Source organism: Microbispora sp. CA-102843, assembly GCF_050936215.1.
Taxonomy (GTDB): domain Bacteria; phylum Actinomycetota; class Actinomycetes; order Streptosporangiales; family Streptosporangiaceae; genus Microbispora.
In genome coordinates, this window is sequence record NZ_JBNJNF010000001.1 from 499,599 (window position 1) to 555,673 (window position 56,075).

The 56,075-nt window shown below is 68.1% G+C and carries 51 protein-coding genes, 4 tRNA genes and 3 pseudogenes (2 of these 58 cut by a window edge); 37 read left to right on the forward strand and 21 right to left on the reverse strand.

What is annotated here, in order from left to right; all coding sequences use genetic code 11:
• The 17 genes from ACQEVJ_RS02450 to ACQEVJ_RS02530 form a co-directional block, all read left to right on the forward strand.
• On the forward strand, nt 1-1,009 hold the 3' portion of the coding sequence (locus ACQEVJ_RS02450) for a phage tail sheath family protein (RefSeq protein WP_433096710.1). The gene continues 161 nt to the left of window position 1, outside the view; the window shows 1,009 of its 1,170 coding nt (coding positions 162-1,170); its start codon lies off the left edge, out of view; the stop codon is at nt 1,007-1,009.
• Between the two features lie 22 nt (nt 1,010-1,031).
• Entirely contained in the window at nt 1,032-1,472 is a 441-nt protein-coding gene (locus ACQEVJ_RS02455; RefSeq protein ID WP_433096712.1) for a phage tail protein, read from the forward strand.
• A complete protein-coding gene (locus tag ACQEVJ_RS02460; protein WP_433096714.1) occupies nt 1,463-1,849 on the forward strand; it encodes a hypothetical protein in 387 nt (128 codons plus the stop codon). The genes ACQEVJ_RS02455 and ACQEVJ_RS02460 overlap by 10 nt, the downstream gene beginning before the upstream one ends.
• A gap of 20 nt (nt 1,850-1,869) precedes the next feature.
• Nucleotides 1,870-2,019, forward strand: a complete 150-nt coding sequence (locus ACQEVJ_RS02465) for a DUF6760 family protein (protein ID WP_433112530.1) — start codon at nt 1,870-1,872, stop codon at nt 2,017-2,019.
• Nucleotides 2,016-2,564: a phage tail protein gene (locus ACQEVJ_RS02470; RefSeq protein ID WP_433096716.1), complete on the forward strand. Its 549-nt coding sequence runs from the start codon at nt 2,016-2,018 to the stop codon at nt 2,562-2,564. Before ACQEVJ_RS02465 ends, ACQEVJ_RS02470 begins: the two co-directional genes overlap by 4 nt.
• Before the next feature lie 15 nt (nt 2,565-2,579).
• On the forward strand, nt 2,580-3,653 hold the full coding sequence (locus ACQEVJ_RS02475) for a hypothetical protein (protein WP_433096718.1): 1,074 nt from the start codon (nt 2,580-2,582) through the stop codon (nt 3,651-3,653).
• On the forward strand, nt 3,650-4,414 hold the full coding sequence (locus ACQEVJ_RS02480) for a hypothetical protein (protein WP_433096720.1): 765 nt from the start codon (nt 3,650-3,652) through the stop codon (nt 4,412-4,414). The genes ACQEVJ_RS02475 and ACQEVJ_RS02480 overlap by 4 nt, the downstream gene beginning before the upstream one ends.
• Entirely contained in the window at nt 4,411-5,466 is a 1,056-nt protein-coding gene (locus ACQEVJ_RS02485; protein WP_433096722.1) for a phage late control D family protein, read from the forward strand. The genes ACQEVJ_RS02480 and ACQEVJ_RS02485 overlap by 4 nt, the downstream gene beginning before the upstream one ends.
• A gap of 23 nt (nt 5,467-5,489) precedes the next feature.
• Nucleotides 5,490-6,101, forward strand: a complete 612-nt coding sequence (locus tag ACQEVJ_RS02490; protein ID WP_433096724.1) for a phage baseplate assembly protein V — start codon at nt 5,490-5,492, stop codon at nt 6,099-6,101.
• Nucleotides 6,102-6,117: 16 nt separating this feature from the next.
• Complete coding sequence (locus tag ACQEVJ_RS02495; protein ID WP_433096726.1) at nt 6,118-6,507, forward strand: PAAR domain-containing protein; 390 nt, start codon at nt 6,118-6,120, stop codon at nt 6,505-6,507.
• Nucleotides 6,508-6,511: 4 nt separating this feature from the next.
• Nucleotides 6,512-6,904: a GPW/gp25 family protein gene (locus tag ACQEVJ_RS02500; RefSeq protein WP_433096728.1), complete on the forward strand. Its 393-nt coding sequence runs from the start codon at nt 6,512-6,514 to the stop codon at nt 6,902-6,904.
• A 2-nt stretch (nt 6,905-6,906) separates the two neighbouring features.
• Nucleotides 6,907-10,470: a putative baseplate assembly protein gene (locus tag ACQEVJ_RS02505; RefSeq protein ID WP_433096730.1), complete on the forward strand. Its 3,564-nt coding sequence runs from the start codon at nt 6,907-6,909 to the stop codon at nt 10,468-10,470.
• Nucleotides 10,471-10,490: 20 nt separating this feature from the next.
• A complete protein-coding gene (locus ACQEVJ_RS02510) occupies nt 10,491-11,459 on the forward strand; it encodes a hypothetical protein (RefSeq protein ID WP_433096732.1) in 969 nt (322 codons plus the stop codon).
• A 5-nt stretch (nt 11,460-11,464) separates the two neighbouring features.
• A complete protein-coding gene (locus ACQEVJ_RS02515) occupies nt 11,465-12,085 on the forward strand; it encodes a phage tail protein I (RefSeq protein WP_433096734.1) in 621 nt (206 codons plus the stop codon).
• 11 nt (nt 12,086-12,096) lie between these two features.
• On the forward strand, nt 12,097-13,347 hold the full coding sequence (locus ACQEVJ_RS02520) for a hypothetical protein (RefSeq protein WP_433096736.1): 1,251 nt from the start codon (nt 12,097-12,099) through the stop codon (nt 13,345-13,347).
• 346 nt (nt 13,348-13,693) lie between these two features.
• Complete coding sequence (locus ACQEVJ_RS02525) at nt 13,694-13,912, forward strand: hypothetical protein (protein ID WP_433096738.1); 219 nt, start codon at nt 13,694-13,696, stop codon at nt 13,910-13,912.
• A 718-nt stretch (nt 13,913-14,630) separates the two neighbouring features.
• The gene (locus ACQEVJ_RS02530) at nt 14,631-15,374 is read left to right on the forward strand and encodes an eCIS core domain-containing protein (protein ID WP_433096740.1); all 744 of its coding nucleotides are present in this window, start codon (nt 14,631-14,633) and stop codon (nt 15,372-15,374) included.
• An 894-nt stretch (nt 15,375-16,268) separates the two neighbouring features.
• On the opposite strand, the gene ACQEVJ_RS02535 is transcribed toward ACQEVJ_RS02530, so the two are convergent.
• Complete coding sequence (locus ACQEVJ_RS02535; RefSeq protein ID WP_433096742.1) at nt 16,269-16,634, reverse strand: hypothetical protein; 366 nt, start codon at nt 16,632-16,634, stop codon at nt 16,269-16,271.
• A gap of 118 nt (nt 16,635-16,752) precedes the next feature.
• Nucleotides 16,753-17,415: pseudogene (locus tag ACQEVJ_RS02540) on the reverse strand (MFS transporter); the annotation flags it as partial.
• On the opposite strand from ACQEVJ_RS02540, the gene ACQEVJ_RS02545 reads away from it, so the two are divergent.
• Both ACQEVJ_RS02545 and ACQEVJ_RS02550 read left to right on the forward strand, forming a co-directional pair.
• Entirely contained in the window at nt 17,333-17,794 is a 462-nt protein-coding gene (locus ACQEVJ_RS02545) for an ArsR/SmtB family transcription factor (protein WP_433096744.1), read from the forward strand. The pseudogene ACQEVJ_RS02540 and the gene ACQEVJ_RS02545 sit on opposite strands and share 83 nt — an antisense overlap.
• A 165-nt stretch (nt 17,795-17,959) precedes the next feature.
• A pseudogene (locus tag ACQEVJ_RS02550) lies at nt 17,960-19,021 on the forward strand (IS701 family transposase); the annotation flags it as partial.
• A gap of 104 nt (nt 19,022-19,125) precedes the next feature.
• Here ACQEVJ_RS02550 and ACQEVJ_RS02555 read toward each other — a convergent pair.
• Entirely contained in the window at nt 19,126-19,704 is a 579-nt protein-coding gene (locus tag ACQEVJ_RS02555; protein WP_433096746.1) for a TetR/AcrR family transcriptional regulator, read from the reverse strand.
• A gap of 76 nt (nt 19,705-19,780) precedes the next feature.
• Between ACQEVJ_RS02555 and ACQEVJ_RS02560 the strand changes: the two genes are divergently transcribed.
• From ACQEVJ_RS02560 to ACQEVJ_RS02585, 6 genes are all read left to right on the forward strand, one after another.
• Nucleotides 19,781-20,776 carry an alpha/beta hydrolase gene (locus tag ACQEVJ_RS02560; protein ID WP_433096748.1) on the forward strand — a complete coding sequence of 332 codons (996 nt, stop codon included), beginning with the start codon at nt 19,781-19,783 and terminating at the stop codon, nt 20,774-20,776.
• Nucleotides 20,777-20,868: 92 nt separating this feature from the next.
• Nucleotides 20,869-22,707: an ABC transporter ATP-binding protein gene (locus tag ACQEVJ_RS02565; protein WP_433096750.1), complete on the forward strand. Its 1,839-nt coding sequence runs from the start codon at nt 20,869-20,871 to the stop codon at nt 22,705-22,707.
• Nucleotides 22,704-24,419, forward strand: a complete 1,716-nt coding sequence (locus ACQEVJ_RS02570; RefSeq protein WP_433096752.1) for an ABC transporter ATP-binding protein — start codon at nt 22,704-22,706, stop codon at nt 24,417-24,419. Before ACQEVJ_RS02565 ends, ACQEVJ_RS02570 begins: the two co-directional genes overlap by 4 nt.
• Before the next feature lie 36 nt (nt 24,420-24,455).
• Nucleotides 24,456-25,160, forward strand: a complete 705-nt coding sequence (locus ACQEVJ_RS02575) for a hypothetical protein (protein ID WP_433096754.1) — start codon at nt 24,456-24,458, stop codon at nt 25,158-25,160.
• Between the two features lie 306 nt (nt 25,161-25,466).
• Nucleotides 25,467-25,919, forward strand: a complete 453-nt coding sequence (locus ACQEVJ_RS02580) for a hypothetical protein (protein ID WP_433096756.1) — start codon at nt 25,467-25,469, stop codon at nt 25,917-25,919.
• Between the two features lie 233 nt (nt 25,920-26,152).
• On the forward strand, nt 26,153-26,671 hold the full coding sequence (locus ACQEVJ_RS02585) for a GNAT family N-acetyltransferase (RefSeq protein ID WP_433096758.1): 519 nt from the start codon (nt 26,153-26,155) through the stop codon (nt 26,669-26,671).
• A 268-nt stretch (nt 26,672-26,939) separates the two neighbouring features.
• Here ACQEVJ_RS02585 and ACQEVJ_RS02590 read toward each other — a convergent pair whose 3' ends face one another.
• From ACQEVJ_RS02590 to ACQEVJ_RS02615, 6 genes are all read right to left on the reverse strand, one after another.
• A complete protein-coding gene (locus ACQEVJ_RS02590) occupies nt 26,940-27,485 on the reverse strand; it encodes a transposase (RefSeq protein ID WP_433096760.1) in 546 nt (181 codons plus the stop codon).
• Nucleotides 27,395-27,934 (reverse strand): winged helix-turn-helix domain-containing protein, encoded by a 540-nt coding sequence (locus tag ACQEVJ_RS02595; protein WP_433096762.1) that lies wholly within the window; start codon nt 27,932-27,934, stop codon nt 27,395-27,397. Before ACQEVJ_RS02595 ends, ACQEVJ_RS02590 begins: the two co-directional genes overlap by 91 nt.
• A 53-nt stretch (nt 27,935-27,987) precedes the next feature.
• Nucleotides 27,988-29,067: a hypothetical protein gene (locus ACQEVJ_RS02600; protein ID WP_433096764.1), complete on the reverse strand. Its 1,080-nt coding sequence runs from the start codon at nt 29,065-29,067 to the stop codon at nt 27,988-27,990.
• 316 nt (nt 29,068-29,383) lie between these two features.
• Complete coding sequence (locus tag ACQEVJ_RS02605; protein ID WP_433096766.1) at nt 29,384-32,497, reverse strand: HEAT repeat domain-containing protein; 3,114 nt, start codon at nt 32,495-32,497, stop codon at nt 29,384-29,386.
• Nucleotides 32,498-33,116: 619 nt separating this feature from the next.
• Nucleotides 33,117-33,191, reverse strand: a tRNA-Lys gene (locus tag ACQEVJ_RS02610).
• Nucleotides 33,192-33,352: 161 nt separating this feature from the next.
• The gene (locus ACQEVJ_RS02615) at nt 33,353-34,510 is read right to left on the reverse strand and encodes an acyl-CoA dehydrogenase family protein (RefSeq protein ID WP_433096768.1); all 1,158 of its coding nucleotides are present in this window, start codon (nt 34,508-34,510) and stop codon (nt 33,353-33,355) included.
• A gap of 86 nt (nt 34,511-34,596) precedes the next feature.
• On the opposite strand from ACQEVJ_RS02615, the gene ACQEVJ_RS02620 reads away from it, so the two are divergent.
• The gene (locus ACQEVJ_RS02620; protein WP_433096770.1) at nt 34,597-35,016 is read left to right on the forward strand and encodes a PspC domain-containing protein; all 420 of its coding nucleotides are present in this window, start codon (nt 34,597-34,599) and stop codon (nt 35,014-35,016) included.
• A 1-nt stretch (nt 35,017) separates the two neighbouring features.
• On the opposite strand, the gene ACQEVJ_RS02625 is transcribed toward ACQEVJ_RS02620, so the two are convergent.
• From ACQEVJ_RS02625 to ACQEVJ_RS02640, 4 genes are all read right to left on the reverse strand, one after another.
• A complete protein-coding gene (locus ACQEVJ_RS02625; protein ID WP_433096772.1) occupies nt 35,018-36,310 on the reverse strand; it encodes an MFS transporter in 1,293 nt (430 codons plus the stop codon).
• A gap of 193 nt (nt 36,311-36,503) precedes the next feature.
• Nucleotides 36,504-36,845 carry a metallopeptidase family protein gene (locus tag ACQEVJ_RS02630; RefSeq protein ID WP_030512067.1) on the reverse strand — a complete coding sequence of 114 codons (342 nt, stop codon included), beginning with the start codon at nt 36,843-36,845 and terminating at the stop codon, nt 36,504-36,506.
• A 12-nt stretch (nt 36,846-36,857) separates the two neighbouring features.
• Nucleotides 36,858-37,688, reverse strand: coding sequence for an ABC transporter permease (locus tag ACQEVJ_RS02635; RefSeq protein WP_433096775.1), 831 nt, complete (start codon nt 37,686-37,688; stop codon nt 36,858-36,860).
• Nucleotides 37,685-38,632, reverse strand: coding sequence for an ATP-binding cassette domain-containing protein (locus ACQEVJ_RS02640; protein ID WP_433096777.1), 948 nt, complete (start codon nt 38,630-38,632; stop codon nt 37,685-37,687). The genes ACQEVJ_RS02635 and ACQEVJ_RS02640 overlap by 4 nt, the downstream gene beginning before the upstream one ends.
• 68 nt (nt 38,633-38,700) lie before the next feature.
• Here ACQEVJ_RS02640 and ACQEVJ_RS02645 point away from each other — a divergent pair, with 68 nt between their 5' ends.
• From ACQEVJ_RS02645 to ACQEVJ_RS02665, 5 genes are all read left to right on the forward strand, one after another.
• Nucleotides 38,701-39,336, forward strand: coding sequence for a TetR/AcrR family transcriptional regulator C-terminal domain-containing protein (locus ACQEVJ_RS02645; protein ID WP_433096779.1), 636 nt, complete (start codon nt 38,701-38,703; stop codon nt 39,334-39,336).
• Between the two features lie 57 nt (nt 39,337-39,393).
• Entirely contained in the window at nt 39,394-41,028 is a 1,635-nt protein-coding gene (locus tag ACQEVJ_RS02650) for a metallophosphoesterase (protein WP_433096781.1), read from the forward strand.
• Nucleotides 41,029-41,101 (forward strand) — tRNA-Glu (locus ACQEVJ_RS02655).
• Between the two features lie 109 nt (nt 41,102-41,210).
• Nucleotides 41,211-41,285 (forward strand) — tRNA-Asp (locus ACQEVJ_RS02660).
• 20 nt (nt 41,286-41,305) lie between these two features.
• A tRNA-Phe gene (locus ACQEVJ_RS02665) sits at nt 41,306-41,382 on the forward strand.
• 728 nt (nt 41,383-42,110) lie between these two features.
• Here the strand turns inward: ACQEVJ_RS02665 and ACQEVJ_RS02670 are convergent.
• Both ACQEVJ_RS02670 and ACQEVJ_RS02675 read right to left on the reverse strand, forming a co-directional pair.
• A complete protein-coding gene (locus ACQEVJ_RS02670) occupies nt 42,111-42,575 on the reverse strand; it encodes a hypothetical protein (RefSeq protein ID WP_433096783.1) in 465 nt (154 codons plus the stop codon).
• Between the two features lie 372 nt (nt 42,576-42,947).
• A complete protein-coding gene (locus ACQEVJ_RS02675; protein WP_433096785.1) occupies nt 42,948-44,384 on the reverse strand; it encodes a tyrosine-type recombinase/integrase in 1,437 nt (478 codons plus the stop codon).
• On the opposite strand from ACQEVJ_RS02675, the gene ACQEVJ_RS02680 reads away from it, so the two are divergent.
• Nucleotides 44,371-45,015 (forward strand): hypothetical protein, encoded by a 645-nt coding sequence (locus tag ACQEVJ_RS02680; protein WP_433096787.1) that lies wholly within the window; start codon nt 44,371-44,373, stop codon nt 45,013-45,015. The genes ACQEVJ_RS02675 and ACQEVJ_RS02680 overlap by 14 nt on opposite strands.
• A gap of 148 nt (nt 45,016-45,163) precedes the next feature.
• On the opposite strand, the gene ACQEVJ_RS02685 is transcribed toward ACQEVJ_RS02680, so the two are convergent.
• The 4 genes from ACQEVJ_RS02685 to ACQEVJ_RS02700 all read right to left on the reverse strand — a co-directional run bounded on the left by ACQEVJ_RS02685 (nt 45,164) and on the right by ACQEVJ_RS02700 (nt 49,465).
• A complete protein-coding gene (locus ACQEVJ_RS02685) occupies nt 45,164-45,565 on the reverse strand; it encodes a PIN domain nuclease (protein WP_433096789.1) in 402 nt (133 codons plus the stop codon).
• Nucleotides 45,562-45,786, reverse strand: coding sequence for a type II toxin-antitoxin system VapB family antitoxin (locus ACQEVJ_RS02690; protein ID WP_433096791.1), 225 nt, complete (start codon nt 45,784-45,786; stop codon nt 45,562-45,564). Before ACQEVJ_RS02690 ends, ACQEVJ_RS02685 begins: the two co-directional genes overlap by 4 nt.
• A 1,142-nt stretch (nt 45,787-46,928) precedes the next feature.
• Entirely contained in the window at nt 46,929-47,558 is a 630-nt protein-coding gene (locus tag ACQEVJ_RS02695) for a hypothetical protein (RefSeq protein ID WP_433096793.1), read from the reverse strand.
• A 122-nt stretch (nt 47,559-47,680) separates the two neighbouring features.
• Nucleotides 47,681-49,465: an LVIVD repeat-containing protein gene (locus tag ACQEVJ_RS02700; RefSeq protein WP_433096795.1), complete on the reverse strand. Its 1,785-nt coding sequence runs from the start codon at nt 49,463-49,465 to the stop codon at nt 47,681-47,683.
• 304 nt (nt 49,466-49,769) lie between these two features.
• Here ACQEVJ_RS02700 and ACQEVJ_RS02705 point away from each other — a divergent pair, with 304 nt between their 5' ends.
• Together ACQEVJ_RS02705 and ACQEVJ_RS02710 are read left to right on the forward strand one after the other, a co-directional pair.
• Nucleotides 49,770-50,438: a DUF305 domain-containing protein gene (locus tag ACQEVJ_RS02705; protein ID WP_433096797.1), complete on the forward strand. Its 669-nt coding sequence runs from the start codon at nt 49,770-49,772 to the stop codon at nt 50,436-50,438.
• Between the two features lie 521 nt (nt 50,439-50,959).
• Nucleotides 50,960-51,211, forward strand: a pseudogene (locus ACQEVJ_RS02710) (transposase family protein); the annotation flags it as partial.
• On the opposite strand, the gene ACQEVJ_RS02715 reads toward ACQEVJ_RS02710, so the two are convergent.
• Nucleotides 51,171-51,329, reverse strand: a complete 159-nt coding sequence (locus ACQEVJ_RS02715) for a hypothetical protein (protein WP_433113328.1) — start codon at nt 51,327-51,329, stop codon at nt 51,171-51,173. The pseudogene ACQEVJ_RS02710 and the gene ACQEVJ_RS02715 overlap by 41 nt on opposite strands.
• Before the next feature lie 267 nt (nt 51,330-51,596).
• Here ACQEVJ_RS02715 and ACQEVJ_RS02720 point away from each other — a divergent pair, with 267 nt between their 5' ends.
• The 3 genes from ACQEVJ_RS02720 to ACQEVJ_RS02730 all read left to right on the forward strand — a co-directional run bounded on the left by ACQEVJ_RS02720 (nt 51,597) and on the right by ACQEVJ_RS02730 (nt 55,409).
• Nucleotides 51,597-54,212: an ATP-binding protein gene (locus ACQEVJ_RS02720; RefSeq protein WP_433096799.1), complete on the forward strand. Its 2,616-nt coding sequence runs from the start codon at nt 51,597-51,599 to the stop codon at nt 54,210-54,212.
• A gap of 73 nt (nt 54,213-54,285) precedes the next feature.
• Nucleotides 54,286-54,897: a carboxymuconolactone decarboxylase family protein gene (locus ACQEVJ_RS02725; protein ID WP_433096801.1), complete on the forward strand. Its 612-nt coding sequence runs from the start codon at nt 54,286-54,288 to the stop codon at nt 54,895-54,897.
• A 23-nt stretch (nt 54,898-54,920) separates the two neighbouring features.
• Complete coding sequence (locus ACQEVJ_RS02730) at nt 54,921-55,409, forward strand: DsrE family protein (RefSeq protein WP_433096803.1); 489 nt, start codon at nt 54,921-54,923, stop codon at nt 55,407-55,409.
• A gap of 228 nt (nt 55,410-55,637) precedes the next feature.
• On the opposite strand, the gene ACQEVJ_RS02735 is transcribed toward ACQEVJ_RS02730, so the two are convergent.
• On the reverse strand, nt 55,638-56,075 hold the final stretch of the coding sequence (locus ACQEVJ_RS02735) for an acyl-ACP desaturase (protein WP_433096805.1). Its footprint extends 507 nt past the window's final position; the window shows 438 of its 945 coding nt (coding positions 508-945); the start codon falls outside the window, past its right edge; the stop codon is at nt 55,638-55,640.

The window sequence follows — 56,075 nt, forward strand, 5'->3', positions numbered from 1 at the left end:
GTTCAGGACGCGGTTCGGCGCCCCGCGGAATGACGGCTTCCTGGGCCACGCCGTGCGCGGTTTCTTCGAGAACGGCGGCCTGCTGTGCTACGTGGTCCCCCTCGACAAGAAGGCCACCCCACTGACCGCCCTTCGCGGTGGCCTGACGGCGCTGCATGATGTCGACGCCGTGGACCTGGTCTGCGCCCCGGACATCATGGCCCCGGCCGGCCTGACCGGCACGCCGGACGTCGAGGCCGTTACCGCCCTGCAGGCCGAGGTGCTCGCCGACTGCCGGCGCACCGGCGGCCGGTTCGCCATCCTCGACGCGGTGCTGACGTCCGACACGGGCACCGTCGAAAGGCAACGTGCCGCGCTGGACAGCCGGGACGGCGCGCTCTACCACCCCTGGCTGTGGGCTCCCGGTCAGGACGGGACCCCGCTCTACCTGCCGCCCTGCGGACACGTGGCAGGGATCTACGCCCGCAGCGACCAGCAGGTCGGCGTGCACAAGGCCCCGGCCAACGAGGCCGTCGACGGGGTGCTGGACCTGCGGGCCACCCTGACCGACGACGTGATCGGCCGACTCTACGCCAAAGGGGTGAACTGTCTTCGCGTGATACCCGGCCGAGGCATCCGGGTCTGGGGGGCGCGCACGTTGAGCGGCGAGCCCGGCTGGCAGTCCATCGGCGCCCGGCGGGTCTTCCTGACCATTGGCCGCTGGCTGGAGCGGTTCCTTACCGAGCTGACCTATGAGCCCAACGGCGTCAGGCTGTGGGTGCGCATCATGCGCGAACTGACCGCCTACCTGGACGGCCTGTTCCGGCACGGCGCGCTCAGGGGCCACACCCCGGAGGAAGCCTTCTTCGTCAAGTGCGACAGCGAGACCAACCCGCCTGACGTGATCGAGGCGGGGATGGTGGTGACCAACGTCGGCGTGGCCCTGGCCGCGCCGGCCGAGTTCATCGTCGTCCGCATCATCCACGGCACCAGCGGCGTCAGCATCCAGTCAGCTTCAGCAACCGCATAAGACCGCATCAGGAGGTCCGACCATGGCCAGCCGACTCGATCCCTATAGCGGCTACAACTTCTCTGTCGAACTGGACGGCATCACCCGGGCCGGCTTCCGCGAGTGCTCTGGGCTGGAGAACAGCCAGAACGCGGGGGAATACCGGGAAGGCACGGACAAGAACCTGAGCGTCCGCAAGCTGCCGGGACTCGTCACCCACTCCGACATCACGCTCAGCCGCGGCATCACGTCCGACAGAAAGCTGTGGGACTGGCGCGAGAAGGCGATGAAGGGCAACGTCGAGCGACACGACATCTCGATCACGCTCCTGGACGACAACGGCAACGCCAAGATCACCTGGAACCTGTTCGACTGCTGGCCGCGTCAGTGGACCGGGCCGAGCCTCAACGCGACCACCGACGACCTGGCCATCGAACAGCTCGTCCTGGCCTGCGAGCGGGTCGAGGTCGATAAGTGGAGCTGACCGTCACGCCGGCCGCGCATCAGACCGAGTTCTCTTTCACCCTGCCCCTCGGCCTGGCCGACCCTGACGGCACCGTGCACCGGGACGGCGCGATGCGCCTGGCCACGGCGTTCGACGAGGTCGAGCCGCTCAAGGATCCGCGGGTACGCGCCAACCCGGGCTACCTGGTGATCATCTTGCTGGCCCGCGTGATCACCAGGCTCGGCACCGTCGATCACATCAACACCAGGGCGATCGAGAACCTGTACGCCGCCGACCTGGCCTACCTTCAGGACTTCTACCTGCGCGTCAACCAGAACGGGCACACCAGGCTCCAGGTGGCCTGCCCGCACTGCGACGGCGAGTTCGACGTGGAGGTGGCCGGCTTGGGGGAATAGCGCGCTACCCCTCCGACCGGCTGCACGAGGAGGTAGCGTACTTGGCTTTTCACTTCCACTGGTCCTACCAGGAGGTCATGCGGCTTGACCACCAGGAGCGCCAGCGGTGGGTGGCGGAGGCGGCCCGGATCAACGAACGACGCAGCGAAACGGGAGGTATGTGGCGATGACGTCGACGGGTGTCCCGCTGGGGCTGAGCTGGCTGCCGTCGGTGGTCGGAAACTGGGTGCCGGGCGCGCAACCGCTGCAGCCGTATCAGACCTTCAACTTCGCCGTGGAGATCGAGGGACTGCTCGTCGGCGGGTTCACCGAGGTAAGCGGCCTGGAAAGCCAGGTCGAGGTCGAGGAGTACCGCGAAGGCGGGGTCAACGGCTTCGTCCATAAGCTCCCCAGCCGCACCAGCCACTCCAACCTGGTGCTCAGCCACGGCCTGACGTCGATGAGCACTCTGTGGAACTGGTACCACGACACGACCCAGGGCTCGATCCAGCGTAAGAACGGCACGATCATGCTGCTCGACCCCAGGCAGGTCCCGGTGATGTGGTGGAACTTCCGCAACGCCCTGCCCGTGCGCTGGTCCGGTCCCACCTTCAACGCTTCCAGCGACGCGGTGGGGGTCGAGTCGCTGGAACTCGCCCATCAAGGGCTGACCAAGCCCCTGCTGGGCCAGGCGGGCGCTCAGGCGACCGGCATCGCGGGGATGACCGGGCGGTAAGGAGTGGAGAAGCCGATGGCACAACCGACGCCGGCGGAGGATCAAGCCCCGTCCCCTGACGGTGCCCTGCTCACCCGGCTCTGGCGGCGGGTAGAACAACCCGGCTGCGTCCGGCACGGCCAGGTCCGGGCCCTGCTCGCCCGACACCGGCGCATGGCGGGCGAACCGCCGCTGGCCGAACTGCTGCTGCGCCGCGGCCACGGCACGGACATTGAGCCGAGCGGCCCGCCCATCGTGGTCGCGAGGCCGGCAACCGCCGCCCCCGGTGCCGTTCCGGGGGTCGCCACGCCACCAGCGGCCCCCCAGCCATCGGTCCGCACCAGGCCCGCGCGGCCCAACGACCAGCCGTCCAGCCTGCCGTCCCCGGCGCGGCGTGCAGCCCAGGCACCAGCCGACCCCGCCGGGCTGGTCTCCCCGCTCCCATCCGCCACAAGCACCCCGGCCCCAACCACGGCCACCGGGACCCTGACGCCCCGGGCCGGAGCCCGGCCGGCCGCCGGCGCCGCCCGTCCAGGCGCACCGCGCCCGGTCCTGAGCGCCCCGGCCCGGCCGGTCCCCGGCCTGGCCGCGATGCCGCCGGGCACCGGGCCGGACCCGTGGGCCCCATCGGCCGCGACGGTCGGCGAGACCCGCCGCCCTGTCGTCCGCGCCGGAGGCGACAGCAAGGCCCCCCCGACGCTCGCCTGGCCCCGGCCCTCCCCGGAGCAGGCCGGCGGTACCAGTGGACCCGCGCGTCCGCCCGTGCCAGTGGTGCGGGAACGGGTCTCCCCGCAGGGCGCCTGGCGGCCCGGCCCGGCTGTACCGCAGCGGCCCGCCATGCCCCAGCGTCCCGCGCCACCCGCGGCCGACCCCACCGTGCCGGCCCCGGGCCGGACCGCGGACCCGGCCCGCGCGGCGCGCGTCCCGTCCCGGACGTCGCCAGATAAGCCGGTGGAGCCGGTGGAGCCCTCCGGCCACCGTGCCGGCCAGCGGGAGCCGGCGCGACCGACACCGCCCCAGATCGACCTGAACCGCATCGTCAGCACCGTGCAGCGCAGGCTCACACACCAGATGGCCATCGAAAGGGAGCGCAGGGGGATGAGGCGATGAGCGTCAACAAGGCCAAGATGGTGTCGGAGATCCTCGGCCTGGGCGGCGGCGGGGGCGAGCTGCACAAGCTCACCATCTACTACGAGCAGGGCGGCGTGCAGCGGCAGGGCTCCATCGAGGCGCTGTTCAATCCCAGCGAGATCACCCTGACCAGGTCCGCGAAGTGGGAGCAACAGGAGACGGTCGGCCAGAGCACGGCATTGGTGGAGCAGGAATTCCGCTCGGTGGAAGCGGAGAGGTTCTCCATCGAGTTGTTCTTCGACACCTACGAATCCCGGTCGAGCGGGTTGACCGCGGCGCGCGCCGCGGCCACGTTCCTTCCGGCCGGCCTGATTTCCGGGCGCGAGGCAACCGACGTGCGGCAGTACACCGATCAGATCGCCCGGCTGGCCAAGGTCGACGCCGAACTGCATCGCCCGCCGGTATGCGAACTGCGCTGGGGCGTCTTCGACATCTTCACCGGCGTGCTGACCACCCTGCAGCAGCGGTTCACGATGTTTCTGGACGACGGGACGCCGGTGCGGGCCACCCTGACCTGCGAATTCGCCGAAGTCGGCACGCAGGCTCACGCCACGGAACTGCATTCCTCCGACGTCATCAAGACGCGCCAGGTGCGGCGCCACGACACGCTGCAGAGCCTGGCCGCCGACGAGTACGGCGATCCGGCCCTGTGGCGGCCCATCGCGACCGCCAACGGCATCGTCAACCCGCGCGACCTGCGGCCGGGGACGAGGCTGACCATTCCCAAGCTGCAGCCATGAGGGCCGGAATGAGAGCCGCCGTGCCGCGCGGCGGCCTGCCCGACCTCAGCGTCCGCGTCAACGGCTCGGCCTTGCCCGCGGCGGCTCAGTCGGACCTGCGCTCGGTCACGGTCCAGGAGGACCTGGAGGCCCTCAGCATGTTCACGCTGGAACTGTATAACTGGGACGACAAGCTGTTGCGGGTCTCCTGGTCGGACTCCCCGCTCTTCGCCGTGGGCAACCAGGTTGAGATCTGGCTCGGATACGTCGGCGACCTGCACAAGGTGATGCTGGCCGAGATCACCAGCCTCGAGCCCGTCTTCACCGCCGAGTCACCGCCCGTGCTGATGGTCCGCGGCTACGACCACCGCCACCGGCTGGCGCGGGGCCGCAAGACCCGCACTTTCGCCCAGATGAAGGACAGCGCCATCGCCGGCCAGGTCGCCCGTGAGGCCGGGCTGCGCGCCCAGGTCGAGGACACGAAGGTCACGCACAGCTATGTCATCCAGAGCAATCAGTCCGACTGGGAATTCCTGCTCCGGCGGGCGAGCCTGATCGGGTACGAGATGTACGTCAGGGACAAGGTCCTGTACTTCCGGCCGCCGCAGTCAGCGGCCCAGCCCGCGGCCACACTGTCCCTCGGCCAGGACATCACGGAGTTCAGCCCACGCCTGAGCTCGCTGGCCCAGGCCGGCGAGGTGGCCGTCCGCAGCTGGAACGTCAAGGAGAAGAAGGCGGTCGTCGCCACCGAGCAGTCGGCCTCGCCATCAGGCTCCGCGACCGTACGCCGGGCGTTCGGAGCCTCCAGCCTGGCTATTCTCGGCCAGCCCACCCGGGACCTCGCCGAAGCAGGCCCCATTGCCCAGGGCCAGTTCAACGCCATGTCCCTGACGTACGTGGAAGGCGATGTGGTCGCCTCCGGGCGGCCTCAACTGCACGCCGGCACCGTGGTGGACATCACCGGGGCCGGCCGGACGTTCAGCGGCCGCTACTACGTCACCTCGGTCACCCACACGATGACCCTCGAGCAGGGCTACCAGACTTCCTTCACCGTGAAAAGGAACGCCGCCTGATGGACGCGTATTCGGCACTGACCATGCTGTCCGGCACCGACGAGCGCTTCTTCGGCGTGGCCATCGGCATTGTGACGAACAACAAGGACCCCGACGGTCTCGGGCGGGTCAAGGCGAGCCTGCCCTGGATGGGCGATCAGGTCGAGACTGACTGGGCCCGGGTGGTGGCCCCGATGGCGGGCTCCGGCCGGGGCGTCTATTTCCTGCCAGAAGTCGACGACGAGGTGCTGGTCGCCTTCGAGCACGGCAACCCGGACACTCCCTACGTGCTGGGCGGGCTGTGGAACGGCCAGGACAAGCCGCCGGAGTCGAACAGTGACGGCAAGAACGACCTGCGCACGATCAAGTCACGCAGCGGCAACGTGATCCGCCTTTCCGACACCGACGGTGACGCGAAGATCGAGATCATCGACAGCAGCGCCAAAAACAAGATCGTCATCCGCGCCAAGGACAACAGCATCACGATCACCGCCGAGGGCGACGTGACCATCGAGTCCGGCGGGAAGCTGAAGCTGAGCGGCAATGGCGTGGAGATCACCTCCACGTCCACGGTCAAGATCGAGGCCAGTCAGAAGGCCGACGTCACCGCGTCAGGCCAGCTGACCCTCAAGGGCAGCCAGGTGAACATCAACTAGGACGGGGACGCTTTCGATGGGACAGCCAGCAGCCAAGCAGGGCGACCAGGTGACGGCCGTGGACAACCACTTCGTTCAGACGCCCCCGGGGCCCGTTCTGTTGTTGCCGCATCCCTTCACCGGGGTGCTCAGCGGCGGGCTGAGCTCTGATGTCAAGATCTCGGGCCGGCCGGCCGCGACGGTGGGCAGCACCGCGGACAACACCCCGCCGCACGTACCGACTGCTCCAGGCACCGGCTTCCAACGGCCGCCGTCGAACAAGGGCACGGTCCAGGTGGGCAGCCCGACGGTGATGATCAACGGCAAGCCCGCGGCACGTAACGGCGACAAGGCACTCACCTGCAACGATCCCGCTGACCTGCCGACCGGCACCGTGATCGCCACCGGCACCGTGCTGATCGGCTGATGCGATGGCGGGCACCGATTTCCTCGGCCTGGGCTGGAACTTCCCCATCGGCGTCGACAAAAGCGGCCGGATCGAGCCGACGCCGGACGGCGATGCCTCCATCCGCCAGTCCATCTGGATGATCCTGTCGACCTCGCCGGGCGAGCGCGTGATGCGGCCCGACTTCGGCTGCGGCCTGAGCGATCTGGTCTTCGGCGTCAACAACGCGGCCATGGCCACCGCGGTGACCCGCGCGGTCCGCGAGGCGCTGGCCACCTGGGAGCCGCGCATCGACGTCCTCGACGTTTACGCCGCCCCCGACCCGTCCCGACCCAACGTTCTCGTCATTGAGATCAACTACCGGGTGCGCGCGACCAACAGCCGCTTCAACCTGGTCTACCCGTTCTTCCTGGAGTAGCCGTGCAGGCGCCTGACATCGACACGCGGACCTACGCCGACATCGTCGACCAGACCCAGAAGCTGGCCGGGCAGCTCAGCGGCTGGAAGCCCCCGCCCGACGGGGCGCCGGACCCGGGCAAGGCGCTGATCGGCGTCTTCGGCCGCTTCGCCGAGCTGGTGATAGAGCGGCTCAACCGCGCGCCGGACAAGAACTACCTCGCGTTCCTGAACCTCATCGGCGCCGCGCCGCAGCCGCCGCGGGCCGCCCGGGTGCCGCTGACGTTCCGCCTGGCGACGGGCAGCCCGGTGGACGCGGTGGTCCCGGCCGGCGTGCTGGCCGCGGCGCCTCCGCTGCCCGGGGAACAGGACGACGTGGTCTTCGAGACCGAGCAACTGCTGGTCGTCACTCGGACCCAGCTACAGGCCGCCTACGTGAGCGACACCGCGCACGACAAATACAGCGACCGGTCCGCCCAGGCGACGGGCGCGGTCGACCAGCCGTTCGCCGTCTTCGCCGGCGAGCAGGCCTCGCCCCACCAGCTCTACCTGGCATGTGATCCGCTGCTGGCCCAGCCCGGCCCCAAGAAGGTCGTGCTCGCCCTCACCTCGCCGGACACCTGGCAGTGGCTGAGCTGGCCCATCAGCTGGGCGTACTGGGACGGGGCGGCCTGGCACCCGGTCACCAGCAACGCCGAGGTCACGAACGGCGCCTGGCGCGTGACGCTGCCCGACCTGCCTGCGGTGACCTCCTCCACGGTCAACGGGATCACTGCCGGCTGGCTGCGGGCGCAGCTCGATCGGCCGCTTTCCCCGCGCCAGAGCGACCTGGTTCCCGAATCGGCCGCGGTCGGCGCCAATAAGCCGCAGGACCTTGCGCTCCCGCTGTCCCCGTTTCCCCCAGACAAGCCCCAGCGGTTCTACCTGAGCGCGGACGAGGCATTTGCCGCCAAAGGCGGCCAGGTGAACGTACGGGTCCGCCTCTCACAGCCGGGGCAAGGGGGGAAGGACCTGATACTCACCTGGTCCTATCAGGAGAATGGCAAGTGGCGGGAGCTGGGGACGTCCAGCGCCACCGCGGAGCAGACGGGCAGCATCGACTTCGACTTCCGCGACGGCACCCGGGCCCTCACCCAGAACGGCGAGATCAGCTTCCACGTGCCCATGTCGTGGCCGCGCGGCCTCTACTACAACCGCACTGGGCGCTGGCTGCGCGTCGAGGTCACCAGCGGGCAGTACACGACCGCACCTCGGATCGAGGCGCTGACGGTCGGATACGACTGGCCGCCGCCCCGGCTCGGCAGCATCACCGCCACCGTCCACCCGGGCGCGCCCGCGCCCCCGGTGCCGCCCGAGGCCGCGTTCGGCAACGCCACCGGCATCGACCTCAGCAAGGACTTCTACCCGTTCGGCCAGCAGCCGCAGTTCAACGACACGTTCTACGTCGCGTGCCCGGACGCGCTGGCCAAGCCGGGCGCGGTCATCACCCTCGACGTGACGCTGACCAACCCGCCGGGCGGCGCGAGCACCCAGGTGCCGCCGCCGGTTCGGACCGATGGCAATCCCAAGATCATCTGGGAGGTCTCGGACGGCAGCCAGTGGCACCACGTGGCGGCCGCGAACTACGCGTTCACGAGCAACGGGAAGGTGAGCCTCACCCTGCCGGATTCCGCCGGGCCCACCACGGTCAACGGCCGGCAGGGGTACTGGCTGCGCGCCAGGCTGGTCAGCGGCGGATATGGCGGGCCCGCCAGTTACAAGCAGACCGGCACCACGTACACGTACCAGCCCGAGACCTTCGCGCCTCCGGTCGTCAAGACCCTGACGATCACCGCGGCGGCCGCGCCGCAGCAGCCCGCCCCCGTCACGGCCTGTATGAGCTATAACGACTTCAGGTACGCCGACTTCACCGCTTCCGCCGGGGCCGGGTCTGCCCGGGCGGACCCGGTGTTCGCTCCTTTCACCCCTGCGGCGGACACCGAGCCCGCCCTCTACCTGGGGTTCGACCAGCCGTTCAGCCAGCGACCCGTGACGCTGTTCCTCGAAGTGGAACCGCCGCTTCCCGAACAGGTGGCGGCCGACCAACTGGCCGGGACTGATCCCGCCGCGGCCGTGCACCTCACCTGGGAGTACGCCGGCCCGGCCGGCTGGCGGCCGCTGGACGCGGTGGACAAGACCCAGGGCCTCAGCCGCCGCGACCTGGTGACCTTCGTCGGCCCCGCGGACCTCGCCCCGCGTTCTTGTTTCGGCCAGACCCTGTCCTGGCTGCGGCTGCGGCTGCGCCGGCAGGCGGGCGCCTTCCCGATCCCGCCCCGGCTGCGCCGGGTGTTGCTCAACACCACCTGGGCAACCCAGGTCACCACGGTGGACGGCGAGATCCTCGGCTCCAGCAACGGTGACGCCGGCCAGGCGTTCACCGCGGCGCAAACCCCCGTCCAGCCCGGCCAGCAGGTGACCGTGCGCGAACCGCAGCGGCCCACGCTCGCCGAGGAGCAGGCGCTGGTCGAGGTCGAGGGCGCCGACGCCGTCACCGTCACCCTGGACGCCGCCGGGCAGCCGGATGAGATCTGGGTGCGCTGGCACGCCGTGCCGGACTTCTACCAGTCCGGCCCGCAGGACCGGCACTACACGGTCGACCCGCTGTCCGGCGTGATCAGGTTCGGCGACGGCTCGTACGGACTGATCCCGCCCGCCGGGCCGAACAACATCCGCATGACCTACCGCACCGGCGGCGGCGAGCAAGGCAACCGGGACAGCGCGACCATCGTCGAACTCAAGTCCAGCGTGCCGTACATCGACGGCGTCACCAACAACGAGCCGAGCCGGGGCGGCGCGCCCGTCGAGCCGATCGACCGGTTGAAGGCCCGGGGACCCAGGGTCCTGCGCCACCGCGACCGCGCCGTGGCGGCCCAGGACCTCGAGGACCTGGCCGTGGCCGCCTCCGCCGAGGTGGCCACCGCGGCCGCGGTCGTGCCGATATTCAACCCGAACGGCCTCTGGCTCGATCCGCAGGCGCCCGTGCCCACCCCCGACCACGCCCTGGTCGACGCCGGCCGGATGGGGGTGATCATCGTCCCGGACGAGCCGGAGTCGGCCCGTCCCACGCCCAGTCTCGTCCTGCTCAGCCAGGTCCAGGAGTACCTGCGGCAACGCTGTCCGCCGACCGCCGACCTGTGGGTGGCAGGACCTGAGTGGGTCGCGATGACGGTGAAGGCCACGGTGGTGGTCACCTCGGCGGAGGAGGCCGACCCGGCCGCCGACCGGGCCAGAGCGGCGCTGGACCGCTACCTTCACCCGCTGACCGGCGGAACGGACGGCCAGGGGTGGGCGCTCGGCGACAGGCCCCACGGCTCGGACCTCACCGCGCTGCTGGCCGCGGTCGCGGGCGTGGACCATGTCGGCGCCCTGAGCGTGTCCTACGAGCCGGAGACCTCCGACCCGGAACGCAAGCTGGCGCTGCAGCGGATCCTGGCCCGGCCGCTGACCGAGCCGGGCGACGCGCCGGAACGAGAACGCGAACTGACGGACTGGCTGGACCGCGCCCTGGTCTATTCCGGCCTGCACCAGATCACCGTGGCCCTGGCGTGAGCAGACCATAAGGAGAGCCGATGCCGATCCCGCTCCCGAACCTCGACGACCGGAGCTACGCCGACCTGATGGCGCAGGCCCAGGCGCTGATCCCCGCCCTGGACCCGGCCTGGACCAACTACAACCCGAGCGACCCGGGCATCACGCTCATCGAGCTGCTGGCCTGGCTGACCGAGATGCAGCTGTTCCAGGTCAACCAGGTCACGCCCGCCAGCACCGAGAAGTTCCTCAAGCTGCTGAACGGGCCGAACTGGCGCAAGCCGCCGGACGTGAGCCTGGACGCCGCGATCCGCCAGACCATCCTCGCTCAGCGCGAGCGCTACCGAGCCGTCACCGCCGACGACTACGAGTGGCTGGCGCTGAACGCCTGGCCGCAGACCCCGGAGGCCGGGCAGCTCCCCGGCGGCGGGCGGCTCGCGCGGGCGCGCTGCATACCGCGGCGCGACCTGTCCGTCACCGACCCGGCCAAGCGCCGTGCGGACGCCCCGGCGCACGTGAGCCTGGTGGTCCTACCGGCCGCGGACGGCGCAAGCGCGCTGTATGACGCGCTGTGGCAGTTCTTCGACGAGCGCCGCACCCTGACCACCCGCCACCACGTGGTGAGACCTGGCTACGTGCCGGTCGAGATCTCGGCGAACCTGGCCCTGCACCCCGACGCGCCGCCGTCCCAGACGCTCAACGACGTGAAGCAGGCGCTGAAGGACTTCTACGATCCCCGAACCGGCGGCCCTGGCCAAGCGGGCTGGCCCTTCGGCCGGGCGGTCTACGCGTCCGAGGCCTCGTCGGTGCTTGAGCGGGTCCCGATGGTCGACTACGTCGAGGACGTCCAGGTCAGGGTCCACGGCACCCCTGACGAACCGGACAGGGTGCGGACCGACGCCGGCGGCAACCGGGTCGCCGTGGTGCTGCACGCCGGCGAACTCGTGCAGCTGCAGGCCACCCCGCTGGTCGCCTACGACGTGCGCGGCCGGCGTTACTCGGAGCGGTAAAGCCGATGGAACCCCAGAACCCTCCGCAGCCCGTCAGCGGCTACCTCGACTACCTGCCGGCCATCTTCCGGCAGGAGCCGTTCGCCGGCAGTTTCCTGCGGGCCTTCGAGATCGTGCTGAGCGGCGCGGACGACCAGCCCGGACTCGAAACCGCGATCGGCGGCCTTGCCGACTATTTCGACCCGGCGACGACCAAGGCCGAATTCCTGCCCTGGCTGGCCGGCTGGGTGACGCTCAGCCTGCGCGCCGACTGGGATGAGCAGACCAAGCGTAACTTCATCGCACAGATCGTGCCGCTTTACCGCCTGCGCGGCACCAAGGCCGGGCTGCGGCGCATGCTCGAGCTGTACACCGGAAAGCCGGTTGAAATCTACGACACGTTCGACAACCTGCCCTACTTCTTCCAGGTACGGCTGACACTGAGCGAGCCGGACCCGGTACAGCTGCAGGCCAAGCAGCAGATCGCCCGGTCCATCATCGACCAGGAAAAGCCGGCGCACACCTTTTACGCCCTGCAAGTCGCGGTACCCGCGATGCGCTTGGTGTCGAAGGCATTGCACGAGCGGGAGAAAGCGCCCCTGTTGATCCTCGGCAAGAACACCCTGCTGGGAACGTCGATCCTGTAGAGGAATAACCTATGCCCGATAATGCTCTGCCCAGCGCCGTAGAAAAGCGGGTCCGCTATTTCGACGGACAGTTCCTGCAGGACCAGGACTTCATTGACGAGCAGAATTACCAGCTCGACCGCGAGCATCGGCACAACCGCCTTTTGCACGGGCCCGGCATCGCCGAGGGCCTGACGGTCACATCCGCCGCGCCGAACCAGGTGACCGTCGCCCCGGGCACCGCCATCGACAGCGAGGGCCGTCAGCTTGTGCTGGCGCAGGCCACGACGGTGGACCTGCCCGGCGCCGACTTCAACGACAAGCAGGGCGTCGAGCTGCTTCTCAGCTACCGGGAGAACGCGGAGGACCCGCAGACCGCCGGGGGCAGCCAGGACTTCACCCGCTGGCTGGAGCGCCCGAAGCTGACCGCCCGCGCCCCTGACAAGACCTATTCGGGCACTGAGCCGCCCGTGCTGCTCGCCAAGGTGGGGCTGGACGCCGCCGGCCGGGTCGAGGTCGACAGCACGGTGCGCTCGTATTCGGGCCTGCGCCTGCCCGGCTCCGGCGCCGACCCGGCCACCCTGCGCGCGACCAGCGGCGACCGGGTTCACCTAGCCGGCTCGCTGACCGTCGACGGCAGCATCGGCGTCGGCACGACGAACCACCCGACCGCCAAGCTGGAGGTGGTCGGCCGCGGCGGCAAGTCGGTCGACCTGGTGGTCAACGGGCAGCTGAAGTCAGACAATGAAGACGGCGGGCTGTGGGTGGCCTCGGATCGGTTCGTCGGCGGGTTCGAAACGAACAAGCTCGGCTTCTACAACGGCGACGCCTGGCGGCTGGCGGTCCTGCCCGACGGCAACGTCGGCGTCGGCACGGCCGACCCGACCGCCAAGCTACACGTCAACGGGTCGGTCTACGCCCACAACTTCCGGATCGGCAACGTCACCATCGGCGAGATGGAGCTGCGCATCCTGCAGCGCCTGGCCGCGGGCCCACTGCTCACCATCGACACGCCCATCGTGGTCAAGGGCGCGCCCCTCACGGTGCACTACTCCACCGCGCCGGGCACCGTCAGCAGCACGAACTGGATCGGCATCTACCCCGCCGCCGAGACCGTGCCGAAGACGCGCGGGTATACCACCTACAAGTACGCGCCCGGCGCCGACGGCAGCGTCACCTTGGACACCGGCACTGTGCCCGGGCCGGGCCGTTACGCGGCCTGGTACTTCTACGACAACGGCTACACCACCCTGGCCGACCCGGTCATCTTCACCGTGACCTGAGCCCGTGACGCAGGACCCCGGTGAGCGGTCACCAGGGTCCCTGCGCCGTGTGGGGCGGACCTGCGGCCGGTATCCGGCGGAGGACTGGTCGGTACGCGGGAAGGTCCGGCATAGCGTACCGGCATGGATGTTTTCCTGGAGTTGCTCGCCCGGGAGGCCTCGGCGGTGGAGTTCGAGGGGCCGGTGTCGCGGGCGCGGGCGGGCGGGGCCGACGCGGCCTCACCGCGTTGCTGTCCGAGGCGATCAAGGAACAGGATGCGGTGGTACGGGCCTTGTCATCCGAGGTGGCCGCCTTGCGGGCCGGGCTGTCCGGCCAGACGGCCTGATGAGGGAAGGAGCGCTCAGCGTGCGGGAACAGCTAGAACAGCGGATCGGTGAGTTGAGGGCCGAGCAGCAGAAGGGGCAACAGATGCTCGCCGAGCTCGAAGCCAAGCAGGCCGAACTGCACCAGACCGTGCTGCGCATCAGCGGCGCCATCCAGGTCCTGGAAGAACTGCTCACCGGCATGGCCCAGCAGGACGGCCTGGTGTCAGCGGCGGCGAACTCACCGGCTACGGGTCCTTGACGTAGACGTAGCCGGTGTCGAGCGCCTTCCTGACCACGGCCGTCGTGGGAACGCCCCACCGTTCCGGCCAGCCAAGGTCGTCATGCTCGTACCACTCGCCACAACAGCGCGCGGCCGACCAGGGTGACGCATCGCCAGGCCGGTGAGATGGAACATCGGGTACGTAGCGCTCCTACGGGAGTGCCACGTACCCGATGAGCTCGTTCAGGCTCTTGCCAGGGGGAGTCCGTTGGGATCCCAGTTGCCTTTCCGCACCGCGGCGAGGAGATCGGTCAGAGGGCCGAATCCACCCACGAGCCCGCAGGCCGTTTCGGTGCGCTGCCGCTGCCTGGCGGCGAACGGGTCACGCTCGGCCTCGGCAAAGACGAGGTGACGCTCCAGGTGATCCCGACCATGGATGGGAGGACAACCCGATCCCACCACGGTTACCAGGAGCGTCTGAGCTGGCGTTATGGCCCTGCCGCGGTCCGAGCTGTGTCCATGTAGGCGCCACGCGCCAATCGAGCCAAGTTCGCGGCCGGAGACGGCCCGACGGACGTGTCGAGAGACGGGTTGACAGACCGGAGGGTGGTGCGCTGTGGAACACGGGCCGCCCCAGGCATGCCACGAACTGCCATGACCTGCGAGCGACCTGATCAACCGGTGTACACCTGTCGGCTGCCACTAGGTAGCGAGCCTGCCCGATGGCGGATCCGACAAGACCCATCAAGGAGCCATCATGCGCGGCCGAAGCTTCGGTGTGGACCATGTCGCTGCCGCCAAGGCACGCCCCGTGCCCGTCCAGTCCCCAAGGCAGGGCGGCGCACCCAGTCAACGTGACGACGGCAGGCTGCATCCGGCCGGTGAGGCGCTGCTCGCGGTGCAGCGTAGTTATGGCAACCAGCATGTGCAGCGGGCCGTGATCCAGGCCAAGCTTGTGGTCGGCCCGCCCCGCGACCGGTACGAGCGCGAGGCGGACCGAGTCGCCCAGGCCGTGGTTCGCGGAACCACCAGACCTGGAATGGTGGGTGCCCAGTCCGTCGGCGGCCCGTCCAGCAACGCGCCCGTGCGGGCCGCGGGCGGTTCGGTAGCCCCCGGCCTGCAGCAGGACATCCAGCAGGCGCGGGGTCACGGCCAGTCGCTCCCCGAGCATGTCCGAGTACCGATGGAACAGGCCCTCGGCGTCGACTTCACCGACGTTCGGCTGCATACCGACAGTGAGGCCGACCACCTCAGCCGCAGTCTCGGGGCCAGGGCCTTCACCTCCGGCAGGGACATCTTCCTGCGCCGAGGCCAGACCGACCTGACCGGCCCGGCCGGCCGCGAGCTCATCGCCCATGAGCTGACTCACGTCGTCCAGCAGGGCAGCGGCGGCGCCGGGGAGGGCGTCATCCAGCGCTGGTATACAGACGAGGACCCGCGGCGCGCCCAGTTGTCCCATGAGGCGTGGCACGTCGTCCAGCAGAGGGGGGGCCGCTTGTAGGACGACGTTTCCCCCTTGAGTACGTAGCGCTTGGTCAGCGCCATGGACGATGTCCATGATCTTCAGGGGTGCTCTTGGGGTTGGGCTGGTTCGTGCCCGGCGGGACGCTTTCGTCGATCCGGGCCTGACGGATCCATTTGCGTAGCGTGAACCGCGCCGGGTTTCGTGGAGACTCTGATGTTCAAGGCTTGGTGTGCGCCTATTCCAATCGGACTGGCTGTCCTTGGAACGCCTTACGGCTGTGCCTTCTCTTGATCACCTGGTCGACCAGGCGGGATGTTCGGCATCTAAACGATCTGCCGCGCGCCCGGTCCGCGCCCGCGGGCGAACGACGAGCAACCAAACGAGATCAACTGCTCGCTGCAAGGGTCATCTCGACAGAGAAACCCCAGGTCAGATGGGATGCGGAGTGGTGGGGCGCCAGGGGCTCGAACCCTGAACCGACGGATTAAAAGCGCCCTTGATCAGTGCCGTCTACTGTCGCCGCGTGCCGCCTTACACCAATCCGTCCGCCATTGTCCCCGGGAATCTGCCGCCCAGTCCCGCTGTGTGCCGCGCCGTATCCCGTACACACGAGCAACCACCGAGCAAACATGGGCCATTGACCGTCACCCACCTCCACTGCTGTGGATCTGCGAACTAATCCCGATCGCTAAAGGCCAGCGAGATCATCAAGACCGGAGGGTCGGACCATGGAGTCAATTCCATATCGATGTCTAGCTACGGTAGCTGCCTGACCGCCACCCAATTCACGACTTTCCCAACAGAGTCACAGAGATGGGCGTCCTCCGAGCAGGTGGGCCATCGTGGTGGGCGGTGCCCGAGCGAGTGGGTCCAGGTGGTGGGCCGTTTCCGGGCTGGTGGTGATCTTCGCGGCGGCCCGGTACCGGGGAGCTACGACACCGGGGCGGTCGCGCGGCGCCAGGTGGACAGGACGACCAGGCCGCCCGCGACCGCCGCGGCCAGCAGGGTCACCCCGAAGGCGGTCGTACCCGCGGTGAGCCCGATCGCGTCGCTCAGGTACCCGGCCATCACCGGCAACAGCCCGGCCGGCACGTAGCCGCCCACGTTCAGGGCCGCGTTCGCCTCGGCCAGCCGGGCCGGTTCGATCGTGTGGTTCAGCAGGGACAGCCCGCCGAGCTGGCCCAGGCCCTGCCCTGCGCCCGCCAGCACCGCCGCGGCGAACAGCAGAGGCACCGAGGACGTGTGCACCGCGGTCACCAGCGCCGCCATGGCAGCCGCCGTACTCACCGCCCCCATCACGAGGACCGTCCGCCGGCTCAGCCGCGCTACCGCGTAACTGCACCCCGGTGGCCGTGACGAACATGACGAACGCGGTGAGCCCGGCCAGTACCCGGCTGCTGCTGTGCAGCAGCGTGGCCAGCAGCGACGGGCCGAGGGAGAGCACGAACGACGTCGCCGTGATCCCCGGCGCGAAGACCGCGACCCCGAGCACGAGCCGTGGCCCGTGGCCGTGCGGCACGCCGGGCACCCGGACCCACCCGCCCTTCCCCGGGTTCGCGTGCCGCCGCACCGGCATGCGCGCCACCACGACGAAGGCCACCGCGAGCAGCACGAGTTCAACGAGGAACACCGTCACCGTCGGCCCGGGCAGCGTCTCCGACAGCACCCCGGCCAGCAGCGGGCCCAGCCCGGCGCCGAAGACCATCGCACAGGAGGCCAGCAGCGCGGCCAGGTGCCTGCGCGCCGGGCCGGCCACGTCCGTCACCGCGGCCATGCCCGCCGAGACGATCGCGCCCACCGCGATTCCGGTGAACAGCCGGGCCACGATGAGCGCGGCGACCCCGGTGGCGGTGGCGAAGACGACGCAGGCGACGGCGGCCAGTGCGAGCGCGGGCAGCAGCACCGGCTTGCGCCCCAGCCGGTCGGACGCGATCCCGGAGACCAGCAGCGATCCGATCAGCCCGGCGATGTAGCAGGCGAAGATCACGGTCAGCGTGCCCTTGGAGAACCCGATGTCGTGCTGCCAGACCACGTACAGCGGCGTCGCCGCGTTGGACAGCACGAACACCGCGGTCACCGGCCAAGCGGCCAGCCAGATCCACCAGGTGGGCGGCGCCCCGGCCGGTGTGGACGAGATCCGCCTGGAGGCCGTGTTCGCCGTGCTGAGCGAGCCGCTGCGGCTGACCATCGTGCGCAAGCTGCTGCTGGAATCCGAGGCGTTCGACCACACGTGCGGCTGGTTCGGCCTGGACCGGCCCAAGTCCTCGCTGACCCACCACTTCCGCGCCCTGCGCGAGGCCGGCGTCATCCGGCAGCGCCAGTACGGCCTGGAACGCCGCAGCCACGTGCGCGTGGACGACCTGGAGGAACGCTTCCCCGGCCTGCTGGACGGCCCCGGCCGAGTCCTGACGTCTCCGCTTCCCGGGTCTCCGTCCTGCCGTGGGCCCACTGCGTGACTCCGTTGGGGGATCCGCGAACCGGGTGGTGGCGGGGTCGCGTCGGTCGTGATGCCCGGAGTGTCCGTCGGGCTGAGGGGAGCCGTCGCCCGGCCGGGGAATGGCCCGCTGTCGCCGGGCCCGCGTCTTCCCGCCGAACGCTGATCTCTGTGGGGTGGGTTCATCATCACCTCCTCGACCTGGGATTACGGGGCGGTACGGCGGCGTCTTGCCCTCCGGGCGGTCGATCTGGTCGCGCCGGAGGCGTGGGTGCTGGACGACACCGGGCACGTCAAGGACGGGGACGCCTCGCCCGGGGTGGCCCGGCAGTACACCGGCACGGCGGGCAAGGTCGCCAACTGCCAGATCGCGGTCAGTGTGCACGCGGTCACCGACACCGGCTCGGCCGCGCTGAACTGGCGGTTGTTCCTGCCCGAAAGCTGGGACGATGCTCTGGCCGAGGATGAGGGGCAGGCGGAGCGCATCGCCCAGCGGCGGCGGCGCTGTGCGATCCCCGAGCAGGTGCGGCACCGCCCCAAGTGGCAGCTCGCCCTGGACATGCTGGATGAACTGGCCGCCTGGGGGCTGGTCCCGCCGCTGGTGGTGGCCGACGCCGGATACGGTGAGGCGACCGCACTGCGACTCGGCCTGACCGCCCGGCACATCCCGTACGTGGTCAGCGTCAAGGGCGCTACCACGGCCTACCCGTCCGATGCCGAGCCGGAGCAGACGCCGTATGCGGGAACCGGTCGCCGGCCGGTGGCCAAGTACCGCATCCCGCGCTCCACGCTGCGGGAGCTGGCCCTGGCAGCCGGACGGCGCGCGTTGCGCCGGGTGACCTGGCGGCTAAGCAGCAAGCACACCGCGGGCAACCCGAGTGCGAGGATGACCTCCCGGTTCCTGGTGCTGCGAGTACGCCCGGCCAACCGTGGCATCACCCGGCAGGAGGACGGCCACCTGCCCGAGTGCTGGCTGCTGGCCGAATGGCCGCCCGGCGCCAGCGAGGCCACCGATTACTGGCTGTCCACCCTGCCCGCCGACACCCGGCTGCGGGACCTGGTCCGCCTGGCGAAGATCCGCTGGCGGATCGAGCACGACTACCGCGAACTGAAGACCGGGCTCGGCCTGACCCACTTCGAAGGCCGTTCCTTCACCGGCTGGCACCGCCACGTCACCCTGGTATCCGCGGCCCACCTGTTCCTCACCGAACTCCGCTTGGCCAGCCCAAAAGCACCTGGGGCGGCCTGACCTTCTACAAGATCCTCCACATGCTCCAGGTGTTATTGGCGACCTGGACAGGCCGATGCCCCACCTGCCGCCAACGACCACCATGAGGACCTAACGAAGTCCTACTAGGTCGGACCGGCACCGTCAGCGAAGTACGGCAGGACCATCTCGACCAGTGCGGTGACATCGGCGTCGACCATCGGCTCGCCGGTCATGCCCATCCGGTGGAGCAGGGTTCCGACGACGACGTCAATGAAGAACAGGACCCGGTTCTCCGGTTCGCCGAGTGCGTCTTGGAGCGCGAGTCGGTAGGGGTCCTGCAACCGTGCGGATAGGACCTCGCGCAGGGCTGGGTCGCTGACGGCGTCACTGAACACGCCTGCGAAAGCGTCCCCTACCCCGGGCTCTCCGATCTTCGCCGCGATCCAGCGGATGGCCGAGGACATGTGTTCGGCTCGAGAGGTGCCCTCCAGCGGCGCCGGGCCGAACGCGTCAAGTAGGCAGTCCACGATCAGCGCACCCTTCGATGGCCAGCGACGGTAGATCGTCGTCTTGGCGATTCCGGCCGCGGCGGCGATGCGGTCGACGGTGGCGCGCGCGTAGCCGAGTTCGTGGACCGTGCTCAGCGTCGCGGCGAAGACTACGGCGTTGACGCCGGAGCGTGGGCGACCGGGTGGTCTGGCGGATGTGGTCGCTCTTGTCATGCTCACACGATAACTTGTTACGCTACTGTTGGTATCGATACCTTTAGTGTCGAAACTATTCGGCTGAGGAGGAGACATGAGCGAGGTCACCGGTATGGAGCGGCCACCACTGGGTGTCCGGTTGCTGCATGCCCTGGGGAGGGAGCCGGACTGGCTGGCGATGACGGCCGAGGAGCTGGTCGCCTTGCGTGACGCGGTGAACCGCAAGCGAGCGTCCCGTCTGGCGCGGCTGATCAGCGGGTTTCCGGACCGCCGCGCCACTATCCAGTGGCGGGAGGTGGCGCTGCCTGACCGCGGGCTCCGAGTGCGGGTGTACCGGCCCTCACCCGGGCGCGGTGACGAACGCGCCGCCCGGGCCGGCCTGCCACTTGTGCTCCACGTGCACGGAGGCGGGTTCGTGGGCACGGCGGTGCAGAGCGACTGGGTGAACAGCCATCTCGCCGCGCGACTGCCCGCGGTCGTGGTCTCAGTCGAGCACCGCCTCCTTGATCCGGAGACTCCGCTGTCGGCGGCCATAGACGACGGCTGGGACGTACTCGGACACGTGGTGCAGCACGCCGCGCAGTGGGGAGTCGACCCGGCACGCACCGCCATCTTCGGTGAGAGCACCGGCTCGATGGTCACTGCCCTGGCCGCGATCCGGGCGAGAGAGTCCGGCCTGCTCATGCGGGCACAGGTGCTGGTCAACCCCGCTGTCGACCTGACATCGGCGGGGTTCGACCACGCGTCGATCAACCGGCATGGCGACAGCCCGACCCTCACTATGAAGCAGATGCGGCTGTTCCAGCGGCTCGCAGTTCCGCCGGGAACGGATCCTCGTGCGGTGTCGCCGCTGTATGCCGACGATCTGAGCGGGCTGGCCCCGGCGCTCGTGGTGGTGCCGACCATTGATCCAGTGGCCGATCACGGCCGTTGTTACGCCGAACGACTGCGGGCGGCAGGGACGCCCGCGCGGCTCATCGAATATCCCGGAGCGACGCACGCGTTTCTCAGCATGCCGGGCGTGGTGCCGCAAGCGAAGGCCGCGCGGGCGGAGATCGTCGAATTCCTCCGGGGGGCCCTCGCCGGGTGATGGGTTCCGGCCTGCCGGTTTCTGTTCCACATCATCGCGTCCATGGACGACGTCCGGGGACCTGGCCGCATCGAGATTGAAGACGAGAAGAGATGACCACCACCGACCTTGCCCGGGCGAGGGAGCAGTCCGCACCGCCACCGGATGCCGAATCCGCCCCGGGACGGAGCATCGCGGGGCTACTGCGCCCTTACTCATGGAGTTTCGCCGCTGTCGTGATCCTGCAGGTCATCGGTGCCATTGCTGGGCTGGCGCCGCTGCTGGCGGTCGTCGAACTGGGGCGTACGTTGTTGTCGCCCGGCCCGGTCGATCATGGTCATGTAGGGACCGTAGTGATCGCGGGTGCGGTCGGCTTGTCCGTCCGGCTGCTCTTCACGGCCGCATCGTCTGGAATCGGGCATGTTCTCGACGGCCGGGTGCAACTGGCGTTTCGCCGGCTCCTGGCCGCGCGGCTGGGGCTCGTGCCGATCGGCTGGTTCTCCCGGCGCAGGACCGGCGAGCTGGCGAAGGTGGTGGGCGAGGACGTGAGCGCCCTGCACCCGGTCATCGCCCACACCCCCGGCGAGCTCGTCTCCGCGTTCGTGGTGCCGCTGGTGTCGCTGATCTACTTGTTCACCGTCGACTGGCGGCTCACGCTGATCACGCTGATCCCGGTGGTGATGGCAGTGGCGCTGGTCCCCCTGATGATGACCCCGACCCGGACCCGCGAGCAGGAGGAGTTCGACGCGGCCATGGGACGGATCGCGAGTTCCGTCGTCGAGTTCGTGCAGGGGATCTCGGTGGTCAAGGCGTTCGGCGGCTCCGAGCGCGCCCACCGCACGTTCCTGTCGGCCGCGGACGACTTCGTCGGCGTCTTCCTCCGGTGGGTGCGCGGCATGTCCGTGGTCGCCGCCGGGATGCAGTTGGCGCTGTCGCCGCCGTTCGTGCTGCTGGTCGTGCTGATCGGCGGCGCGGCTCTGATCACGAACGGTTCCATGGCCCCGGCTGGCCTGCTGCCCTTCCTGCTGCTCGGGCTGGGCCTGACCGCTCCGGTGGCGGCCCTCGGCCACGGCTTCGACGACCTGCGGGCCGCCGGCCGCGCGATCGGCCGGATCAGGGACGTGCTCGCGCTGCGGCCGCTGCCGGAGCCCGCGCACCCGGTCGCGCCACAGGGGCACCGGGTGGAACTGCGCGACGTTCGATTCGGTTACGACGCCGACCGCGAGGTGCTGCGCGGGATCGACCTGGTGCTCGAGCCGGGGACGGTCACCGCGGTCGTCGGGCCGTCGGGAAGCGGGAAGTCCACGCTGGTCCAGCTCCTGCCGCGGTTCTTCGACCCGACCCACGGTTCGGTCGTGCTGGGCGGCGTCGATCTGCGCGAGATCGACAGCGGGGAGCTCCACCGGCTGGTGTCCTTCGTCTTCCAGGACGTCCGCCTGCTGCGCGCGTCGGTCGCGGACAACATCGCGCTCGCGGTGCCGCATGCCGACCTCGACGACGTGATGCGCGCCGCCCGGCTGGCCGATATTCACGACCGAATCCTCGAGCTGCCGCGCGGGTACGGGACGGTGATCGGTGAAGACGCCCGACTGTCCGGTGGCGAGGCACAGCGGATCTCGATCGCACGCGCGCTGCTGGCCGACGCGCCCGTCCTGGTGCTCGACGAGGCGACCTCCTTCGCCGACCCGCGGACCGAGCAGGCGGTGCGCCGGGCCTTGACGACGCTGGAGGGCGACCGCACGATCCTGGTCATCGCCCATCGGCTGGAGACGGTCGCGGGCGCGGACAGCGTCGTGGTGCTGGACGACGGGTCGATCGTGGAGCGTGGCAGGCCCGCCGAGCTGCTGGCGCGGAACGGGAAGTTCGCAGCGTTCTGGCGGTCGCACCGATCGGCGATGGACGAAGAGACCGACATCCGCCGTGGCGTACCGCAAGGAGACGAGATCCGATGATTCGACTGCTGCTGCGCGTGCTGGGACACGAGTACGCCCGGGCGATGCGCCGCACCGTGGTCCTGATGACGATCACCGCGATGGCCGAGGGCTTGTCCTACGCGCTGCTGGTTCCGGTGTTGCGGGCACTGCTCGGGAGCACCCCGGCGGACGCCTGGCCGTGGCTGGTCGCGTTCGGGGCCGCGGTCGTGGTCTACGCCGTGCTGCGTTACATCAGCGATTTGTCCGGTATGCGGGTCGGGGCCACGATGTTGCGTGGCATGTATCACCGGCTCGGTGAGCATCTGGCCCGATTGCCCATCGGCTGGTACAGCGCCGCCCGGGTCGGCGAGGTGTCCGTCATGGCCGGTCGCGGCGTCCTGCGGGCGATGGGGGTGGCGGCGCATCTGCTGGCACCGTTCATCTCCGCCCTGGTGACTCCCCTGACGATCGTCGCCGTGATGATCGCCTTCGATTGGCGGCTGGGGCTGGCCGCGCTGATCGGCGCACCCGTCGTGGCGGCGGTCAACGCCTGGACGACACGCTCGACGGCCGTCGCCGACGCCGAGCGCCACGAACGCGACAAGGAGGCCACCGGGCGGGTCATCGAATATCTCCAGGCCCAGCCGGTGCTGCGCGCCGGCGGCCGGACCGTCGAACGTTTCCAGGCGCTCGACGACGCGCTGCGGGAGGTCCAGCGCGCCTCCCGCCGTACCGTGCTGGCGACGCTGCCCGGCGCGGTGGGCCTGACGCTCGTGGTGCAGGCGATGTTCACCGTGGTGCTGGTGCTGGGCGCCCACCTCGCGCTCGGCGGGGACATCGGCGCGGCGGAGATTCTGACGATCCTGGTGCTCGCCGCCCGCTGCGCCGATCCGCTGCTGTCGTTGTCGGACATCGGCGGCAAGCTCCGCGGCGCGCGGTCGGAGCTGGACAGGCTCGACACGGTCTTGCGCACCGAGCCGCTGCCGGAGGCTCCCGACCCGATCCAGCCGGTACGCCATGACCTGGAGTTCGACTCCGTCACCTTCCGGCATGGCGACCGCACGGTGTTCGACGACGTGTCGTTGTCGGTGCCAGAAGGACAGCGGCTCGCCGTCGTCGGCCCCTCGGGCGCGGGCAAGAGCACCTTGCTGCAGTTGCTCGCGCGGTTCTACGACGTGGACGCGGGCGCGGTGCGCGTGGGCGGCGTGGACGTGCGCGCCGTCGACAGCCGGGTGTCGATGGCGCGGATCGCCATCGTCTTCCAGGACGTCTACCTCTTCGACGGCACGATCGAGGAGAACGTGCGTCTGGGCCGTCCCGACGCCGACGAGGCCGACGTGCGGGCGGCCGCGACCGCGGCGCGGCTGGACGAGGTGATCGAGCGGCTGCCGGGCGGATGGGCGACGAACGTCGGCGAGGGCGGAGCGCTGCTGTCGGGCGGTGAACGCCAGCGCGTCTCGATCGCGCGGGCGCTGCTGAAGAACGCGCCGATCGTGCTGCTGGACGAGGTGACCTCCGCACTCGACCCGGTGAACGAGGCGGCCGTCCACGAGGGCATCGAGCGCCTGATGGCGGGGCGGACCGTGGTGATGGTGGCGCATCGTATGCGGACCGTCCGACGCGCCGATCGGGTCGTCTTCCTGGACGGCGGCCGGATCGTGGAGGAGGGCGGCCACGACGAGCTGCTGCGCCGCGGTGGCCGCTACGCCGATTTCTGGAACATCTCCATGGCGCCGGCAGCGAGTGAATGAGTCGGTTGTACCGCGTCAAGAGTCATCGTAGAGCGCTTGGCCTGGGATCGACCTCCAGACCCGGTGACCCCTGACCCGCAGGTACGTGAGCGGGCCACAGTCCGCCGCTACTCCGCGGCGTACAAGGCCCGGATCCTGCAGGAGTACGAGCAGCTCGATAAGGCCGGCAAAGGCGCACTGCTACGCGGGGAAGGCCTGTACTCCTCACTGATCTCCAGTTGGAAGACCGCCCGAGACCACGGCGCCGCCGAGGCACTGTCCCGGCCGGTCGGCCGCCCCAAAGCCGACCCCCGCGATAAGAAGATCCAGGAATTGGAGGGCGAGGTCGAGCGGTTTCGCGCCGAACTTGGCACGACCCGCCAGGTGATCGAGGTGCAGGGAAAGCTCTTCGCGCTGCTGGATCAGCTCGCCACCGTCAGCGAGAACCCGACGGCTCGGGGCGAGCAGCGACCCACACCCACGCTTTCCACCATGTACCGGATCCTGCGCGCTCTGAGCCGAACCCGGGCGACGTGCATTACGGCCGTGCCGCCGCTGTCCGCGACCGGCGCGCCCGCGTCCTGGCCACTGCCCAAGCCGTGCACCCCGAACGCTTCGCCAGCGGCGGCACCCCGTCCCCGCCCGATCTGCCTGGAGCAGCGTGGATCAACAAGCCCACGTCCGTCACGGCAACCGACCAGGAGCACACGCCAGAGAAGCCGACACAGAATTAGCCCAGCTCAACCGCCTCGAGCAAATTGACAGGTTCCGGATTGCATAAGGGCGGTTCGCGTTGTTGCAGCGGGCGTAGATGTCGGCGCAGCTCTCCAAGAGGTTGAGGACGCGTTGAGGTGAGCGCGAGCGTCGGCGTACTCGCCGTGGTGGGCGTCGATCCGGCGAGTGACTTGGTCGAGTTCACCAAAGATGCGGTCCTGTTTACGAAGGGGTGCCCTCGGCGCGGTAACCGCATGGCCCGGAGCCTCCCTCGCTACGTGACCGGGCTGGAGAGAGTCGCTTTCACCAGGACAGGCAGCATTTCAGGACGGGAGATTCGAGATGGCGGTAGGAATGACCGCAGCACGTTTGACATGGCGACGCCGGAGGCTCCTTGCGGCGATGTGGATCGGACTTGTTCTGACCGTCATCGCCGCTGTCTACCCGTTCGTCGACCGCACCACGGCGCATGTCCTGGCCGACCATATCCAGGCGGGCTATCCCTCCTACAGCGCCGGCGAGATCGATACCGCTGTCACCGCCTACCTGGTCATCTTGTCGATGGTGGGAGGGTCGGGCCTTATCGGATGGCTGGGGACGTTGTGGGCAGCGAAGGTCGGCAAGAGGTGGACGCGTTGGGCGGCGACCGGTGTCTTCGCGGTCGCACTCTGCATCGCGCTCGCCGGGCTGACCGTGACCGACAGCTCCGGCGACGTCGGGCTCGCGCCCGCGGTCGGGTGGTTCCAGATGCTTCCGTGCGTGCCGGGACTGCTGGCCGTCGTGATGCTTTGGTGGCGGGGTCAATGACCACGGTGCCTGGAGGCTGGCCGGATGCGCCCGAGCTTGTCAGGGGGTGAGAACCCTGGACAAGGCGTGGGTCCGGCCGTCGCAGAGGACGAGCAGTGGTTGCCCGTCCAAGGTCATCCGTGCGGCCGGGCCCCGTTGGCTCGACGAGGATCGACTTGCCGCTGTATGTGCGCGCCGAGCCGGCGATGAACGCCGGCCCGTCGTCCCCGCATACGCCTCGTGGGAGACCACGGATGGTTAGGCGCGCGGCCGAGATCTGCCACCCTGAGGAGTTCCGCGACGTCTACTACCAGGTGTTTCGAGAGCCGCCATACGGTGAGGACGCCGCGGCCGCGGCCGAGTTCGCCGAACGGCTGGTCCAACACGCGGCACTGCCCGGCTTCTCCGTGACCACCGTGCTCGACGATGGCGTGCTCGGCGGCTTCGCCTACGGGGTACGCCTGGAGGAGGGATGGTGGCACCCGCAGGCCGCCGGACCCGCGCCACAGGGGCTGCGCGGGCCCCTGTTCTACGTCTACGAGCTCGCGGTCGCGCCAGGGCTGCGCGGCCGGGGGCACGGCCGCGAGTTGCTGGACCTGCTGCTCACCGACCGCACTGAGGCGTTCGCCGTGCTCGCTGCGTCAAATGAAGCGCCGGTGCGTGAGCTGTACCGGCGGTGGGGTTGGACCAAGGTCGGCGAACTTACGGAACCACCGAACGGCGTGGACCTCCTCGCCCTCCCCTTGAGGTTGATGAAGAGCGAAGAGCGATGAACATCATCGACCTTGCCGAACGTATCCTGACTCCTTTTCTCTCACGCTCCATGAGCACCCTAGTTTCCGTCGAGAAGGTCGAAAGGCATGGTTCTTGCTGGGGGTAGAACTCGAATCAGTAGATCCGGCGGAGGCGACTGTGGATCTCGCTATTGTGGTGCAAGAGGAACTACTGATCTTTAATTCGTGATGTCGACCCCCGTTCTCATGGTCAGGCTGGTGGGTGGGAAGCATCCGTCGATGAGGTGGGGCCTGTACTGGATCTTCTTCAGGGCGCGCTTGATGACGCGGACGAGCTGGGGTAGGTCGGCGGCGGCGAGGTTGGCCAAGGCGCCGCGTTGAGCAGGGACCAGATGCCCTCGGTGGGGTTGAGGTCGGGGGCGTAGGCGGGGAACTGGACGATGGTGAGCCAGTCGGCGTGCTCGGCGGCGAAGGTCTTCATCCCGGGCACCAGGTGCAGGTTCAGGTTGTCCCAGATCAGCACGATCGGGGCGCCGAGCTGGGCGTGAGCGGACAGGATCAGATCCCGGTAGTCCATCCAGCCGAAGGTCTTGGACTCGCCCTTGCGGCCGCGATAGACGTGCAGGCGGTAGATCAGCCGGGAGCGTTCGCCGGGTTTGTAGCAGACCAGGGCGGCGATGTTCACCCGTCCGCTTCCGCGCCCGGGGACATGTACCACCGGGGTGTGCCCGCGCCGGCCCCACGTTCGTGCGCGAGGCGGCCTCAGCCCTTGACCGGCTTCGTCTTCGAAGCAGATCCAGGCGCCGTCGGCCGCCGCGGATCTTCCAGCTGTGGCCAGACCTCCTTCTTCCACACCTCGATCGCGGCCTCGTCCCGCTCGATCGCCCGCCGGGCGGGGCGCTGGCACGACCAGCCATTGCGCCGCAGCAGGTACCACACCCCCTGGACGGTGTAGCCGATGTGGAACATGCGGCCGATCAGCGTTTTGATCCGCATCAGCGTCCAGCGCTGGTCGGCGAACCCGTGCGCCAGCGGACCGCGTTCCAGCTCGGCCTCCAGCCGGGCGAACTGCGCCGGGCTGAGCCGGGGCAGCCCATGCGGGCCTGCTGAGGCCAGCGCCGCCGTGCCGCCCTCGCGCCAGGCGCGCCGCCACCGCTCCACCGACCGCTGGGTGACCCGCAGCGTCTTGGCTACCGCCGCGTTCGTGACCCCCTGTGCGAACATCTCGGCTGCTTGCAGCCGTACCTTTTCGCGGCGTTGCTGCTCCTGGGGGGTGAAGCCGCCGCCTTGGGCATACCGCACACCCTGGTCATACAGATCAGATCAGCCCTCGTCAGCTCACCGACAAGACCCATTTAGGTTCCGTAGTAACCGCCATCCATATTGATTGATTCGTCGACTCGGCGAGGAGCGGTAGGGGCGGGCGGAGACGGAGGGTAATCATAAAGGTGCTCCAGCTCCCGTCGTCGGCTACGCATTCCTTCGAAGAGTGGCGGGACATCTTCGGCTAGGTCGCCCTTGAATCTCAGATAGCGCAGATCAATGCGACTTCCGCTTCCGTCCCTGCTTAGGAGGCGGACCCGCGTGCAATGATCCGCGTAGGCATCCGCCAGAGAGTGCTGATCGTGGACCAGGTCGATCTGAACATCGAGCCCGAACGTTTGGTCAAGGATTAGATCCAGCACTGCGTTTGGCGGCCGACTGTTCTGCCATTCGAATTGAATGTGGTATTCGCTATCGTGGGCGCCATGAAAGTTGAACCACATGTCGTGAGCGAGGAAGGGGTCGCAGAGCCCTGGCAGTCTGCGCAACAGGTCGGATGCCAGGCGGCTGGCTTGGTAGTGCTCTCCGCCGATAGCGTAGCGGCCTGGCCAGAACGCGTTGATGAAGTCGAGTTCGACAGGATGCCAAGCGTTCGGGTGGGAGTCCCATGGGAAAGTGAGATCGGAGCCGAAGTCGTCTATGGCGATCTTGATCGCTTTATGCCAGAGGCTTTCGTTCTTCATGGGGATTCTGACAAGTGCTGGCTCGCCGGGGCGATACAGCACGACGTGCCCATTTTCAAAGAAGAATCGTAGTCCTGGGATTCCCTGGATCTCGACGTCGTCGCTGGCTGAAGCCTCTTTGGGGCGCAGCGTCGGAATGAGTTCTCGGATGAGGTCAGGCAGGTACTGCACTGGGATTCCTATGGTGAGGTCCTCGGGGGAAGGGTCGACCCAGGCGGTGCCGTAAGCCGGGATGAAGGGAGACCAGAAAACTGGGTTCCACTCCCCGATGCGTTCCAGGATTAGCGCTTCGAGCGCGGCTTGCGCGGTCGTAGCGACGGGAATCGGGCCACAGCCCTTTCTCTGATCCCGCCGCAGGGACGCGAGCGCATGCTGGTGAGCCTGGCCCGTGTAGAGAGCTCTCTTCCGCGCGTTCTCATTCGTGCCCATGACAACTCCGATGGCACGCCGCCCGGCTCAGCGTAGATCGAAGTGATGGTCGCACGTGTCTTGGCGAGCTGACGTGCTCGAGTGGAAGAGCCTAAGCCCCTGCAACCCTGCTGGCGATCTAACTGCCGGGTCTGATCACCGGGAACGGCGCCCACAACGCCGGGAGTCTCTCTCCTGGCAGGATTTTGCACTCAACCCGCGGGCGGTGCAAGCGAAACCCGCCGGTTCGCTATGGCCGGTGCGACGAGTGCTTCCCCGTGGACTAACGCAGGCATGGCTCCTCAGGTGGCAAGGTGGTGGGCTGGTCTAACAGCGCTCATCGCTCGTTACCAGCATCATGATCGTGGACAGCCAGCGCCCGGCGTGCCAGCCGACGGACCGAATATTGTCGATCCTTTACCAGGGCGTGAAGAAGCTCAGGCGCGGGTGCATCTGATTCTCCTAGGGTGTCTGCCAAGGTTAGGCGCACGATCGCGGCCTTGTCGTGGGCAAGGCGTTGACCGATCCGCTCATCACGTTGTTCAGGTTGTTTCGCCCAGCGATAAGCTGCCAACGCGCGGACCGCTGGATGCGGATGTCCGATGAGCATGGCCGGAGAGGTTAGGGCGGAGTTGGTGGGGAGCCGGCAAAGCGCCCTCGCGATGGCTTGGACGGTCTGGTCGTCAGCGGAGCTCATAAGGCTGATTCCTATCGCATCGACCTGCGGAGCCTGGTCTATGCGGCAAGTGATGCTCGCCAGTTGTAGACCGCAGGCAGCGAGATTGGTCTTGCCGAGATCGATACGGAACAGACTGAGGGGGTGTGTGGGAGTGAGAGGGCCGTCGTAGGCGGTGGAGTTTTCCTCTCCTTTCGCGAACCATACGGCCATATCGAAAAGGCGGTCGCGGGTCGGGGATGACAGGGAGCCCGCCAGGGCCCCGAGCGCCACCATTGCCTCACGCCGGTTGCGGGCCACCTCCTGACGGTCCTGCGCTCGCGTGACCAATGCTGCAGTGACCTCTTCCCGGTCCTTTTCGGGTAGCGCTGTGACCAGGCACGCTTGCAAGCCGAGACCGCTCGCGTAGGCGATGCAGCCCGGAGGGGTTGCGTACGATGTCAGTAGGCTGTCGCGGGCTTGGAGCGCCACTGTGATATCGGGAAGTTCGATGTCCATGCGCACAAGTAGCCGTGCTGCCGTTGCACTATCGCGGGCCAGTGCCTGTAGTTCGGCGGCGAAGAGATCCGCATGTTCGGTGATGGCAACACCAGCGAGAGTCGCTACCTGCTGAGAAATGGATGCGTCGAGCCCGATCATGCGGACGAGTTGGCCGGCGGCTCGTTTGGCCTGATCCTCATCGCCGTACAGGATCCCGGCCAGCGCCTTGACGTGCGCCTCATCGCAAAAGCGGTAGGTGCCGCTCTCGCGTTCGACTAAGGGGTCAAGGGTATCCAGCAGACGGGAGGCCTGGGCAGCGGTGCCTCTCTCGATGAGCGCGGCGAGGAGCTTGAGAGCGGCCATGCCTGCCGAAGGTCCCCTCTGGCTCTGCCGGATACGCCCCGTGCAATAACGCTCCCACTCGTCCAGGGCGATGGCGAGGAGGCTCGTGACCTGCTCGTCGGGAACCAGATCGCCTTGCAGCGCCATACCGGTGAAGCCGGCGGCTCGCTGATCAGGCACGTGGCTGGTGACGTAAGGAGTGAGGTCGAGGTAGTCATCCTCCATGCCGCCGACAAGCTTCTTGATCGCTTTGGTCTGGCCAGATCGGGCGTACAGAGAGGCGGCCCGCGCGCGTTCGCCGGTTTCGGCGTAGATCTCGGCGAGCAAATCGAGGGCGAATTGCTCACTGGCGAAGTGGGCAGAAGTGACCGCGGAGCGCAGAGCCCGGCGGGCGGCATGGGCCGCGCGCGCATACTTCTGGCGCCTTAGCGCGGTTGCCGCATCCTCGATGTGGTTCCTACGTTGGGCGAGCAATGCGGTTCCGCCGCTGGCCCGCATAGCCTGCGCCAGCGGATGTGTCTCCGTCCATTCCTCATCCGGCCCGTAGATGGACATGCACGTGCGAACCGCGTACAGCCATTCGGCGGTATCGTCTCCGAGCCCGGCAAGAGTGCCAGCGTTGATGGCGTCCCACCACATCTGGACCGCCGCATCCGCCGCCCCAGTGAGCATCAGATGGCGGGCGTACCTGGCCAGAATTAGCGCGGCCTCCGGCGGCGGCAAGCGTCTGCGCTGGGCGGATACGACGATATCCTGCCAGCTCTCGGTTACTTCCGCGATAACTAGGTTGATTCTGGTTCGGAGCAGGCCGGTTGCTCGGTCGGCGGCTGCGAAGAAGGCAGGCAGCCGTGCCAGGATCAGGTCCGGCTGCTCGCTGGCGATCGCGGCCTCACCCAGCGCCAGAATGTACTTGGACAGGTGATCGTCTTCCAGTTCGGCTAAGGCGTCGACCGCCGCCGCGAGTGCGGTCAAATTATCCAGGGCATGCCATGCCGCAGAATGGACGGCCAGGGCGGCGGCGGCCCGCTCTTTCGCAGGCGAGCCCAGGCGTGCCGTGTGCGCGAGTTGGCTGAGGCGATGGTAGACGCCCGTATCCTCATCAGGTCCCTCAGTGTGCGCGTATTGTTCGACGATGTCGGCGTAGAGAATCGCTGCACTGTCGCAGTCTCCGCTGGCTTCCAGCGCAGCGCCAGCGCGAATGAGTATGAGCAGAGCGTGGCCCCGATAGCCTGCCTCCCGTAGCGACATCGCGATTTCACGGAATAGCGCCGCGGCATGGAGCGGCTTGTCAGCTTCGTCGGCCGTCGCCTGGTAGAGCTTCTCGGCCAGACCCGGGATCGCCTCGATCGGCCCACGCGCTAGTGCATCCGCGCGGATGGTGCTGTCGATCGTGTCAGGGAATTGGCCGAACAGAAGCGCCCGCGAAAGACCGAGGTAGCGGTGGGCGATCCAGCGCAGGTCGGGATCGCTGAGCCGTTCGGCGATGGCGTACCCGTCGAGGATCTCTAGGTCCAGGTCGTACTCCCGTTGCGCCCACGCTTGAAGGTCATGCCGGGTTGCTGTGTTGACATTGTGGACGGTGAAGGCGTACACGATGTCGACCTGGCGGCCCGTCATCACGGTGGCAACATCAGACTTGATCTTTCCCGGCAGGTCCTTACGCTGGAGGGTGCACGCAAAAACGATCATCTTGCCGGCGTCATGGGAGATCTGCGCTCCTGGTAACCGGTCCCGGATGAAACTCCGGAAGCTCTCGAAGTCCCGTCCTTGATCACCGCCGGAGGACACCGGCCCGGTGGCGGGAACGATGTTCCGGGTGATCCTCGCACGTGCGAATTCGCGGCAGATGTCCTCAAATGTGTGATGCCCATTGCGGCCTGACAACCGTAGCAGCGCCTCATGCACTGCTTCTGCGATGACGTCAGGCGTTTCGCTAAGCCAAGGTTGCGACACGGGTAACAAGCGTAGCCAGACGGCCCGACACTTTCGCAGGGTCGCGTGACCGTTCCTGTGCGAATGATGTCGCCGGCCATTCTTGGGGGGCGCTGGTGTGGTGCAGGGTGCGCCATTAGCGGTGAGCAGGGACGAGTCCGCGTTCGCGCGGGAAACGCAGGGATCGAAAGAGGTCGTGGTGGACGCAGCGCCAATACCGGGCGCGCGTCCATCGGCGGACTGCTTGAGCGGGGTTTCCGCCCCGTGACTGGCTTCCCTCGGCATCAAACGCCTTGCCGACTTCACCGCCAACCCCTGTGTCGCACCTCTCCATTGATCCACACCCAGGTAGCCGCGCGCTGGTATGGGTCAAGCAGTCGAAGGCCGTCAACCCAGCAGAGTCCGCCGCGACGATCCTCGACGGCTGGCGTGCCATAGCTGGGCGTAGGGGGCCCGAGAGGTCTTCGGTTGTGGTCTTCTGCTGATGGTCTGTGGGGCCTGGCCTGACGGAGGGCACCTAAACGATCTACCGTGTGCCCGGTCCGTGCCCGCGAGCTAACAACGAGCAACCAAACGAGATGAACTTCTCGCCGCGAGACCCATCCCAACCGAGAAACCCCAGGTCAGATGGGCTGTGGAGTGGTGGGGCGCCAGGGACTCGAACCCTGAACCGACGGATTAAAAGTCCGCAGCTCTGCCATTGAGCTAGCACCCCTTGGTCGTGCCCCCCGGACCCCGCCCGCGTCGCGGTGTGATCCGCAGAACACTCCCCAAGATGCAGGGTACAGAGAGTACCGCGTCTTCGGCGACGCCATTGTCCCTGATCGCCCCGTCATCGGTCTCCGCAGCCCCCGGCGAGGGGCCATGAAGCGGTCGTCAGCGGAAGGCGTCGAGGCCCGTCAGAGCCTTGCCCAGAGTCAGCAGGTGCACTTCCTGGGTGCCCTCGTACGTGAGCACGGACTCCAGGTTGGTCATGTGCCTGATGACCGGATACTCCAACGTGACCCCGTTGGCCCCGAGCACCGTACGCGCCTCGCGGGCGATGTCCAGCGCGGCCCGGACGTTGGCCAGCTTGCCGAAGCTGACCTGGGTGGGCTTCAGCTTCCCGGCGTCCTTGAGCCGGCCGAGGTGGAGGGCGGTGAGCCCGGCCTGGCCGAGCGCGACCGCCATCCAGGCCAGCTTCTCCTGCGTGAGCTGGAAGGCGCCGATCGGCTTGCCGAACTGCACCCGCGTGGTGGCGTAGTCCACGGCCGCCTCCAGGCAGGCCCGGCCCGCTCCGACCACGCCCCACAGAATGCCGTACCTCGCCTCGCTGAGGCACGACAGCGGGCCCTTCAGCCCCGTGACGCCCGGCAGCACCGCGGAGGCGGGCAGCCGTACGTCGTCGAAGTACAGGGAGGCCGTGATCGAGGCACGCAGCGACAGTTTGCGGTGGATCTCGGCGGACGAGAAGCCGGGGGTCGAGGTGGGGACGACGAAACCGCGGATGCCCTCGTCGGTCTGCGCCCACACGACGGCCACGTCGGCGATCGAGCCGTTGGTGATCCACATCTTGGCGCCGTTCAGGATCCAGTCGCCGGACGGGTCCTGCTTGGCGGTGGTGCGCATGCCGGCGGGGTCGGACCCGTGGTCGGGCTCGGTCAGGCCGAAGCAGCCGATGGCCTCCCCTGACGCCAGCCGGGGCAGCCACTCCTCCTTCTGCTCGTCCGAGCCGTACTTCCAGATCGGGAACATCGCCAGCGACCCCTGCACGGACACGAACGACCGCAGCCCCGAGTCGCCCGCCTCGAGCTCCCGACAGGCCACGCCGTACGAGACCGCGTCGAGCCCGGCGCAGCCGTACCCCTCCAGGTGCATGCCGAGGAGGCCGAGCGAGCCCAGGGCCGGGGCGAGTTCGCGGGCGGGGAACGTGCCCTGCTCGAACCACTCGCCGACGTGGGGGAGGACCTTGTCGGAGACGAGTTCCCTGACGGAGTCCCTGATCATGCGGTGCTCAGGGTCGAGCTGGTCGTCGAGTTCGAGGAGGTCGTCCATAGCCGCCAGGGTATCCGGGCCCCCTCGGGGTAGGGCCAGGGGGAATCCCGATGTGCGCCCACCCCTCTGAGAGGCACTGTGGAGGTATGAACGAGATGAACACCAACGGTTCGGTCAAGCAGCTCCACCGCACTCGGAACGGCAGGATCGTCGCCGGGGTGTGCTCGGGTGTCGCCGAGTACACCGGCATCGACGCCAACATCCTGCGCCTCGGGCTCGCCGTCGCGAGCTTCTTCGGCGGCCTCGGCGTGGGCATCTACGCCGTCGCCTGGCTCCTTCTCCCCGAGGAGGACAAGAACACCTCCATCGTCCAGGACCTCATCGACAAGAACAAGGACGGCCGGGTCTGGCAGGACGCCAAGGCCAAGTGGGACAACGTCCAGCAGGGCTGGAACCAGGGCCGCTCCACCGACACCCCGTACCCCCCGCAGGCCCCGAACTACGAGCAGCACCCGTACAGCCGGCCCTCCACCGGCGACTCCCAGAACCAGGGTCCGCAGGCCTGACTCAGGTAGCGGCGGCCCGGACCTTGGCGATGATCTCCCTGCGCGACTCGGTCCAGAGCATGGCGAGCACGGCTGCGGCGCACAGCCCGGCCACTCCCGCCAGCGTCACAACCGGCTCTGGGCCGAGTCGCTGGGCGGCGGCGCCTCCGACGAGGATGCCGACGCCCTGGGCGGCCAGCAGCCCCGACTGCACCAGCCCGAACGCCGCGGCCCGTCCCGACGCCGGGACGCACTGGACGAAGGCCGCGTTGGCCGCGAGCTGGTAGGCCCCGCCGATGCCGGACAGCACCCACAGGGCGAGCACGCCCTCCAGCGGCGGCCGGATCACGCACAGCACGAGTGGCGCGCAGGTCAGCATGGCCAGCCAGCCCATGCCCCGCAGCCGCCCCGACGGCGTGACGAACCGCCCGAAGAAGAACGCGCCGATGACCGTGCCCGTCGGCATCGCCGCCATCAGCAGACCTGTGATCACCGGGACGGGCAGCCTCCCGTCGGCGAGCGCCGCGGCGTACGGCACCGCGATGCCCTCGGGGATCACGTAGAACCCGCACAGCCAGGCGAACAGCACGAGCGTGCGCAGCCGCCGTTCCCCGAACACCAGGCGCGCGCCCGACAGCGTCATCCGCCACACGGACGGCCGCCCGCCGTCCTCCCGCAACGGCGCCGGGCGGTGCCGCACCCCCGCGACGATCACCAGGGCCGATCCGAGGAACGTCGCGCAGTCCAGCGCCAGCGCCCGATAGGGGCCGAGCACCGCGATCGCCGCGCCTCCGGCGGCGAACCCGAGCATCTGCACGGCCTGGTTGGTCACGTTCTGCAGGGCGGACCCCACGACGTACCGGTCGCCCTCGAGGACCTCGGGCAGCAGCGCCGCGCGGGCGGCCGAGAACGGCGCGCCGAGCAGCACCACACAGAAGACCAGCGCGCACAGCACGGGAAACGGTGTGCCGGGCAGGGCCATCGCGGCGAGCATCAGGGCGCGCAGCACGTCGCACCAGAGCATGACCCGCCTGCGCGGATATCGGTCGGCGAGCCCGGCCAGCAGGGGCCCGCCGAGGATGGGCGGCAGGTAGGTCAGCGCGTAGACGGCGGCCGTGGCCAGCGGCGAGGCGGTCCGGCTGTAGACCAGCACCGCGAGTGCCACCTGGGCGAGCTGGTCGCCGAGCAGCGACATGCCCTGTCCGAGCCACAGGGCCCGGAACTCGGGGATCGCGGCCACCTCCCGGTAGGTGGTTCGCACCTCGGGGGAACGGCGGTGCCGGCCGGACAGCCTGCCGGGCTTGGTGGCCGCCATCTCACTTCGCAGAGGTCGCTCCGTCGGCCGTGGCCGCCGGTAGCCGCGGCCACTGAATCTGACAGCGCGTGGTCAACATGTCACTTACAGTGCCCGCCGGATCCGACTTTTGCAACCCGCTGACGGTCCCATTTCGCGCCCCGCGAACGCCGATCACCGCCCTGACGAGCGGAAACTCCACCAAAAGGGGATGTCACCAGCCGAGCTCGTGCAGCCGTTCGTCGTCGATGCCGAAGTGATGGGCGATCTCGTGGACGACGGTGACGCGGACCTCCTCGACCACGTCGTCCTCGGTCTCGCAGATCTCCAGCGTCGGGTTCCGGTAGATCTCGATGCGGTCCGGGAGAACCCCCGAGTACCAGTCGCCCCGCTCGGTCAGTGGAATGCCCGTGTAGAGCCCCAGCAGGCCGGGCTCGGGCGGGTCGTCCACCACCACGACCACGACGTTGTCCATGACCTTGGCCAGATCCGGGGGAATGGTGTCGAGCGCCTCGGCCACGAGCTCCTCGAACCTCTTCAGCGGGACGTCGATCACGCGCTCATCGTGTCATCGCGAGGCGGCCGTGCGGTAGCGCCGTACGGCGAGCGGCGCGAACACCGCGATGATCAGCAGCGACCAGAACAGCGACGCGGTCACCGGGTGCTGGAGAGGCCAGGAGGCGGCGGCCGAGCGGGGGTTGCCGAACAGTTCGCGGGCGGCCGCGACGACCGCGCTCATCGGGTTCCAGTCCGCGATCGCCCGCAGCCACCCGGGCAGTCCCTCCAGCGGCACGAACGCGTTGGCCAGGAACGTCATCGGGAACAGCCAGCCGAACGTCGCGGCGTCCGCCTGCGCGCCGTTCTTCGCGAGCAGCCCGATGTACGTGCCCACCCAGATCATCGCGTACCCGAACAGGGCGAGCAGCGCGAAGCCGGCGAGCGTCTCCAGAGGGGCGCCGTGCGGACGCCATCCCGCGATCAGCAGGCCGCAGACGGCCATCATCGCGAGCGACAGCCAGTCCTTGGACAGGTCCGCGAGGCTCCGTCCGGCCAGCAGTGCCCCGCGCGCGATGGGCTGGGCGCGGAAGCGGTCGATGATGCCGCGCGCCATGTCCTCGGCGACCGACGTGGCGGCGGCGACCGCGGACAGTGCCATGACCTGCATGAAGATTCCGGGCATCAGGTAGTTCCGGTAGTCGCCCCCGCCGGGCAGCGTGATCGCGCTGCCGAAGACGTACCCGAACAGGACGGTCATGATGACCGGGGCGACCAGCTCGGCGGCGATCTGGCCGGGCTGGGCGCGCAGTTGGGAGTAGCTGCGCCCCGCGATGACGAACGTGTCGCTCAGGGCCCAGCGCAGCCGTTCTGCCCTCGTCGCAGGGGGTTCCACGGTGATCACGCCGCCTCCTTCTCTCTGATGGGCGCGTCCGTGAGCGCCAGGAACACCTCGTCCAGCGTCGGCCGGCGCAGCCCCAGGTCCTCCACGCCGACCCCGGCGGCGTCGAGGGCCGCGGCGACCCTCACCAGGGCCGCGGCGCCGTCCGAGACGGGCATGACGAGCCGCCGCTCGGAGGGGTCGATCTCGGGCTCGCCTGGGAGCACCCCGCGCACGGCCTCGACGCCGGGCGCGAGGTCCGCGGCCTCGCGGAAGGCGACGCTCACCCGGTCGCCGCCCACCGTCGCCTTGAGCGCGGACGGCGACCCGGCCGCGACCACCCGTCCGGCGTCCATGACCGCGATCCGGTCGGCCAGGTGGTCGGCCTCGTCGAGGTACTGCGTGGTGAGCAGGAGGGTGGTCCCCTCGGCGACGAGCTCGCGCAGCACGTCCCACAGCGCGAGGCGGCTGCGAGGGTCGAGGCCGGTGGTCGGCTCGTCCATGAACAGCATCGGCGGAGAGACGATCAGGCTGGCGGCCAGGTCGAGCCTGCGGCGCATGCCGCCCGAATACGTCCGCACCGGACGGTTCGCAGCCTCGGTCAGACCGAACCGCTCGAGCAGCTCCTCGGCCCTGCGGCGGGCCGTACGGCGGGGCAGGTGGTAGAGCCGGCCGAACAGCTCCAGGTTGCGGCGTCCGGTCAGCAGCTCGTCCACGGCCGCGTGCTGGCCAGCGAGGCCGATGCGGTAGCGGAGCCGTTCGGCGTCCCTGACCACGTCGCAGCCGGCCACCCGGGCCGAGCCGCCGTCGGGGCGCAGCAGCGTCGTGAGGACGCGCACCATCGTCGTCTTGCCGGCGCCGTTGGGCCCGAGCAGGCCGCACACCGAGCCGCGCGGCACGTCGAGGTCGACGCCCCGCAGCGCCTCGGTAGTGCCGAACCGCTTGCGTACTCCTTCCGCATGGATCACGGCATCTCCTTAACGCAGTTAAATTTAACAATGTTAAGGATGCATTGAACGCCGTTAAGCTGTCAACCGTGGCACTCGAACGCGACACGATCGTCAGGACCGCCATCCGGCTCCTCGACGAGGTGGGGCTGGAGAAACTGACCTTGCGCAGGCTCGCGACCGAGCTGGGCGTGCAGGCCCCCGCCCTCTATTGGCACTTCAGGAACAAGCAGGAGCTCCTGGACGAGATGGCCGAGGCGATCTCCGTGCAGGAGCCGCTGCGGCCGCTCGCCGAGGGGGAGTCGTGGGAGGAGTGGCTGGCGGAGTGGTGCAGGGGCCAGCGCCGCGCGTTCAAGTCGCACCGCGACACCGCGCGCCTCACCGCCGGCACCCACCCCGGCACGGCCACGCTGCAGACCGTCGAGACCATCCTGGAGTCGCTGCGGAAGGTCGGGTTCACCCGTACGGACGCGATGTGGGGTCTCGGCACGCTCGCGAGCTTCCTCGGCGGATTCGTGCTGGAGGAGCAGGCCGACCAGGAGAGGGGGGCGACCGACCCGGCCCTGTTCAAGGAGGCGCTGGAGAGTCTCGCGCCGTACCCGAACGTGCGCGCGGTCATGGCCGAGACCGGCGGCCCGCAGACGGACGCGTCCTTTGAGCACGGTTTGGCGCTGATTTTATCCGGTATGCGGGCACGTCAGGAGGCAAATTCCGACGGTCGGTAACCGGATCACCGTGTTCTGGTAACCAAGTAGGCCGGATCTTCGGGTAGTCAGGTAGGGATGGACAGCTCCAGGTTGAGGGCGCTCGCCCATAGGACGGTAGACAGCCGGCTCGCCCGCGTGCTTGCCCGCGTGCTCGCGGTCGTGCTGGCCGCGGTGGTCGGCGGATGGCTCGGCATGGCGTTCGGCGCCAAGGTGGACACGGCGGTCGGGCCCGCCGACATCGGAATGTCCCTGACCCCGTCCTGGAGCGGGGAGACCGTCATCGACGTACGGCCCCTCGGGACGCTCAGCTTCGACAGCCACAACGGCCCGATCCGGCTCGGCCTGACGATCGAGGCGGTCCACCCCGAGGTCGCGGAGGAGATCCTCAAGAACCCCCGGTGGGCCGACCGGCTGCCGACGACCATCGAGGCCGACGTCATCTCCGGGCTGCGGAGCCTCGTCATACGCTCGGTGCTGTTCGCCGTCGCCGCCGGGTTCCTCACCGGCCTGGTCGCCTTCCGGCGGCTGTCGCGGGCGGCCTGGACCGCGGCCGGCTCGCTGGCGATGGTCGTCATCGTCGGCGGCGTCTCGGCGCTGACGTTCAACCCCCGCTCGATCGCCGAGCCCCGGTACACCGGGCTGCTCACGGGCGTGCCGTCCCTGGTCGGCGACGCCCGGTCGATCGTGACCAAGTTCTCCGAATACCGCGGCCAGCTCGCCAAGCTGGTGACCAACGTCTCCCAGCTGTACGAGGCGGGGTCGAACCTGCCGATCTTCGACCCCGATCCGGACACCATCCGCGTGCTGCACGTCTCCGACCTGCACATCAACCCGCTGGGCTGGAACGTGATCAAGTCGCTGAAGGACCAGTTCAAGGTCGACCTGATCATCGACACCGGCGACATCAGCGACCACGGGACCAAGGCCGAGAACGAGTACGTCAAGGAGATCGGCTCGCTCGGCGTGCCGTACGTCTATGTGCGTGGCAACCACGACTCCATGACGACCCAGCGGGCGGTCGAGAAGCAGAAGCACGCGATCGTGCTGGACGGCACCGCCGCAACGGTCAAGGGGTTGAGCATCTACGGCATCGGCGACCCGAGGTTCACCCCTGACAAGTCCGTACAGGTGGCGGGGGACGAGAGCAAGAGCCTCCTCGACCTCGGCCGGGCCAACGCGGCCAAGCTGGCGCCGCGCGAGCGGCCCCGTTCCGCCTCCACCTCGGCCCCGGACAAGATCGCCGCCGACGTCGTGGCCGTCCACGACCCGACCGTGGGCCGGGGGCTGTCCGGGTACGTGCCGCTCGTGCTGAGCGGGCACGTCCACGCGCGGTCCACCGAGCTGCTGCCCTCGGGCACCCGGTTGATGATCCAGGGGTCCACCGGAGGTGCGGGTCTGCGCGGCCTGGAGCACGACGAGCCGACCCCGCTGACCGCCTCGGTGCTCTACTTCGGCAAGAGCAGCCACCGCTTGGAGGCCTGGGACGACATCACCGTTGGCGGCCTCGGCGAGCAGTGGATCCAGTGTGAGCGTCATATCGAGCCGGACCCTGGCCGTACAATTTCTCCCGAGTCGCCGCAGGCACCGTCGTCGCCGACGGTAACCGGCAGCGGCTCGCCGTCGCCGGTCGCTTTGGCATCAGGGGCAAACGTCCCCTATGCTTCAGAGGTCTCCGACGGAAGGCGTCACGGAACAGGGCGGAAGCCTTGAGCCCCCATCGTCTAGCGGCCTAGGACACCGCCCTTTCAAGGCGGCGGCACGGGTTCGAATCCCGTTGGGGGCACGTGGAGCGCGTCGAGCGCACCGGATGACGGAAGGTCGAAGACCTCCCGGAAGCTGGTAAGCTAGGCAAGCCGAACAACACGGGGAAGCGAAAGCCCCCCGGACATAAAGGTCCTGTAGAGCAGTTTGGAGTGCTCGCCACCCTGTCAAGGTGGAGGTCGCGGGTTCAAGTCCCGTCAGGACCGCGTACGGCGGCAGCCGCCGAGGTCAGGTAGCTCAGTTGGTACGAGCGTCCGCCTGAAAAGCGGAAGGTCGGCAGTTCGACCCTGCCCCTGACCACCATACTTGAACAGCACAAACGCCCCGAGCCGATCACGGCCGGGGCGTTCTTGTTTGGCTTTGACGACAACGCTGACGACAACCGGCCCACGCCGCCGTGCCGCCCTCGCGCCACTGACCGCTGAGTGACCCGCAGCGTCTTGGCTACCGCCGCGTTCGTGACCCCCCGTGCGAACATCTCGGCTGCTTGCAGCCGTATCTCCTCGCGGCGCCGCTGCTCCTGGGGGGTGAAGCCGCCGCCTTAGGCATACCGCACACCCTGGTCATACAGATCAGATCAGCCCTCGTCAGCTCACCGACAAGACCCATTTATGTTCCGTAGCAAGATCGGCGGGCCATTAAGGGGGGTCAACGGCAGTCAGTCACGGTCACTCGCGGTTGCATCCTCGCCCAGGTCGGGGCCGTTGTCCCTGATGATCAGGCCGATTTGCAAGCAGAAAGTCAGGAGTTCGGCTCCCCTAGGCTGCACCAATTCAAACGCACTCTCGCCGAAGGTCGTTGGCGAGAGTGCGTGACTATCTGAGTGACTACGATCTCTCTTCCGCTGGAGTCGTGTATCAGTATTTCGGCGCCGGCAAGTTGTCTGCACACGCTGCCTCAGCGAGGCAGCACGGCTCCTGTCGAGAAGTGGTCAGCGCGAGAGCGTACGTTCGGCTATCCTCCTGCGCGGACGGAATTGTGTCCCAGTTGCGTACGCAGGGTGGCGGTGTGCTCGCGGCTTTTCGGACGGCTCAGTTGTAGGGGTTGTCGTAGGTCACGGATTTGGTGCGGCTGTTGTAAGTTTGGCCGGGATAGAACCAGCCGCCCGTCACGTACAAGGTGACGTTCGTGAGGGTGGTGGAGTGGGTGTATTCACCCTCGTAGAGGGATAGGTACAGCTGGCACCCGGGGGGAGCAGCTGCCGTGCCTGCCCCGGTCGGGGAGAGGGTGGTACTAGTGCCGTTGACGGTCATGTAGAAGTTCGGCTGGGGGTAGGACCCGCTCCCCCAGCACAGCCGGAGCGCGTACCTGAACTTCCTGTTCCCGTCGTCGAAGGCCAGCGTGCCGGTCACCTCGGCGAGCAAGGTCGGCGGGCCGGCATTCGAGGTCACCGCAAGGTACACGGTCTGGTTGGGGCCGTAGGCGGCGTGTGCGGGAGTGACTGGCACCAGGATCGCAGCGAGTGTTGCGATGGCGATGGCGACAGAGCCGGCCACACGACGTGCTTTTGAACGTGTCAATTCCAATCTCACTTCTTTGATGATGTGGGCGGATCACACCGGAGGTTATTGTCGGGGCCTCCAGTCGTCCAGATAGGCGATTGAGAGCCACTGATTCGGCTCGGCGTTAACCTATTGCCATGGCAGCTCTCGCGAGGGTAGGGCAGGCGTGCCACCAGGTCGGGGATCAGCCTTGCAGAGCCGTAATACCGGCGTGCCGGGTGTAATTTTCATTTCACCCGGACGCGGTGACTCCGGCACCGGAGACGACTACTGATCTTGAAATTAGCGATCGTTAAACACCTGTTGACCAGGATCTTTTAGGAGGCTACGTACCACGAGGCGTTGCTGATCTCGAGGCGCAGAGCTTCAGAGGAGGGCTTCGCCCAGTCTGCCGAGAGCTTTGCGCTTGTCGTCAAGGGAAGTGTGGGCATACACCTTCATCGTGACTTCGATGTCGGAGTGCCCCACGATCTCTCGCACGATGTGCGGCGGTACGCCGAGGTCGAGCAGGAGACTCACACAAGTGTGGCGGAGGTCGTGAAGCCGTACCGGCCCAAGGCCGGCGGTCTTGCGGATCTCGCCCCAGCTACGGCGAAGGTTGTCAGGCTCCATCGGTGTTCCGCGCCGGGAGGGGAAGACCAGCCCATGATCCTCCCAGTCCGGCCAGCGGTCGGAGCGCTCGGCGAACTGGCGCTTGCGGTGCTCCTTAAGCGCCTCGATGCAGATGGGCGGAAGCGGGACAGTGCGCTCTGAGTCCTCCGTCTTCGGCTTCACGAACTGGAGTCGGCCGCCGACTCGCTGGAGGGTCTGGACGACTTCGAGCGTGCCCGCCTCCAGGTCGACGTCTTCCCAGCGAAGCCCGAGCAGTTCGCCGCGCCGCAGGCCGAGGCAGACCGCCAGGACGTAGAGCGCGCCGAGACGGTGACCCTGAGCGGCCTTCAACAGTGCGCGTGCCTGTGGAACGGTGAGGCCGCGGTTGACCTTGTACTTGGGTGGTGACACCTTCACGAGCTTCGCGACGTTGCGCGAAATGATCTCTTCTCGGACCGCGTTCTCCAGGGCGTTCCGCAGGACAGCGTGAATGAACTGGACCATGCGAGCCTCGATCTTGTATTCGCAGCACTTGCCGCCCTTCTTGGCACAGCACTCCGGCGGCTTCCGAAGCTTGTCCCACCCCCGCTGACAGCACTGGCAGCCGGTACGGAGAGACGTGACGAACTGGCGGACCTCCGCCGCGTTGAGCTTGTCGAGGCGCTTCCGGCCGAGGGTCGGCACGAGATACCGCCGGATAACTCCCTCGTACCCCTGCGCCGTCTTGGGGCGGCGCTCAACTTTGACGACATGCTCCAGCCAGTAGGCCAAGTAGTCGCCAACGGTCCAGCTCTCGGCGGCAACGGGGATGCCCTGGTCGGCCTGTGACTTGAGAGCGACGAACTTGGCGTGGCACTCCTCGCGGGTCTTGCCGTACACGCTGACGCGTTTGATCGTGCCCGCCGTGGTCGGGACGAAGACCTTGGCCTCGTATCGCCCGTCCTTACGCTGGACGATCGTTCCCTCGCCGTTGGAGCGCTTCCGCGTCTTCCGCGGCTTACGGCCCTTCGGCTCCTCGTCGGGACCACCATCTCTGAACAGCCCAAACGCCCCGATCCGATCACGGCCGGGGCGTTTTTGATCTCCAGTGACAGCAACGCTGACAGCAACGTCTCCTGTGAGGCGTGGATGATAGTCGGCTTCCCCTCGTTGACGGCCATGGGAGTCCGCGTTAGCGTTCGGATTTTGTGGTCTCAGAGTGATTGGCGTCATTGGGACAGCGATAGGTGCCGCAGTCGGTAGCGGGTTCGCCGTCGTCTCGCTCATTCTCAAGGCGAGGCAGGACACTGCGGCGGAGTTGCGCCAGCATCAGCGGGAAGAAGCTCGCCGGAGCCGGGATCGGACCTGGGAGATCACACTTCAGAACCTTGATGCCCGAAGAGAGACCTACGCAGGTGTCCTGCGCCATGCCGTGGCCTACGACAAGTGGCTCGCCTCGGTAGTGGAACTGCCCAGAGAGCCGGTCCCCAGGGCTGCTGGACGCTCATCGCGTTCGAGTGCAAGCAAGCAGCCCCATATCTTGCCCGACCTCGAAGATCTGGTCTTCCAAGTCGACGTTCACGCCCAAGATCCAGAAGTCGGCGAAGTCCTCAGAGAATTTCTCCAGAAAGCGCAAGAAGCGCAGGCTGCGATCGAGGCCGGGGATCGGCATACGGCGGCCAGGTTGGCGGCTGAGGTGAAGATGCTCATCTCGAAGCTACGGAATACATGCCGCTGGGATCTTGGCCTCTTCGCTACCAACCCGAAGGAGGCTCGAACTCGACCGCCTGCCCACGAAGACGCAAAAAGGGCACGTGCCCCAGTAGTGGAACTCCGGGGCACCGTTGCTGCAGAGATCAGGTGAGCGTGTCTCCGAGTTTTCCAAGAGCCTGGCGCTTGTCATCGAGGGAGACATGGACGTAGATGGTCATGGTGACTTCGGCGGGCCCGGGTGATGAACTACCGGGCATCCTTCGTCACTCATCTGAAGCATTATCTTACTGTCGGTTCAGTCAGCTGATCCAGCGCGCCGGTTGTCCGGTCAGGCGGGCGATGGCGTCAAAATCGGCGTCTGCATGCAAGACGGTGAGCTTGTGATGGCGAGCCGTTACCGCCATGAGGAGATCGACGGGAGAGGCACATGGGTGCCATCCCCTGTCAGCGAGTTCGCGTTGCAGCCGACTTGTCTCGTCCCAAGCCGATTCGGGGATGAAGTAGTACGGAAAAGTCTCCCGGAGCAGGCTGTCGGCTTCGTAGAAGGCCGGCCGGCCGCCGACTGCTCTGAGGTACTCCTGTCTGATCGGCTCGCAGATGCCGACAAGCCCGGCGGAAACCGTGTGGTCCCATTCCGCACCCACCTGACCACGGTAGAAGCGGACCAAGCCACTGGTATCGATGAGGTAGAGCTCTGTCACGCCACAGCCTGTTGTGCGCTATCACCCTTCTCGATGGCCGAAAAATCGATCTCTCCCTCAGCCACCATCTCGCGCATACGAGCTATGGCGGCTGCACGTCTGCGTCGATCGACGATCTCTCGTAGAGCGGCGTTGACCGTGTCTTTCTTGGAAGAAGTGCCGAGCAGCTTCGCGGCCTCGGCCAGGGCCTCGTCGTCGAGGTCGATCAGGGTCTTGGTCATGGGCACCGCCTCGCTCGTATATATAAATCCAGATTAGTATATCAGCAGACGTCGGCCGATGAGAGTTCCCAGCGGCAGGATCTCTGCGAAGACCTGGCCGGGTTCCGGTCTGCCTTGGCTGTGTCGCCAGTTGCCTGGGCGTATGGGCTGGCCTGATCATCTCCTAGACCAGCTCATAGAGGAGCTTCGGAGACGAGCGATGACGGCAACACTGACGGCAACGCTGGCCACCACGCACACACGACGGACACCGTCGATCACCCTCGACCCCCAGGTCTTCCATGGGGTGACAGGGCGACTGCTACACCTGAAAAGCGGAAGGTCGGCAGTTCGACCCTGCCCCTGACCACCACCAATGAACAGCCAAAACGCCCCGAGCGATTATGCTCCGGGGCGTTTTTGTTTCGCTTTGACGCAACGCTGACGACCACGCCTCTACCGATTAACGTCTAGCAGCCCGCTGCAGAAAATACATGAGCGCTTTTGCCCCGTGATCGGGTGTGTATGGATCTGTGAGAGGTCGGAAGCGTCGTCGCTGTAGGTGGCGAAAGCTGGAGCCCGCACCCGGCACCCTGGTGAGCACCGATCAGGACACTCGGCCGGCAGGACGAGCATCTCGAAGACGGTCGGCCGCACGCTGAGCAGGTCACCGGCATCTCTTCCGTACCCCGCTCCCGGGAAGGCGCCGCGGAGACCGTGTGGCGTGAATCTCGACATCAGCCGTGACCACCTCGTGTTGTACGCGCGGTGCCCGCGGCCGAGTCGCTCACGGCGCTCGACGTCCTGGCCAGGCGCTCGCCGTCCCGGCGTTGGTGCAGGCGAGACTTCCGAGAGATTTGTCCATGGGCTTGTCGAAACCCGGGCCGCCGTCGCTGCTGTGCGTCGGTTGCTCACGCCCGAGAGGCGTACCTTAGCCGCTGCTCGACCAGCTTGCCGATGCGCTGGCGGCGTCGCCGCTTTCCCCCACGAACGTCGATGTCCGGACCCGAGCATCCGGGGCCAACCGGACATTGCCGATGTTGGCGACGGTGTAGGTCACCTCGACCGAACCCGCGGCGAAGGGGTTCCATGACCGTGCGGGACGTGTACCAGGCTCGCACACGTCCCGCACGCGCCAGCGGACGGTTGGGCCCGCCTCCGGCTCAGGACTGGTTGAACAGCGACAGCGTCAGGGTCGAGTGGTACTCCCCGGCGGCGACGTCGACCGGGGTGCGCAGGGCGAGGTCGGCGTTGACCTGGGAGGTGCCGATCTCGTCGGCGGAGTTCGCGATCGACGCGAGCAGCTCCTGGCCCTCCAGACCCACCGTGGGGGCTCCGGTGCCGTCGGAGATGACACTGGAGACCGGCTCACCGGCCGACACCGCCCCGGTGGAGGAGTCGCTCAGCAGGCGCGGCTTCCATCCCAGGTACTCCGGGCCGATGGTCTTGGCGGAGTCGCCGGTCGCGGTGAACTGGCTGGACTGGCCGACCACCGCCCAGAACTCGCCCGCGGGGATCTCCTCGGGCAGGCGGGTGTCGGTCACCGTGACCGTCGGCAGGGTGCCGGTGAACTGGCGGGCGGCGGCATCCGAGCCGTTCTCCGTGAGGGCCACTCCGTTGTTGTCGGCGACGGTCATCGACAGCTGACCGGGAGTGCGGATGGGCTCGATGTTCACCGACACGTCGATGCCGTTGCCGGGGTCGTCGTCCGCCATCGCGGGACCGGCCACGCCGAGAAGAGCGAGGCCGAGCACCGACGCGGTGAGTATCTGGGTAGTTCTCTTGGGTTTCATGTGATCGCTCCATTTATGGGGGCCGGGGCCGGTCGGCTGATCGGCCGACCGGCCCCGGTTTACTAAGGCGGTGTCCTCGGGCGGCTAGGCGTATCCGCCGTGGCTACCGTCGGCCGGCCCGGTCAGCCGCAGCTGATCAGGGTGTAGGTGGCGTCGTAGGACGAGGTGACCTGCTTGCCACCGATCGTCGCGGTCCCCTTCACGGTCACCGCGCCCGCGGGGATCTGCCCGGCCCGGGTGGTGAAGGACTGGTACGCCTGCTTGCCCGGGGCCACGTCGGCCACGGTCTTGGAACCGTAGGGGGTCGATAGCGTCACGTTCGCCGGTACGTTGGCGTCGTTGACGGCCGTCACGGCCACGTACGCCGACGTCCCCACGCAGCGGGACGAGGCGGACACGATCAGCGGGACGTCAGGGGTGCTCGGCTGCCAGGTCAGCTTCGGCTGGGCCTGCGTATTGAACCTGTCGAGCTTCACCGACTCCGCGGCGTCGATCTCGGCCCTGTTGAGGAACTGGCTCGGCGTCAGCTTGAAGGCGTCGAAACCACGGGCGATCTCACTACCGTAGATGTAGCCGTTGTACCAGTAGACCGACCAGAAGCCACCGAGCGCCAGCGAGGTCGCGCTGACCGGGCCACGGTCGAAGAACGCGATCTCCTTGGGCTTGCTGGAGTCGGTGAAGTCGAACACCGACAGGCCGCCCTGGTACCAGGCCTGGACCATGACGTCACGGCCGGGGATCGGGACGAGCGACCCGTTGTGCGCGACACAGTTCTCCGTGGTCGTCTGCGGCGCCGGCAGCTTGTAGTAGCTACGGAACTTCAGCTTGCCGTCGACGATGTCGTAGATCGAGTTCGCGCCCCAGGACGGCTGGTCGGTGTCCCGGCAGCGCGCGGCGGAACCGCCGCCCCACTCATCGGTGAAGACGACCTTCGTGCCGTCGTTGTTGAAGGTGGCCGAGTGCCAGTACGCGTAGTTCGGGTCGGAGACCTCGTCGAGCCGCTTGGGGTTGGCCGGGTCGGAGATGTCGAGCAGGATGCCGTTACCCGCACAGGCACCGGCGGCGATCCCGAGCTCGGAGTACGCCGTGATGTCGTGGCAGTGGTTGGTGACCGGCGACGGCGACCAGTTGCTGCCAGAGGGGTGCTGCGGCGTGGGCGGGGTGTTCTGCAGGCCGTTGATGGCGCCGGTCTCCCGGTCGGCGAACAGCCGGGGCTGGCTCACGACCGCCGCGTTCTGCGGGGCGGCCAGCGGCACGCGAATGATGTCGATCCGCCACAGCGAGGTGTTCGGATCGGTCGCGGCCGTGTTGGCGCAGCCTGCGAGTTCCTGGCCGGAGCGCACGCTGGCGGTACCGGAGACGTAGACGTACACGTTCTCCGGCTCGTTCTTGCTGGTCACCAGCGTGTGGGTGTGCGAGCCGCGGCAGGTCTGCACCGCCGCCACCTGCACCGGGTGGCTGATGTCGCTGATGTCGAAGATACGGACGCCGCGGAAGCGATCGGGGTTGACCGTGCCGCTGGCTCCCTGCGTGCCACAGTCGATCCGGCCGCGGGTCTCCTCGACCGACATGAACAGCAGGTTCCCGTACACCGACAGGTCGCCCTGCCCGCCCGGGCAGATCACCGAGGTCGTCAGCACCGGGTTGGCGCCCGTGGAGATGTCGTAGATGTTAAAGCCGGTGTAGTTGCCGACGAAGGCATAGTTACCGCTGAACGCCATGTCGGAGTTGGCGTACGAGCTGTTCCCCGGGTTCGAGGGCTGCACGAAGCCCTCGGGCTTGTCCCGGTGCGCGGTCATTTCCAGTCCACTGATGGCCGTCTGGGCGTCCAGCCATCCCGCGCCGAGACCGATCCGGGGATCGGTGTCGGACGCCGCCATCGCCGTGGTGGCAGGCAGCAAGCCCACCAACAACGCTCCCACGGCGATCATCCCGAGCCTGCGTAGTCGAGCACGTCCCCCACGCGCCGTACGGCTACTTCTCACGGGCCGCTTCCCTTCTTTCTGGCATCTCCTCCCGATTTGATCCATCACCGACGGACGACCATGGACCTGACCGGTGCCTCTGCGCGACGCCGGCTTGGGGGGAGATCCATTTGGTGGTTCCCGCGAACTGTAACGGAAAGGATGTTGATGTTCTATACCCATACATATCTACTTGTTCCGGACAGGCATCCCCAGCAATCGGAAGCGGTTCCACATAATGAATTCGTTGCCCACATTGCGGTACCTGAGCGCATTCGCGCTGGTCACCGGTGTGATTGCCGGATGCACCGCGGAGACTCCCAAGCCACCGGCCGCTCCCGCGGTCGTCCAACCGGGTGCGCCAGGAAAACCCGTACAGGTGCTGTCCAGCGACGCCGTGCCACGGGCCGATAACATTCCGATCACCGCCGCCGATGTGCTCTTCATGCAGGGGATGATCTCGCACCACGCCCAGGCGCTGCGGATGACCGCGCTCGTCCCCACCCACAGCACGAACAGGGACATCTCGCTGATAGCCGGGCGGATCGCGGCATCCCAGGAGGACGAGATCACGCTGATGCGGCGCTGGCTCCAGGACCGGGGCCAGACGGTGCCGGACGCGAACCACGATCATTCCGGCACGGGCGACGGGGAGCTCATGCCCGGCATGTTGACCGAGGAGCAGTTCGCCGAACTGAGGAAGGCCAACGGCGCCGAGTTCGACCGGCTCTTCGTGAAATACATGATCGCTCACCACATGGGCGCGCTTCAAATGGTGGAGAAGCTTTTCAACAGCGACGGCGGCCAGGAAACGGAGATCAACATCTACGCCACACACGTCGGCGCGGACCAGAGCATCGAGGTCGACCGCATGCAGAAGCTCCTGGCCGAAATGGGCGTCACCTCCCCCAAATGACCCGGCCAGGCCGGTTGTACACGCCTGGTGGCCTCGATCCGGCTCTGCCGTCCTTGGCGTGAACTTCGCCGCGCCGGTGGTCGCACGAAACCCGCCAACACGCAACGGAGCGAGAGACCTCATTACCAGCCGGGGCGCCACCACAAGAATTCGACCAGTGAATCTTTCACCTGCGAAATAGCGTGATCGGGAGGGAACACCCATGCCATAGTGCGGATACAGCGGTCGGGGAGGCGGATTCTCTCCGATGAATGTTCCGGGAGTTAACGATGCATGCGGCTGGATCGCCCTCCCTGCTGTTGGGCATGCCGGGTCCCGCGTGCTGCTCGCCGGGTCGAGTTGTTCGTCCCAGGGTCGCGGATGTCCGCGTTACCGGCCGTCCCGAGAACAGTGCGTGATCTTGGTCGGCAACTGATCGAGCGGGCCGGCCTCGCACGGCTGACCACGCTCATCGATCCCGAGAGTCTGGGGTGGGACGGAAGTAGACGATCTTGCGATCCACGTGCCGTCGTCCGAAAGTCGCCGGTCTGGTTACTCTCGCCGACAAGGGCTACATCGGCCGCGAGCCAGTACGCGTGCCCTATAAGGGGCGGGGCAAGCCCGTCGGGCAGAAGGCCGCCAACGCCGCTCACGCCAAGCTCCGCGGTCCCGGCGAGCGGGCCAATGCGCAGTTGAAGAGCTGGCGCATCCTCCGGAAACTACGCTGCTGCCCCAAACGAGCAGGTCAGCTCGTCAAAGCCATTCACGTCCTTCAAACCGGAGAAGCAGGATAAAGGGGCGACCCCGAACATTGCCCACGCGGCCGACCGTTACGGCTTCATAACCAAGACGATCTCTCGCCGCCGCCTGCTGGAACGCCTGGCCGACGGGCTGCCCGACGACCTCGTCCAACACGGCATAGGAACTCAGGACCATGGCCAGGTCAGGGCGACCTTCAGCGACGGGTCGACGGCCAGAGGAGACCTGCTCATCGGCTATTCCCCGAGACGTCCCAGACCGCCATGCTCGCCCGCTACAGCAAGCCGACAAGCCCGGCGGAAACCATGTGATCCCATTCCGCACCCACCTGACCATTCTGCCTTGGCTGTGTTGCCGGTTGCCTGGGCGTACGGGCTGGCCTGATCATCTCCCCGACCAGCTCATAGAGGAGCTTCGGAGATGAGCGATGACGACTTTACTATCGTTCGCATGGAGCTGTGGGAGCGTTCCGGGACGCTGGATCTCCTCGGCGATCTTCTGCGTGAGAGCGCCGGCGGCGGTCGTGTTGCGGTGGTGGCCGGTGAGGCCGGGATCGGCAAGTCCGTGCTCGTGACCGAGTTCGCCCGGCGATGCGGGCCGGCGGCATGGGTGCTCTGGGGCGGCTGCGACCGGTTGATCACCCCACGGGCCCTTGGTCCCCTGCACGACATCGGCCGCCAGACCCGAGGTGTCCTGGCCAAGCGGCTGAACGCCGGCGCCGCGCAGGAGGAGCTCTTCACGGCGTTTCTCGACGAGATCTCCGGCCCGCCGCAGCGCCCGCGCCCGGTCGTTGTCGTGGAGGACGTCCATTGGGCTGACGAGGCCACACTCGACTGGCTGATCTGGTCGGGCCGACGGATCGGTCGGATGCCGGTCCTGTTCGTGGTGACCTACCGTGACGATGAGGTGGGTGCCGAGCACCCGCTGCGGGGCGCCCTTGCGACCCTGCCCGGCGCGATCACGCGACGCGTGTCGCTGTCGCCGCTGTCGCGGGAGTGCGTGGCGGATCAGGCATACCGGACCGGGCGGGATCCGGAGCTGGTCTACCGGTTGTCCGGCGGCAACCCGTTGCTGGTGACCGAGCTGTTGAAGGCGGAGGGGCGGGCGGTGCCGGCCACCGTGCAGGACCTTGTCCTGGACCGGCTGCGGCTGTTGCCGCGGCCCGCCCGGGAGTTGGCCCACCTGGTGTCGGTGATCCCGACTCGCGCCGACGCCGCCGTCGTGGGGGGAGTGCCGGACCTGGTCGACATGTGCGTCGACGCCGGGGTGTTCGTGCCGTCCGGTGACGGTGTGTCGTACCGTCACGAGTTGCTGCGGAGTGCGGTGGAGGACGCGCTGCCGCCCGCGCGCCGTGCCGCGCTGCACCGGCGGGTGCTGGGCGTGCTGACCGGGGTCCCCGGGGTCGACCCGGGCCGCTTGGTTCACCACGCTACGCAAGCGGGGGACGAGGCCGCGGTCCTGCGGTACGGGCAGGTGGCGGGGGCCGGCGCTGCCCGGCAGGGCGCCCATCGAGAGGCGACGGCACACTATCGCTCAGCGGCCGTGTACGCGGACCGGCTACCGGCCCAGCAGCAGGCCGAGCTGCTGGAGGCCTACGCGTTCCAGGCATACCTGGCCGGGCTGGCCGAGGAGGGATTGCAGGCCCGGTGGGCGGCGCTGGCCGCACGGGAGAATCTGCGGCAACCCGAACAGGTCGGTGAGAACCTGCGTTGGATCTCTCGGTTGGCCTGGTGGGCGGGGAACGCGGGGCAGGCCTGGGAGGCGGCCGTGCGGGCGATCACAGTCCTCGAGACCGAGCTGCCGGGCCGGCAACTGGCCATGGCCTACAGCAACCGGTCCCAGTTGCACATGCTTGCGGGCGAGCAGGAGGCGGCGGTCTCGTGGGGAGAGCGGGCGCGAACCCTGGCCGTTCGGCTGGGGGATGTGGAGACCTCCGTCCACGCTGAGATCAACGTGAGCACCGCCCGCCTCACGGGCGGTGACGAAACCGCGTCTACGGCGCTGCGGGAGGTGCACGAGCGCGCCTCAACCCTCGGGCTGGCCGATCACGCCGCCCGGGCACTCGTCAACCTGGCGACCTCGCTGGTGCAACTGGCCGAGTACGAAGCCGCCGCACCGGCGGTCGAACATGCGCTGGCGTACGCCACTCAACAGGACCTCGACGGCTACGTCCAGTACCTGCTCGGGGTGCGAGCGGGGGTGCGGCTGGTGCGGTGTGACTGGGCCGGCGCTCTGGCCGATGCGGACGCGGCACTGGATCGGCCGGTCCGAGCCGGGGTCGCCGTGGTTCCCGCGCTGCTGGCGCGGGGCCGGATTCAGGCGGCCCGTGGCGAACGCGAGGCGCGGGTCACGCTCGACGAGGCTGCCCGCCAGGCCGAACGCACCGGTGAGGTGCAGCGGGTCTGCCCGGTGGCGGCGGCCCGCTCGGAGTACTTCCTGCTGTACGGCGATGCCAGGCGTGCCGCCGAGGAGGCCCGACACGGCCTGGACCTGGCCGTCAGGGCGAACCATTCGGTGTACATCGGGGAGCTGGCCTATCGGTTGTGGCGGGCCGGGGATGCCGGGTTGCCCGGTGCGGGGGCCCGGCCGTACCAGATGATGATCGACGAAGACTGGGCCGGCGCGGCTGCGGAGTGGGCGCGGCGCGGGGCGGCGTATATGCGCGTCGAGGCACTGGCGGGCGGTGATCAGGGCGCTGCGGCCGAAGCCTTGCGGGTCCTGGACGAGCTGGGGGCCACGCGGGTGGCGGAGCGGTTGCGGGCGGAGCTGAGAAGGCGCGGTTTCACTCAGGTGCCGCGTGGCCCTCGCCGGACGACGGCCGCCAACCCCGGCGGCCTTACGCTGCGCCAGGCGGAGGTGCTCGCGCTGCTGGCCGAAGGGCTGTCCAACGCCGAGATAGCCGGTCACCTGTCGTTGTCGGTCAAAACCGTCGACCACCACGTTTCCGCGGTGCTGGACAAGCTCGGTGTGGCCAACCGGGGCCAGGCGGTTGCTGCGGCGCACCGGCTGAACCTAGTCCGGAAGCCCGCAAAATAGGGAATTCTCCCCAATCGCGGATCGCCGCGAGGACCTACCGTTCTGCGCTGAGATGCCGTCCCGAGGGGGAGACATGAGTGATCTCAGCACACCGAGCTATCTCAACACACCTGGCGAATCACCCCTTTACGAAGCTGAGCGGCCCGTCCGGGGATACGTGCCCAACTATCTGAGGGTGCTGGCGCTGCAGCCTGAGGTCTATCACGCATGGCTGCGGCTCGGGGAGGCGGTCAGGGCCGGTATGGATCCGCGCCGGTACGAGCTGGTCACCCTGACGGCCGCCCGTCGCCTCGGTTCCACGTACTGCGGTCTCGCGCACGCGGCCGCGCTGCTTGAGCGGTTCTACGATGACGTGGCCCTGCAGGCGATCATGGCAGACCATCACGATGCGGGGCTGGCGCCGGTGGATGCGGCGGCCATGGACTTCGCGGACCGCGTCGCCGCCGATCCCGCCGGCGTGACTGAGGGGGACATCGCGGTCCTGCGCGAGCACGGCCTGGCCGATGCCGACATCTTCCAGATCGTACTCGCCGTCTGTCTGCGCCGGTTCTTCAGCGGCATCCTGTCCGCGGTCGGTGCCGTCCCGGACCCGGTCTTCCGCGAGCTGCCCCCAGATGTCCGGGCGGCCGTCGGGGCAACCGATGATGCCTTTTCACGCCAGCGGGGCGACGCAGGCCGCTCGTAGCTCAATCCGCTTTGGATGTCCCGATGGCTTCCACCAACTGTCCCCGGCACCGAGCGGGCAGGTTCGCCGACGGCGTGGTGGACCGCTACCGCTCCCTGACTCACTGGCACCGATACACGCTCTCGACGAAGGACAAGGAGAAGATCATGGCCGGAAAAGCCGTCATCAGCCTGACGACCGGACTGGAGGACCCTGAGCGGGTCACTGTGGCGTTCCTGGTCGCGCTCGGCGCGGCCGAGCAGGGCCGTCCCACGCTCATGTTCCTCACCAAGGAAGCAACCCGGCTGGCCCTGGACGGCGTCGCCACCGCAGTCGCATGTGACGGCTGTCCTCCACTGGCCGACCTCGTAGCCCGGTACGCCAAGGCAGGCGGGCGATACTTCGTCTGCCCGATCTGCTTCGAGGCGCGCGCGCTCGACAGGGAGCGGCTCATCGCGGGCGCGGAACTGGGAGGGACCATCCCGATGTGGCAGTGGATCGGCGACGAGGGCGCGACCACTTTCAGCTACTGACGAGTTCCCTGCTGCTGATGCCGACGGCGACCTTGACGGCAACGTCCTCCGCCAGAGGCGTACGCCGGGCGCCAGCAAGCGCCCTCCATCCCCGGATCCCGGATAGGTGACAGACAGGGCGACTGCCACAGCTGAAAAGCGTTCGGCCCTGCCCTGTTTTCGCTCGAACCGCCTCCCGCGGCACAGCGCGAATTCCCGGCGCGGCCGTGTCGACAGGCGCCCCATTCGCTACGACACTGATTCGGCCCTCGCCCGCCGGGCGTCCCGTCGCTCCTCGAAGCGGGTCGCGGCCACGTCGAGCTTGGCGAGGAAGGCCGCCAACTCCTCGCGGGCCTGCTCCCCCTCGGCGTCGAGACCTTCAATGTCGAAGGTCTTCCACTGTCGCAGCACCGGTGTCAGAACCTCGTCACAATGCTGGCGCAGGTCGTAGATGCCCGCCATGGCGATCGTCACGGACTTGCGGGCGAAGCCCTCCATGCCTTGGCCCGGCATCTGGAACGAGGTCACGACATCGGTGACGGCTCGCATGGTCTGCGACGGGGCCAGCTCGAACGCGGCGGCGAGGAGGTTCCGGTAGAAGAGCATGTGGAGGTTCTCGTCAGCGGCGACCCTCGAGAGCAACCTCTCGCAGACCGGGTCTCCCGACACCTTCCCGGTGTTGCGGTG

Excerpts from the sequence above, each read along its gene's own strand:
- ACQEVJ_RS02475 (WP_433096718.1), top strand. The coding sequence starts at position 2,580 with ATGGCACAACCGACGCCGGCGGAGGATCAAGCCCCGTCCCCTGACGGT.
- ACQEVJ_RS02570 (WP_433096752.1), top strand. The coding sequence starts at position 22,704 with ATGATTCGACTGCTGCTGCGCGTGCTGGGACACGAGTACGCCCGGGCG.
- ACQEVJ_RS02485 (WP_433096722.1), top strand. The coding sequence starts at position 4,411 with ATGAGGGCCGGAATGAGAGCCGCCGTGCCGCGCGGCGGCCTGCCCGAC.
- ACQEVJ_RS02725 (WP_433096801.1), top strand. The coding sequence starts at position 54,286 with ATGAGTGATCTCAGCACACCGAGCTATCTCAACACACCTGGCGAATCA.
- ACQEVJ_RS02585 (WP_433096758.1), top strand. The coding sequence starts at position 26,153 with ATGGTTAGGCGCGCGGCCGAGATCTGCCACCCTGAGGAGTTCCGCGAC.
- ACQEVJ_RS02615 (WP_433096768.1), bottom strand. The coding sequence starts at position 34,510 with ATGGACGACCTCCTCGAACTCGACGACCAGCTCGACCCTGAGCACCGC.
- ACQEVJ_RS02480 (WP_433096720.1), top strand. The coding sequence starts at position 3,650 with ATGAGCGTCAACAAGGCCAAGATGGTGTCGGAGATCCTCGGCCTGGGC.
- ACQEVJ_RS02650 (WP_433096781.1), top strand. The coding sequence starts at position 39,394 with ATGGACAGCTCCAGGTTGAGGGCGCTCGCCCATAGGACGGTAGACAGC.
- ACQEVJ_RS02620 (WP_433096770.1), top strand. The coding sequence starts at position 34,597 with ATGAACGAGATGAACACCAACGGTTCGGTCAAGCAGCTCCACCGCACT.
- ACQEVJ_RS02470 (WP_433096716.1), top strand. The coding sequence starts at position 2,016 with ATGACGTCGACGGGTGTCCCGCTGGGGCTGAGCTGGCTGCCGTCGGTG.
- ACQEVJ_RS02625 (WP_433096772.1), bottom strand. The coding sequence starts at position 36,310 with ATGGCGGCCACCAAGCCCGGCAGGCTGTCCGGCCGGCACCGCCGTTCC.
- ACQEVJ_RS02600 (WP_433096764.1), bottom strand. The coding sequence starts at position 29,067 with ATGGGCACGAATGAGAACGCGCGGAAGAGAGCTCTCTACACGGGCCAG.
- ACQEVJ_RS02555 (WP_433096746.1), bottom strand. The coding sequence starts at position 19,704 with ATGACAAGAGCGACCACATCCGCCAGACCACCCGGTCGCCCACGCTCC.
- ACQEVJ_RS02520 (WP_433096736.1), top strand. The coding sequence starts at position 12,097 with ATGCCCGATAATGCTCTGCCCAGCGCCGTAGAAAAGCGGGTCCGCTAT.
- ACQEVJ_RS02490 (WP_433096724.1), top strand. The coding sequence starts at position 5,490 with ATGCTGTCCGGCACCGACGAGCGCTTCTTCGGCGTGGCCATCGGCATT.
- ACQEVJ_RS02500 (WP_433096728.1), top strand. The coding sequence starts at position 6,512 with ATGGCGGGCACCGATTTCCTCGGCCTGGGCTGGAACTTCCCCATCGGC.
- ACQEVJ_RS02535 (WP_433096742.1), bottom strand. The coding sequence starts at position 16,634 with ATGGGGGCGGTGAGTACGGCGGCTGCCATGGCGGCGCTGGTGACCGCG.
- ACQEVJ_RS02495 (WP_433096726.1), top strand. The coding sequence starts at position 6,118 with ATGGGACAGCCAGCAGCCAAGCAGGGCGACCAGGTGACGGCCGTGGAC.
- ACQEVJ_RS02530 (WP_433096740.1), top strand. The coding sequence starts at position 14,631 with ATGCGCGGCCGAAGCTTCGGTGTGGACCATGTCGCTGCCGCCAAGGCA.
- ACQEVJ_RS02690 (WP_433096791.1), bottom strand. The coding sequence starts at position 45,786 with ATGACCAAGACCCTGATCGACCTCGACGACGAGGCCCTGGCCGAGGCC.
- ACQEVJ_RS02510 (WP_433096732.1), top strand. The coding sequence starts at position 10,491 with ATGCCGATCCCGCTCCCGAACCTCGACGACCGGAGCTACGCCGACCTG.
- ACQEVJ_RS02565 (WP_433096750.1), top strand. The coding sequence starts at position 20,869 with ATGACCACCACCGACCTTGCCCGGGCGAGGGAGCAGTCCGCACCGCCA.
- ACQEVJ_RS02560 (WP_433096748.1), top strand. The coding sequence starts at position 19,781 with ATGAGCGAGGTCACCGGTATGGAGCGGCCACCACTGGGTGTCCGGTTG.
- ACQEVJ_RS02675 (WP_433096785.1), bottom strand. The coding sequence starts at position 44,384 with ATGACGCCAATCACTCTGAGACCACAAAATCCGAACGCTAACGCGGAC.
- ACQEVJ_RS02580 (WP_433096756.1), top strand. The coding sequence starts at position 25,467 with ATGACCGCAGCACGTTTGACATGGCGACGCCGGAGGCTCCTTGCGGCG.
- ACQEVJ_RS02730 (WP_433096803.1), top strand. The coding sequence starts at position 54,921 with ATGGCTTCCACCAACTGTCCCCGGCACCGAGCGGGCAGGTTCGCCGAC.
- ACQEVJ_RS02720 (WP_433096799.1), top strand. The coding sequence starts at position 51,597 with ATGAGCGATGACGACTTTACTATCGTTCGCATGGAGCTGTGGGAGCGT.
- ACQEVJ_RS02515 (WP_433096734.1), top strand. The coding sequence starts at position 11,465 with ATGGAACCCCAGAACCCTCCGCAGCCCGTCAGCGGCTACCTCGACTAC.
- ACQEVJ_RS02695 (WP_433096793.1), bottom strand. The coding sequence starts at position 47,558 with ATGAAACCCAAGAGAACTACCCAGATACTCACCGCGTCGGTGCTCGGC.
- ACQEVJ_RS02455 (WP_433096712.1), top strand. The coding sequence starts at position 1,032 with ATGGCCAGCCGACTCGATCCCTATAGCGGCTACAACTTCTCTGTCGAA.